Here is a 57,671-nt window from a genome sequence, read left to right on the forward strand (position 1 = left end):
TCTACCACTTTTTGCACACCGCCAATCCCGCCCAGATGATGACTGACCATAATGATATTTTGCTTCATCTTATTGCTCTCTCTCTTGATTGTGATTTAATTTTTCTTTCATAGCAATCGTTTGGACCAATTCTTTCAATTTTTGGTCCAAAATAGATAATTTAAGACTCAAGAAAAATTGATGGAGCATCAATAAAAAGATGATCAATAAAAAGATGAAATTAACTGGAGAAGCAATCCCCATCAGTTGTGCCAACCAGTCTGCTAGATGAGGAAAAAGACTAAAAATTAGGAGTACCGCTGAAAAGAAGAGCCAAAAAAGAGCGTCATCAATCTGTACCTTAGACTTACGAATTTTTTGTAAAATCATTGCCATGGTTGCAATAGAGACAAAAATTAAAATAATTTGAAATAATACTGTCATAACTATCTTTACTTTCTAAGTCGAAAATTCTGAATCACCAAAATGGAAGCAAACATGTGCCACATATACTTAATAGAACGAGTTAGGGTCAAGTAGCTTTGACCTGTTTCACGCTCTCTCATTTCTACTTGGACTTCTGCAACCTTTGCACCTTTGCGAATGAGGTAGGAAACCGTATCTGGCTCAGGACCGTAATTGAGATTAATCGCAAACTCTTTAATAAGAGACTGGTCTAACATCCGCATCCCTGATGTTGGATCCTTGATGGTCTTCCCAGTTGTCAATTTAATGGCTCCAGAAATCAAAATATTTCCCAGCATACGCAGACTATTTGGGCGAGGTTGGGTCACAAAGCGAGAACCAATTGTCATATTATACCCTTGATCTAGTTTATCAGACAAGTCCTGAATATACTCAGGCAAATGTTGACCATCCGCATCAAACTGGATAGCTTTTTTATAGCCCATTTCATAAGCATAACGCAAACCTGTCTGAAAAGCACCTGCTAAGCCTAAATTAACAGGTAAGTCTATAATGTTAAATCCATGCTGATGACAAATTTTCGAAGTTTGGTCTTTTGACCCATCGTTGATGACAACATAGTCAAATTGAGGGTACTGATGAACAATATTAGACACAACTGTTTCGATGGATCCTTCCTCATTATAGGCTGGGATAACAATTAAAATATCTTTCACTACTTTCTCCTTAAAACAATTCTTCATTATTTTGATATATTATTGATTCGAGTAAGGGCTCGGTTTACAAACCAATAAACCAAGAAACTTGCTGCTAGAAAGGCTATCATAGAGAGCAAGAAACTAAGCGCTGCTCCTAACATTCCATACTGCGTCACCAGTGGATTTGTCACTAATTTGGATACCATAAAAGTGATGAGGTAGACAAGTAACAAATTCGTTTGCTTTCGGAAAATGGTCATGATATTTCCTATGATAGCTGCCAACATGTAGAAAACCCCTCCGATTAACAAGATAGCAAAGGGGAGCTTGTAACTTGTTAACGCCACACCAAATACGATTCCTAAGACCTCTGTACCGATAAAATAGCCCAATGCAACCACTAGAAAGCCCAGTCCAGTTAAAATGAGGGAAATCATTCCAAACTGTCCATAAAATTCCTGGTATTTTTTTTCTAGCCAAAAATCAGATAATTTTGTAATCAGTGGACGTAAAATCATGAGCATGAGGGACATCACAAAGGCTGGCATAAACAGGATATTAAAATTCCGCTGCAAGCCAGCAGCTAGTTCACCAGTTGTCAGTAGTTTATCGATGACGAGTTTAGGCTCATTGAAAACATAAGTCAATAAAAACCCATTTAAAAAGAGAGGGAAACAACTTTTTAACAATGCGATAACTTTTTCAAAGCTCTCCCTATTCAGCACGATAGACATTTTTTCTTGTAAATGAGAATGCAGATAAGGTAAATCTAGTAAGAAAATGATACTAAAATTCAGTAAGAAAATACCCAAACAGGCAAGCATCAGCGATTTGGTTGCCAAAAGAAGGACAAAAAAACCAATCATAACTGCAAGACTGCGGTAAAAAAGAATTTTTCCTGCCAAATCTGAACGCCCACGTTGTTGATAATAACCTTGAAATACATCCGAAAAAGCATCACAAGCCCGACATAGGACCAAGAGAAAGAGCACTACTGATTTTTCCAGGTTGTACTGATTCCACCAAATAAAGCCCAAAGTGCTTGCAACCATGAGACCAACGGTCACCATACGCGTCAACAGATAAGAAGAAAAAGAATAAGTTTGGCGAACATCTGTTGCTTGAAAATCCCGTACTTGAAACAAGCCAATAATGATAAATTGCTGACCAAGTGAATAAGCTAATCCGAACAAATCTGACGATGCTGGTGACAATAATCGAGAAGCAATCAAGAGAAGAACCGTCGAAATTAGGGCTGTAAAAATAGAACCAATCATATTCCAAACGTAGTTGCTCTTCTCATTTATGGCTTGAGAACTCATTTCTTTTCCTCCTTTCTAAAACAGATTACTTCACGAATGTAGAAGCCAACGTAATACTTTGTAAAAAGACAGCCGATGACATAATGATACCAGTTTGAATCACAAAGTTATCGGGGATAGGATCCATCTGTAAATGCTTGATTTTGAAGGATGATAAAATGAGCAAGTACATCGTATAAACGCCCATATAATAACGACCTTGAACTCCTAAAACAGTATTCCCACCAACTTGAGTCACTAACAGATACATTGATAAGATGATGGCAAATGCAATAGCACTTCCGACTAGGGCAAGGCCATTACGTGTCACATTTTTCAATTGAATCTTATTGGTATTGCCCACAATAATGTAGAGAATTGGAAGCATTAGGTAAGGGTACATGCTCGTCATAAAAATATCCAAATAGCCAAAATGCCATAGTTGTTCTGTCTTATATCCCATATTGAAGAACTCTTTTAAAAGGACAAGGAAAGAAGCAACCGGTTGGTTTAAGATGCTTGCAATCTGCCTACCAGTATCCACATTTTGAACATCGGTATAATTAAAATGAACTTGGCTACTCACCTTAAACCATACAAGGGCAAGGATAGCAAGTAACATCCCCAATCCCCAACCTGAAAAATAGGTCCATCTATTTTTAAAACGCTTAATGGGTATAAACACTATCAAGCCAAATAACATCACGTAAGGAATTTTACAAACAATCATCAGACCCGATAAAATCGCAAATAATAAGACTTGACGAAAATGAATTTTCTCTTTTTTCTCAAGCAAATGAATAAAGTAACCAATAATAACAAATTGTAATCCAACCGCCGTTCCATCTTGGTTGTAGGATCCAGCCAAGATAATATTCATCGGCAACATCCCCATCATCAAGATGATTTGCTTAAATCGACCGCTTAGCCTTACTGCAATCACAAGTAGTAAGGCATAAAAAAGAGCATTCATAATACGACCCAAATAGAACATATGCCCTGCACTAAGGTGAAGGCTCTTCGCAATCAGAATTCCTGTTACTTGAGGAATATAAGAGATGAAGGAATAAGCATTGGTTGCACGAAAGTCTACTAATTTCCAAAAATCTTGCTTCCTATCTGAGTTTGGAACACGAAACAAGTCTGTACCTGTAATCAGTTCTTTTCGTTCATCTACCGTTTGAAAGTAATTCTCTGTTACCACTAAGTGTTCTTTTTTATTGTCCATATTGACTTCCCCAGTAGAAATATAGAGAGAACGAGAATAGTGGACCGTTTCATCAGGTGTATATAAAACAGGGGTCAACAGTGCCGCTGAAACACCCAAAAATGCAATTACCAAATAAAGAAGTTTGTAATAATGTTTCTTCCCTGAAAAGGTAGGAAGAAAAAGAGTCGCTAACAAGCCTCCTACTATGACTACATACGCTAACTTAGGAGTCCCTACATTACCTGGATAAGAGACTAAAATAACAACATAAGCTATCATGGCAGCGATGGCATATTTATAATTTGACTTTATCAATTCTATCATATTCATTCTTTAACTATTTCATTCCTCTATCTAACTATTTTTTACTTTAAGCAATGTGCGGTTGATGATATATTTTATCGCTCTTGCAGGTCCGATTACGATATATTTCAAGGCTCCTTTAATTCCACCTAGATGGTCGAAATTGACATAAGTGTGTGGCAAGGCATCTTCACGTTCATTAAGCAATTTATTATCAATAAAGGCTGTCAAATCGTGAGGATTTTTTGAAATGCGAAAATCGTAGTTTTTATCCCAAGCAATATACACTAAGAGGCGCTCAATCGCATGAAGAATAGAGTTTTGTGGCAACGGTTCTGCTGGAACATCTTTATCTGTCAGATTTAAATCGAACAGTGGTTGTAAAGCATCATACTTAAACCAGACATACGTACCATAGGACATAACGAAAGTATGTAGATTATTGAAATCAACCGATTTTTTCAAATTCATTTGTCGCCATAAATCATTCATGGCTGGTGCAATCTGATTTTCATTATATGCATCCACGATTTTATTGTAACGGAAAAAGGTTGGAATATCCGCAATGACGGCCCCTAAATCAGATCTTGTTTCAAGATTTGCCAGGATAGTGTTGGCCGGTAAAACCAGCATCTCAATCAGTTCTTTTCGCCAAGATTCTCCTGCCCAGAAATCCGCTTCTTTCGATTTTTTCGTGTGGAAATGTCCAATGTAATCATACTCTTTCAAGTGTTCTTTCAATTTCAACATCGGAAGAACGTCGCGACCAATATTTCCTGTCACAAAAATCCTTGCAATCACTTGATTGGCGGACAAGATAGCCTCTATCTCACTTCGTTTTTCCTCAATATCTGTTGTGATAAACACATCATAATCAAATGAAAATTGTGCAAAGGCATCCAAGAATTCCTGCAATAAGTCGGTGTAAAAAACATGCAAGTGCACTGCTACTTTCTTATTCCCAGAAAAGGAAACTGGGCTCGGGGCAAGAAACTTCCGTGCCAACAGATATTTAAAATCCGGATAATTGATTTGTGACATATGTGACACAATCAAATCCACTGGATAATCCGATACCCGTTCTATTTCATTTAAGATGTAAGGCGTAATATGCTGGTTGGCGTCTATCGTTTTCACCTTGATAAAGTGGACATGATTTTTCAAGATAGCTGTAGGATTGTAATATGAAAAATCTGGATGCAACATACCTGTAGTATCTGCGTCAACCGTGTTAAAGACAGTCTGGTAACGGAATCCAGCATCTGTTAGATTTGTCGTCACCTGTGTCTCATAGTGTGTAATCACATCCTGTACATCGGTAAAATTCTGAATCCCCATCCAGAAATCTTGAAACGTTTTTGAAACAATGACCTTTTGAGAAAACGATAGGTAATAACTTTGGATATGTTCTTTAAACTGATGATTGGCACGGAAGTTGGTCATCCCCCAAAAATCAACCGTGTCATCCGATTCAAACTTGTCATAGATTGGAGCCATATCCCACAAGGGGCCAAAACAGGTATCATTCATAAGCGTTACGGAGTCATAACCTTTCAAGGTTTCAAAACCAAGAAAATTCATGCCATCACGCCATGCTGCAAAATCAAAACCAATATTTTCTCGCTGAATAAAGTCATCTATCAGATGTTGGTTGCGTAATTTTTCTTGGAGGCTATCTGAAAATGCGCTATTTGAAATAAAAACAACTTTAGAAAACACTGGCCGCATTTTGGTTAGTTGATACTCAACATGCGGACTAAGCTCCTGAAATTTATTAAAATGGACATATAACAGCAAACGCTTCATTTTCTTCTCCTAAAGAAATTAATTACTTTCGTTGGAATAATCCAACGCCGTGACCCAATGACACTATTATAAGCATGGGTCATCTCTTCTAATTGCTTATCTCTTGCTTGTAAATACTTGATTTGCTGGATAAATTCTGTCTTCTCACGGATTAACTGCTCCACCTGAACAGTCTTATCTAACAAATGTTGAGATAAAATTTTTCCAATATAGTCATTAGATTGGATGTTGGTCGTGTCTAGAAGTTCATATTCCAAATAAAATTCTTGACCATATACTTCCTGAGGCAGTTCATAGATAATTTGCGGATCAGGGTTTGGAAAGGCATAGATGTCTCCAATAACAATCGCATTTTTAAAACTTGGAATCATTTCTGTGTTAGTCTGTTTCGCAATTAATCGCACATAGCTATAAAAACTTGGTTGTTCTGATAAATCTACACGAATTCGTTGACAGCCTTCTGGTAATCGAATAGGTATGCGCTCCTTGACTTGTAAAGAGCTTTGTTGAAGCCTATCTTCGCTAAACCCTTCTCCATTCCTATCAAAATAGATGGTCACTTTTTCAAGACCAACATCAACTAATCCATAGGATTTCTTGGTCAACTCTAATTCATAGATATTATTTCTGTCTAGAAGGATGTCTAGCATCTTACGATAATCGCTACCAGGATATTTATCTAAATAATTTTTTTGAGTCTCCAGCAGGGCATTAAAACGACGCTTTATCCGTTCAAAGTCCTTAGGACGAGAATCTGAACCTTGATTTACGACATAAGCTACCGTTGCTTCTGGTAGATAGGCTAAATCTGTACGTTGAAACAAGTCCATTTGCAGATTAAAAGTATCATCTGAAGTGGTTAAATCCAGCTCCTCATTGACCTCAAGCATCAATTGACGATCCACCAGCCATGTAGAAGCCATGGTAAACCCGCGTGTTGCAAGCATCTTCTCAAAGGTATCCGCCAATGGAATCAAACCATTCTTAAAGCCAGCTGCTGAAACAAATTCACCCTTTTCGTTGTAAAGATCAAAATCCGTGTTGGACCATTTTGCTGTTGGATGATTCTCTAAAAGATTTACCTGCTTCTGTAGTTTTTCTGAGTCTAGCCAAAAATCATCCCCATCACAACGAGCGATATATTTTCCTCTCGTTTCTTTACAAATGGTAACCCAAGTACGTGAAATTCCTTGATTCTCCGCATTATAAAAAGTGCGAATTAGTTCTGGATATTGTTCTTGATAGTGACGCATAATCACTGCCGAAGCATCTGTTGAAGCGTCATCAATCAGTAAAATTTCGAAAGGAAATTCTGTTTTTTGAGCTAAAAAACTTTGAATCGTTTGTTCCAACCACGGTTCCTTGTTAAAAACCGTGCAAACAATTGATACAACAGGATTCGGTAGCATGTAGGCTCTCCTTAATTTTGCATTTTCCAATTACCATTCCGCTGAATCAGACCACTTGCTGAATCAAGGGCTGATAGATCGCCTGGGGCAATATCAGTGCGGTTAATTGCGATAATAGGGGTCTGAGTGGCGTCAGAATATGCCAACATCTGCCCATCTTTATCACGAACGGTTACCTCTAATTTCATTTTCAAATCATTGACAGTTGGTAACGAGCAAGTATAGTGAATCACCTTATGTCCTTTTCCGCTCAGCATCTGATCCATCGAATTATCATTGTAAATCCAGATATTTCGGTCAATATCTGTTAAGGATAAAGCGATATAGGTTTCGATATCTTCTAGAACATCATATTCTATTTGAAATTGAATTTCATCTTTCGGAGTCATTTGGTTAGGACTAAGTAATTTCAACTGAAAATCTTTGACGCGAACAACTTCTTCAGTTTTTAACTCTTCAGCAGTTGTCACCTCTTCATCCATTTCCTGATGCAGTGGGACAGTGTTATCCATACTATATTGGTTGGCCACATTTTCAGGATTTCCTAGGGCCTTGACCAAACCATATTCAATCAATACTGCCTTGTTACAGTATTTCTTGACAGCTCCCATATCATGGGTAACAAGAATCGTTGTTTTACCGCTTTTCTTGCGTTCCATAAAATAGTCGTTACACTTCCGTTGAAAGGCTTCATCTCCAACTGCCAAAACTTCATCCAAAATGAGGATGTCTCCCTGCGCCTTGATGGCAACAGAGAAGGCCAGACGCACCTGCATCCCGCTTGAATAGTTTTTAAGTTTTTGGTTCATGAATTCTTTCAGCTCTGCGAATTCTACAATGTCATCATACATGGCATCGATTTCTTCACGTGTAAAACCGAGCATCGCACCATTCATATAAACATTTTCACGTCCTGTTAATTCTGGGTTGAAACCGACTCCCAATTCGATAAAGGAAACCAGTTTCCCATTGACAGTGACGCTGCCTTTTTCCGGTTCATAAATCTGGGAAATAATTTTGAGCAAAGTAGATTTCCCAGAACCATTTCGACCAACAATACCGAAAAAGTCTCCTTCTTCCACATCAAATGAAATATCTTTTAAAACGTGTTGCTCTTTATAGCCTTTAATCCCTTTAAAACGGTTAACAACCGCGGTACGTAAGCTATGCGTTTGTTCTGTCGGCAAGCGGAAAAACTTGCTGACATGATCTACTTTTACTGCAATTTTCTTTTCTGTCATTAGATAATCTCCGCAAATTTTTTAGCATTACGATTAAATACTGTAAGACCAATGGTAAATACTATAATTGGAATCAGATAAGGAATTAGGATATAAACCCAATTATCCGACAATTGCCAGATGGTTACATTGGCCCGATCAATCAAGAAATAACGAATATCTTGGATGATTTGCGCAAGTGGACTTAACATCAACAACTTTCCAGCGAACTGACTTTTTTCCAAGACAATAGTAATCGGGTAGATAATTGGTGTGGCATACATTCCAGCCTGCATGAAAACTTCCCAAATTTGCCCCAAGTCACGGAACTTCACAAAAAGTGTAGATAGTAAGAGGGCAATGCCAAAGGCAAACAAAAAGAGTTCAATAAACAAGAGGGGCGTCAAAAAAATGGTCCACGAGAATTTTACACCATTGATGAGGGCAAAAACCAAAACTACTACAAAGTTAATCGAAAAGTTTATCATGGCACCACAAATGGCTGATAAAACGATGATGTGTTTTGAAAAGCTTAGTTTACGCAACAAGTCTCCTCGCGTCACAATCGATACCATCCCCATATTGGTAGCTTCTGAAAAGAAGGACCAAATCACATTCCCTAATAGAAGGGCTACAGCCCAATGTGGTACATTTCCACCTAAAGGTAGGAAACGGACAAAGACAATATACATAATCGCAAATGTCATGAGTGGCTTCAAAATGGACCAAAGATAGCCAACGACACTTCCTTGGTAGCGCAATTTAAAATCAGTTTTAATCAGTTCACTTAATAAAATACGATTTTTCTTGGAAAAAAGATCCATAGTTACTCCTTATAGGCAAATTTTGTCAAAATAAGAGTGGTGAAAACAAAGGTATGAAAGGCCTTATTTTTTCTGAAACCATATTGTTTCAACACTCGTTTACGCTCGAGAAATCCCTTATCCATAATCGTGACAAAGGCGTTAATCATTTCTCGTTTTGATGAAGAAAGAGGCATGTCTAGTAGAAATGCTGCTTGCTGTTGACTATTTTTTATCAATTTCCAATAGAGTTCAAATAGCAAACTTGGTTGTAACCATTTCTTCACCCGTTTTGATAAGGTCCGTGCTCCAAGAACATTGTTCCCATGCTGACGATAGAGTTCTCCTGGCTGGTCAATATAGACTAAGTTCCCAAAGGCACTCGCTAGTAACGCCAAATACCAGTCGTGCATGAGAATTCCCTCTGTTTGTTGCCATAAAAGTGCTAAAGAGTGATTAATCATGGAAACTCCACCAGTAACAGTATTTTCTGTTAATTCCTGTACCAACTCTGTATTGGCATGATGAGACTGACTCCGAATCATACTGTTAGATAGGATATTTAACTCTTGATCGACCACTTTCAAGTCCATGTATATCATTAGCGGCTCGTCCACTGAATATTGCTCTGCTTCCTTCAGACTGACTTCCAGTTTATCAGGAAGCCAAACATCATCTTGATCACTGAAAAAATAAACATCTGCCGTCTCGTAGTTCAGGAGGGTATGAAAACTGTTAATCACCCCTAGATTCGTGCGATCCTGTTCATTTATCCAGAAAATCCGTCTGTCCGTCGCTACGAATTTTGCGATGATTTCAGGCGTTTTATCCATTGAACCATCATCACGAATCAAGAGTTGCCAGTCGGTATAGGTTTGTTCTTGAATACTGTGAATCTGTTCTGCTAAAAATTGTTCCCCATTATAGGTGGACATGAGAATATTTACTTTCATCTTAAAAACAAGTCCTCGTATTGGCGGACAATTCCCTCCCACGTATAATTTTCTCGCATATGTGCTTTTGCCTTCATTCCAAGTTCAATAGCTTCATCCTGTTGGTCAATCTGATCAATCAACGTCGATAAATTTCCAGCTTCCTTACTCCAATAGTGGACAGCATCAAGAGCAACTTTGCGGTTAAAATCAACTCCCAAGACTAGATTTTCATTGGTTTGAGCTAGGGCTTCTAAGAGGCTCGGATTGGTTCCCCCAACCTCGTGACCATGCAAGTAAGCACGCGCTTCTTGTCGCAGATACTTGAGAAGATCCTTATCATAGACCGTTCCGACAAACTTGATTCGTTCGTCCTTATCAAACCCTGTTGCTTGACGTAGTTGCTCAAAGTAAGCTGACCCCTCATGGTTGCAAACAATCACCAAATCCCGTTTAGTCTTTGCTCTCATAAATTCACGGATAATGGTCTCGTAATTATTTTCAGGAACAAAGCGCCCAATAATCAGGTAATAGTCTTTTTCTTGAACTTCCCATTTTGCGAAGAATTCCCGAACTTCTGAACTTTCTTGCGTCAAATTCGTTGGCTCTAAATCTGTTCCATAGGCAATGAAGGTCGTTTTTGACCAAGGATAAACATCCTGAATGTACGATTGAATTCCCTCATTATCAGAAATGACCAAGTCTGCCTGTTTGGTCATGACTTTCTCGGAATATTTGAGATAGGCTTGTACAGGCTTAGACCATTTCGTTCGTTTCCATTCTAAGCCATCAGGATTGATCCATAACTGTCCACCGATTTGATGAATCTTGCGTGCAAAAGGAGCAATAAAAGCTCCAATGGTATTCCCTAAAATGTAAAAGATGGGCTGTTCAATCTTTTGCTCTGCAATCAGCTGCAAGGCATAACGAATCGCCATCATATCATATGCAATCACACGAGCGGGTCCCAGTTTCGGTAGCCGAATGGTAAAACAATCGACCCCTTTGTAATCATTATGCTGGTGATGACTCGTATCTGATAAACAGGCTACATGATACCGGATCTGATCCGACACCTGATGGGACACCAACTCTTCTACAAAGGTTTCAAATCCCCCATACTTAGCCGGTAAACCACGACTTCCGATAATAAAAATATGTTTCATAAATATTGTACTCTTCAAAGTGTAATCAGATTATTATATCATATTTTTAGCATAAATTCATAGAAAAAAGGGACATCGTCCCCTTTCATCTTATTTCTGTCCTTGTTGATAGAAGGATTCAAGCGCTTCCTGCCAGGTCGGAATCACAAATCCAGTCGCTTTCGCCTTCGCCAAACTCATGGTTGAGTTGAGCGGGCGCTTTGCCTTGGCTGGAAATTGGTCAGACGAAACTGGATTGACGGTTACCGGTTTATCTTTTAAGATTTCCTTAGCGAAATCATACCAGCTGATGCCTTTTGCAGAGTCATTTGATAAATGATAGTAACCAAAGTCTTGCTTGGTATCTACCAAGTAGACCATGAATTCTGCCAAAGTGCGTGTCCAAGTTGGACGACCGAATTGGTCATTGACTACACCTAGTGTGTCGCGTGTTTCTGCTAAGTTTTGCATGGTGAAGACAAAGTTTTTACCATAGTTACCAAAGACCCAAGCTGTACGCACCGTGTAGAATTTTCCAGCATATTTTTCAACTGCTTCTTCTCCCAAACGTTTGGTACGGCCGTATTCCGTTTGAGGATTAGCAGGTTCATCAACTTCCAATTCTAAGCCAACAGGCTTTTGACCTTCAAAGACGTAGTCAGTTGAAATATACACCAATGTCGCATCGTATTGAGCAGCAGCTTTTGCAACATTTTCCGTGCCAATTACATTAATGTTATAATTTAATTCTTTTCCTTCATCTTCAGCCGCATCCACTGCTGTATAGGCTGCACAGTGATAGACAATTGTCGGCTTCACTTCCGCAAAAAAGGCATTCACCTTGTCAGCATCTGTAATGTCCATTTCTGCCACATCCGCCGCCACATATTCGACTCCACGTTCATCCAAAAGATAACGTAGTTCAGTCCCCAACTGACCATTGGCACCTGTAATTAAAATCATGATAGACTCCTTTGTTCAACTTTCTTACTTGATTATTATAACACAAAACTCTCCAAACAAATCATTTGGAGAGTTTTTCGATTAGTTGATTCCGAAGATGTCTTCTTTAGTATGAATAAGTTGTGTCATCATTTGGCAGTATGGTGTAGATATTCCAAGTCGTTTTGCCTTTTCGTTCACCGCACCATTCAGGTAGTCAATTTCAGTCAACCGACGATTTTGCACTAAATCCTGATGCATAGATGGATAATGCGGAGCTGCTTTGACAGAAATATCCATCACATAATTGGTAATTTCTTCTTCGTTTAAATCGACCCCTTCAGCAATTCCTACACTGACAAATTCATGGATAATTTCACGAACAATTTTCAGTCCTGATTCACTAGCAAAGAGTTCGCCAATTGTACAATCTAACAGGGCACAGCCTGAGTTCATTGTACCATTGACACAGGCCTTACGCCAGATAGACGGCACAACGTCCGTGTCATACGTCGCATTCAGACCTGCTCCATTCAAGACATCTGTAATTTCGCGACCAGAAGCTTCTTGACTGGCATCCAATGATTGTAGATTAATGGTTCCATTCCCTTGCATGAGGACCGTTCCTGGTCCTTTCAGACCAGCTGTCCAAACTGTTACTCCCATTAAGATATTGGATTCTGGAACATATTCCTTAATGACATCCGCATGACCTAAACCATTTAACAGGCAAAGAACACGTGTTTGTTCTCCAACGACCGTTTCGATATCCTGTAACATTTGTTTTAATTGCATGGCTTTTGTAAAGAGAATCACCAAATCCGCCTCGCCTTCCACCTCTACTGGCTTCATAATGGGCAACTGAACCGTTTTTTCTTCATCTCCTACAACTTTCAACCCCTCTTGTTGAATGGCTTGAATATGAGCTTCCCAGTTGTCTAAAAGGGTGACATCATTCCCTGCTTCAGATAATTGTACCCCAAAACGACAACCCATGGCACCTGCGCCCGCAATATAAATTTTCATCATATGCTCCTTTCACTAAGCACGAAATAAAATGTTAACCTTCAAAAACAAATGTATCGTCCGTATAGAGTTTAAAGATATCACGACAAACACGATGTGCAACATAGCCTACTGCAAAAGGTATTACAATCCATGCTAGAACCATGACGAGAATGCTAATGCCACCTTCTAGAGATGCGATAGGCCCGACCAAACCAACCAATCCAAAACCTGAGGTTGCTGGCGTACCGATAAGATTGAACATCGGTACTGATAATGCACTAATAGCTGCTGTGATACCCATTGGAACAGCTATTTGTGGATGTTTCAAGAAGTTTGGCATCATCATTTTCATGGCACCCAAGGCAATCGCAATCGGAACCCCTGCTTTATTTTTCTTTAAGGCTCCCCATACAAGAACAGCAGTCGTTGCAGCCACTCCCATAGAAGCAGCACCTGCAGACAATCCATTCAAACCGATTGCCAAACCAATCGCTACGGTTGAAATCGGACTCACAATTAAAATAGCAAACGAAATGGCAATTAAGATACTCATCAGAATTGGTTGTAAAACTGTAAAAGTATTAATTCCTTGACCAATCAAGGTCGTTACATAGGATACATAGGGTAAGATTTTCCAGCCGATATATCCGACTCCAGTACCAATAATGATTGGCAGACAAATGATATTCAGAGAGCCGAATTTATCTCCAAACCATTGCACTGCTAATACTGCTAGAGCTGCAGTAATCATCATGTTAATAAGATCTCCAATACCCTTGAGCTGGAAAATCCCTGTTGCCACACCTTCTTGTGTAATTTGTGTAAATGCCCATGCACCTGAACCAATGTAAGCTGCACCACCAACTGCTAATTGTTGCATCGGATTGAGACCGAATTTTTGTGCAATCAAAACTCCAGCCATAATTGGTGTAAAGAATTGGAACACCTGGACAATATGGAGAAATTCAGCCGCAAATACATTTGGCAACAAAGGCTTTAAGAAAGTTGCCAAAATAGCATTTGGAATCAATGCTACAACAATCGCGATTGCAGTCCCCCCCAACACATTGTTGATAAAGGTACTGATCGTTCCTTTTTTCGTTTCAGTCATACTGACTCCTCCTTAAAATATTTTTATATTGTTTAGTATATCACAAATTTATATATGCGGAATAAAAATTTTTGAGTTTGTTGAAAATTTTCATAATTCTCTTCATTGCCAATTCTCTTCATTGGATAGATTATTGAAAAATGCCCCAAAATACAAAAAAGAACCTTGTCATCTTCAACAAACGTTGATATGACAAGGTTTTTGAATTGTTATTTAATAACTTCTTGTGTCTTAGCGTAATTCGCTTCAACGGCTTCTTTTTCAGCCTTCCACCAATCTTGGTTTTCTGTGTACCAGGCAATAGTTTCTTCCAAGCCTTCTGAGAAGTTTGTGAATTGTGGTTCCCAACCGAGTTCCTCACGGAGTTTTGTTGAATCAATCGCATAGCGAAGGTCATGACCTGCACGGTCTGTCACATGGTCATAGGCATCTTTTGGTTGCCCCATTTTCTCAAGGATCAATTCAAGAACTTCCTTATTATTTTTCTCACCATCAGCACCAATGAGGTAAGTTTCACCAATTTGGCCTTTTGTCAAAATAGCCCAAACTCCTGTTGAGTGGTCATTGGTATGAATCCAGTCACGTACATTTTTCCCTTCACCGTAGAGTTTTGGCTTAATGCCAGACAAAATATTGGTGATTTGACGGGGAATAAATTTTTCGATGTGTTGGTAAGGACCGTAGTTGTTTGAACAGTTAGAAATCGTTGCTTTGACACCAAATGAGCGCACCCAAGCCTTTACAATTAAGTCTGAAGCAGCCTTCGTTGAGGAGTAAGGCGAACTTGGATTGTACTTGGTTTCAGCTGTAAATTTCTCACCTGGTCCTTCACCGTGTCCTGGCAAATCTTCGCGCAATGGAAGATCACCATACACTTCATCTGTTGACACATGGTGGAAACGAATGTCGTATTTTCGAGCAGCTTCCAACAAGGTATATGTCCCAATAAAGTTGGTATGGATGAACGGACTTGGATCATTGAGTGAATTGTCATTGTGACTTTCAGCTGCATAGTGAACGATAGCATCCGCTTTTGCAGCTAATTTGTCTACCAATTCAGCATCAGCGATATCCCCAACAACCAATTCAACACGATCACCAAGAATGGCCTCGATATTCGCACAGTTACCTGCGTAAGTCAACTTATCCAAGACCGTTACATGAACGTCTGGATGATTGTTATAAACGTAATGCACAAAGTTAGAACCGATAAAACCAGCTCCACCTGTGACGATAATGTTTTTGTATTCTGTCATTTTTTCTCCAAAATTTCTTTTTTGATATTTTTCGTAGGTGGTGTCAGATGCAAGGTGAAATTATCCAGTGGATGATTTCAAAAATCCATCAAGATTCCATTGCTAATAATCGAACCAAAATCTCGATTATTCCAAGATTCATCATAGAGAAAACATCATCTTTAAGCTCGCTAAACTTGCCCTATTTTCCTAATACTTGTTTTAAGTAGTCAATTTTTGCGAAGTCTTTGTGGTTATTGTTTTCTGCGCGATAACTATCTTTCGATGAAGCTTGATAAATTTTTAGGTACTGTTCCAAATTGGGCAAGTAGTAATGAACACCTTCATCTTCTATTTCTTCTAAGTCTTCCAGTTCTACACCAGCAAAACTCGGCAAAGAATGCAAGCCACCAAATTCAACGGAACGCCCTTCTTTTTGAAACTCGTGTTCATGGCGATCGACCAAATGATAACCTAGTCTTTCCATGGTAGAATTGAGTTCATCAAAACGATAAATTCGCTCTTCATCCGGCACTTCCCAACCACGAGGATCACTTGGAACATGAATATCCAAATCACGTGCTGACCAAGATTGACCTGTTCGCACTTCTAGTCCGACAGAGCCCATCAAAAGTGGCGTAATTCCAAGCTGATTTAAGTGCCGCGCAATCACTAAAAACTCTTGATACATGTTACAAATCTTCTTTTTTCAATGGTTTAACATCTTTGAGAAGAGGGTGATTTTTATCTGCTTCTGAAACTTCTGCTTCTTCAAGGTTTTCCCACTGAATTCCTAAAGATGGGTCTGCATAGTTCACAAAGGCATACTTAGGCTTGAGTTCCAACGCCCAGTAGTCATTGACTAGATAGGTATAAGCGGCTTTGTCAGTTAGAACCTGAAAGCCATTGGCCACACCGCGAGGAACGAAGATTCCCTTGCTGGCGTCAATCACTGTCTGATAGGTATTGCCAAAAGTAGAACCCTCACGCAAATCAACCCAAGTCCCGATGACCCTGCCTTCATCTGCAATTGAAACATACTTATCCCAAGGTTCTGCATGTAAGCCACGAAGCGTATGCTTTTTATTAAAGGAAATGTTGTTTTGTAATTTTCCTTCGGCAAAAAATCTTTCAGGGAAACCAAGTGGCACCATTTTTTCTTTTTGGAAATTTTCCTTGAACCAGCCACGATTATCTCCCCGAACAGGAATATCAAATTCCAACATGCCAGGAATACCTGGAACTTCACGGCAAGCTAATTCTTTGTCAAAAAATTGTTCAGTCATTAAGCCTCTCCAATCAAGCGGAGCAAATATTGTCCGTATTCATTTTTCTTCAATGGTTGTGCCAATTCAAGTACTTGTTCTTTGGTAATATAACCCATGCGGTAGGCAATTTCTTCCAAGTTTGCAACTTGAACATTTTGCATGCGTTGAACAGTCTCAATATATTGCGCAGCTTCTAACAGACTTTCATGTGTACCTGTATCTAGCCATGCAAAACCACGTCCCATCACTTCAACAGATAAATCACCACGATCAAGATAAGCCTTGTTCACATCTGTGATTTCTAATTCTCCACGAGGGGATGGTTTGATATTTTTAGCAATCTCTACCACATCATTATCATAGAAATAAAGACCTGTCACTGCGTAATTTGATTTAGGTTCTTCCGGTTTTTCTTCGATAGAAATAGCGTTCATATCGACATCAAATTCAACCACACCAAAACGTTCTGGGTCTTTGACTTGGTAACCAAAGACAGTTGCACCAGATTCTTTCGCTGCAGCACGTTGCAACATCGCTGATAAACCTGGACCATGGTAAATATTGTCACCTAAGATAAGTGCGACACTGTCATCACCAATAAATTCCTCACCGATGATGAAGGCTTGAGCCAAGCCATCTGGACTTGGTTGAACAGCGTAAGATAATGAAATCCCAAATTCAGAACCATTACCAAGCAATTCTTCAAAGCGTGGCAAATCTTGTGGTGTAGAGATAACCAAAATTTCTTTAATACCAGCCAGCATCAACACTGATAATGGATAGTAAATCATCGGTTTGTCATAAACGGGCATCAATTGTTTTGATGCAGCTCGGGTTAATGGATATAGACGAGTGCCAGATCCACCGGCAAGAATAATACCTTTCATACTAGATACCTTCCCTAATGTTATTCATTTCATTATAGCATAATTTAAAAACACTGTCACTCCATAATAAAATCCGCACTGGGCGGATTCATGGTATTTATCCTAAAGCAACATCTAAAATCATCATAATAACAAATCCCATCATAAGCCCCAATGTCGCTAAGTCCGTATTTCCATTTGTTTGTGATTCTGGAATGAGTTCTTCGACCACAACAAAAATCATGGCACCTGCCGCAAACGAAAGAGCATATGGCAAAATTGGAGTCATGTAAAGAACTGCCACAGCACCAATTATTGCAGCAATAGGCTCAACAATTGCTGACATTGATCCCCAGAAAAAGGATTCTTTTCGCGTTTTTCCGTCCGTCCGAATAGGAATAGAAAGCGCAGAGCCTTCAGGAATGTTTTGAATCCCAATTCCCAAAGCCAGTCCAACAGCACCAATAAAAGCTGCATGGCTTGGATTGTTTGCCAAAGCACCAAATGTGACCCCGATGGCCAACCCCTCAGGGATATTATGAATGGTAATCGCAAGAAATAGCAGAGCCGTTTTAGACAGGCGTCTCCGTTCAGATTCTCCACCACCCTCGGCCTTGTCCACTTCATTGCCCAAGTGAAGATGGGGGATAACAGCATCCACCAATCGTAAAAAGTAACCACCAATCAGAAAGCCAACCGCTGCTGGTATCCATGACCAACTACCATAAGTTGGAGCGGCGTACTCAATAGACGGAGCCAATAGAGACCAAAAAGAGGCTGCAATCATCACTCCTGCCGCAAATCCTTGCATCGTATCTAACAGTTTTCGACTCACATTTTTGAAAAAAAAGACGATAGCCGACCCTAATATCGTACAGGACCAAGTAAACAACCCTGCTAAAAAAGCCTGTATTACAACTGGTTGCCCCGCAAACCAAGACATAATATTTCTCCTTCTAACACACTATTAGATTACTTTATTTTCAAGCTTTTTTCAAGTAGAATTTCTGTTCAAAACTAAAAAGCTAGATCATTTTCTAGCCTTTCAACGATTATAGATGTCGAAATGGATTGGTAGAGACCGTTGAAGGAAGAATCTCAATATTCCACCCTGCTTCATTTTTCCACAATTCTAGCTTTTCGGCTATTTTCTGCACAAACAAAACCTCAATATGGTGACCAGGATCAATCCCTAAAAGTCCCTGCGTCAGCATATCTTGACCCGTGTGATAATAAATGTCACCCGTTACAAGAACATCTGCCCCTTTGGCCAAGGCATCCTTGTAGAAAGAATCACCACTGCCACCACAAATGGCAACACGCTGGATATATTGTTGGCGTTGGTGGGCATAAGTGACCAAGCGCACACTGTCCAGCCCAAATGTTTCTTTTACAGTCAAGGCAAATTCTTCTAAGGTTTGTTCTGGAATCTGCCCTACACGACCAATTCCGTAACCCGGCGTCGTTTCATGAAGGATTTCTGGTTGTTCAATTCCTAGCAATTCACAAAACCAATCATTGAGACCACCTTCAACCACATCAATATCTGTATGACTGACATAAACTGCAATATCATGCTTGATGAGTTGTAGATAAATTTGATTTTGCAAGTTGTCTGCTACTAGGTCCTTCAGGGGTCGAAAGATTGGAGCATGTTTTACAATAATCAAATCCACCTGTTTGTCAATGGCTTCTGCGACCGTCATCTCACGGATATCCAAAGCTACCATAACACGTTTCACTTCTTTGTTGAGGGTCCCAATTTGTAGACCTGACACATCGCCTTCCATAGACAGACTCGGCGGACAAAACCGCTGGTAGCGTTCTATAACATCACTCGCTAACATGACAAACCTCCTTGATGGCCTTGATTTTTTTTTCTAATAGCTGGCGCTCTTGTAGGTGTGTAGTGGGTATTTGCGCAAGAGCTGATTCTAATTTGATTTGCTCCCTTTGCCATTTATCTTGGAACACAAGCGACTTTTCTGCTAATAGATAAGGACCAAAACGCAACTCCTGCTCCGTCAAATCAGTTTTCCCTGGCTCTACAACAATGATTTCATAAAATTTTTGATTTTCAGTTAGAATCGTTTCCGCAACTATCTGAAATCCATTCTGACTGAGCCAGAGGCGCAATTCATCTTCGCGATTATTCGGCTGTAAAATCAACCGTTGAACAGATGAGAGTTTTTCCATTCCTTCCTGCAAGATATCCGCAATCAGACGTCCCCCCATCCCCGCAATGGTAATGGTATCAACCGCATCTTCTGTTTCAATCGCTGCTAAACCATTGGCCAACCGAACCTTGATTTTCTCTTGTTGCCTTGCTTCATTCACATTAGCAAGGGCAGATTGATAAGGCCCTTGTACCACTTCGCCAGCCACAGCATACGAAATGCGTCCACTTTCAACTAAAAAAAGAGGAAGATACGCATGATCACTTCCCACATCCGCCAAACGGGCACCAAATGGCACATAATCAGCCACATTTTCTAAACGTTTTGATAATTTCGTATATTCCATTCTAATCTTCCCAGAGAGACATTGCATCCTTGAAATCCTGTGATACAGCAAGGGGCTTATTGTTTTGTTGTTGCTCTCGTTCTGCATTTTTTGCTTCTACTTGATTTGGGGCTGTAATCCCCTCTCGACGCCAGTTGCGTAAAATGGCTTGAATATAGCGCCAATTGGTCTTATTATTAAAGACTGCTTCACGCAAAGCCAGACGAATTAACTCAACAGATATTTTATCTTCTTGAATGGTCTTTTGTAAATCTTCAATCTCAAAAGGAGATAAGAGACGGCCTAGTTCTCTCTCAAAATCCCCTACCAAGGTCTTGAAGGTATTCTCTGGCATCACCTGTGCTGTTTCTGCTGTTGGAGTCACTAACTCATCCAACTTCTTCAAAGCCGGAAAGGCATCGCAAATCATCTCGATTTCTCCAGCAAGTTCAATGGTCTTAAAATCTAGAAGACCTGCTTCCTGCAGGCGTTCCATCGAACGATTGACCTCAGCAATACTTTTGCCAATTGCTTGAGAAATATGGCTTGGTGCCATCTCATCTACCTTACTCGTATTTTGAAAAAAGAAAAATTGCCAGACCAAAAAATCATCTGCTGATGGAAATAGTTCTTTGAAATGAAACAATAAGGCACTTGGTAAAACCAAGTTGCCAGATTGATATTGTTGTGAATAATTCATACTGCCTCTTACAAACTCGCTGATTGCGAGGATAGTTCTACCATATTCCAATCATAAGGGGTTTCTTGGTAGACTGCGTAGTTAATCCAGTTATTAAAAAATTGTGCAGCCGGTAAATTCCAGGTCAAGGCTGGTCGAGTTGTTGGATCATCCTTCTTGAAATAATTCTCCGGCACATGAGGATTTTTTCCAGCTAATACATCTCGCTGGTATTCCTTGGACAAGGTATCTCGATCATATTCTAAATGACCAAAACTATATACCTCACGTAAATCTTTACTGGCAATAATTGAAAGCCCAACATCTTCTCCACTAGATAAGATTTCTAAGTTCGCAAAGGGTGCAATGTCTTCTTCACGAACCTCTGTGTAACGAGAATGCGGTGCTGAAAAGACATCATCAAAGCCTCTCATCAATGGACTATCAACCTTGATAACCTCTTGATGATACACTCCGGATAGTTTCCGTTCTTTGCTATATTTTCCGATACCATGACGGGCGTATAATCCAGCCTGTGCCCCCCAACAGATATGCAAGGTCGAGTAGACATGACTGTTAGACCATTCAAAAACTTCTTCCAGCTCCTGCCAGTAATCAACTTCTTCAAAGGGAAGATTTTCTACTGGTGCTCCAGTCACAATCAATCCATCAAAAAAACGATGTTTAACCTGTTCGAAAGTCTTGTAAAACTCTTCCATGTGGCTTGCATTCGTTGTTTTCGAACGATGACTAGCCATATGAAGAAACTCGATTTCCAGTTGTAAGGGTGTATTCGCTAAGAGTCGCAACAGCTGTGTCTCCGTCACAATCTTCTGTGGCATCAGATTAAGAATCAAAATATTTAATGGACGGATATCTTGATGTTGGGCACGATTATCATCCATTACAAAAATATTCTCAGTTCTCAAAATCTCGACGGCTGGTAAGGACTTATCAATCTTAATCGGCATACACTCTCTCCTCGTTTCAAATGATACTGTTATTATACAGTAGCTGAGAGATGAATTCAATTTGGTAGAAATTAGGTCTAGTTATAGTTGATAACTATAATCAAATCTGTAACGAGTCACAACTTCTGCCTTGCAATTGTTTCCTTAGCCTGGGAAATTCATAAGCACTTTCATATCGTAATCGCCAACAGCTTTACGTCCTCCAAGACCATCCAACTCAATCAAGAAAGCACACCCAGCAACAATACCACCGAGTTTCTCAATCATCTCAATAGTTGCTTTAACTGTACCACCTGTTGCCAACAAATCATCGACAATCAGAACGCGCTGTCCTGGTTTAATCGCATCTGAGTGCATCGTCAAGGTATCTAGACCATACTCTTTCTCATAGTCTGCAGAAATAACTTCACGTGGCAATTTACCTGGTTTACGGACAGGTGCAAATCCAATCCCTAGCTCGAAAGCGACTGGGCAGCCTACGATAAAACCACGCGCTTCTGGACCAACGATCATGTCAATATCCTTGCTGACAGCATATTGTACAATTTCACGAATTGCATAACTATATGCATTGCCATCTGCCATCAATGGGCTAATATCACGGAATGTAATGCCCTCTTTAGGGTAGTTTTCGATGGAGGCGATATAATCTTCTAATTTCATTGTTCAACTCACTTTATTTTTTGTTTTACTCTTCATTATAGCATTTTTTTTAGTCACAGTAAATGACAAACTATAGACGTCACAGGAAACACTTTAGCACAAGGTCTATTTGATTATTCTTCTTTCGTCAGCCAATCATAGATTTCTTGTGGCGTTCCCAAGGCCATCAACTCTTGAAATTTCACCATTTCTTTTAAGTTTTGGTAAATCTGACTGTCAGAAATTTCTCGTTTCGTTGCTTTTTTATTGACTGTCATGACTCCATCTGTAATTGTGACAAAGCCTAATTCTTGGAAAATCTGTACCATTTTCACGACTAAGATATAAGGAATATTGAGATACTGAGACAATTCCTTCAACTTGTAACGGACATCAAATTCTGGGAATTGATAGATCGTCTTATAGAATTTAGCAAACTGTTCTCGTGTACCATATCCTGTTAAGTAGTATTCCTGCTTGATCTGATTTTTAAAATAGATAGCTTCAAATTCCCGACCTGCAAAAAGGGCTCGTAAATCCTCAGCTTTTTCAGGCAGTTCTAACAGAACAACACTTCTGCCTTCTACTTCTTCAGTCAAGACTGGCACAGTCTCAGGGAGTGGCGCATTTTTGGCACGAATATCAAATAACTGAACACCATCAACCCGTGCATCTACCAGCATGAGTTGGAGAGTGGTCGTACCATTCCATTGATTAACAGAGAGTTGTACGGCCAATTCCAATCCCTTGACTTGGGTAAATTCAGTAGCAAGACTTCCTCTCCCGAAAGCTACCACGTCAATACTCACTCCTTCTTGTTTAATGCGTAGTTTGAGATGAGTATTGTCCTGCCCCATCGTTCGAGCAGATTCTACTTGAAAGTCTTTTAGATAAAAGGTCGGTTTGGCATGGTCCATGCCAAAGGGAGCTAATTTTTCAAGGGTTTTGACGGTGTCCAAACTTAGCTCTGCTAATTGTAATTCCTCGTCCAATACTAGACTTGGTTTGCTAGAAAGGTCAATATTTCCCTTTTCTATGAATTCTTCCAGTACATCTGATAACCTTTCTAGGTTTTCAGCGGGCAAGGTCATACCTGCCGCACCACTATGGCCTCCAAAGGCAATAAAGAGGTCACGATGGTCATTCAATGCTTCAAAAATATTAACTGCTTCAACTGAGCGGGCTGAACCTTTAGCTATCCCATCTTGAATTGTAAGGACAATAGCAGGCTGACTTAATTCCTCTAAGAGCCGTCCAGCCACGATACCTAGGACCCCCGGATTCCATCCTTCAGCCGCCAGAACCTGCACTTTTTTGTCTGAACGAATCATTGTTTTGGCCTGCTCGTATATGGTCTGCACAACCTCTTTTCGCTCGGTATTTTTGGCATCAATCATCTGAGCGATGTCTACGACTTCTTCCTCATCAAATCCTGTCAATAATTCGACGGCAGGATTAGGATCATCAAGGCGACCGAGGGCATTGAGGCGAGGGGCTATTTGGAAACCAATTGTTTCTTCATTTAAGGTTTGAGTGTCTACTCCTGCCACCTTCAACAATTCCTGAAGTCCAACTCGTTCGGTCTGCTTTAGGAGCGACAGTCCATATTGGACCATGATCCGATTTTCATCTGTCAAGGATACCATATCTGCAATTGTCCCAATAGCAACCAAGTCTAAAAATTCTACCTGTACCTGTTCAAGCAAGGCACAGGCTAGTTTAAAAGCGACGCCACAACCCGCCAAATGTTTGAAAGGATAATTTCCTTCGGGATGCTCAGGGTGAACAATGGCATAGGCCTTTGGCAATTCGCTAGGTAAGGAATGGTGGTCCGTGACAACAACATCTACACCCATTTCCTGTGCGTAGGCGATGGCCTCATACCCTGCCACACCATTATCCACCGTGACAATGAGCGATACGCCCTGTTGTTCAATAAAGTATTTGTAGACCGATTGATTGGGACCATAACCATCTGTAAAGCGGTTAGGCAGATACACTTGACACTCCGCCCCTAATTCTTCCAAGGCTTCTTTGAGAATAGAGGCCGATGTCATTCCATCCGCATCATAATCCCCATAAATTAAAATTTGTTCATAGTTCTCAATCGCCTGACGAATCCGTCCTACTGCTCGGTCCATATCATGCAAGAGATAGGGATCATGCAGGTGTTCCAAACTCGGATGTAAAAATTTTACTAGTTGTGCTTCGGTTTGAATGCCCCTTTCATAGACTAGTTGTGTCGCCAAGGAATCCAACCCCTCTTTTTTGGCTAATTTCGCAAAGGTTTGATCTGAAAAACTGGGAAGTAATTCCCATTCATAACTTGATTTTATCACACGCTCTCTCCTTTAATCATCCCTTTATTATATCATAAAAAGACAAGCATCTGCCTGTCTTTCATCTCTTATAATAACGGAGCCAAAATCGCTATAACCGCACCAGCCACTCGCTTATACCAAGGATAATGCAAGCGGAAGCCGGCTAGCGTAATCCGTTCTGATTTTGCAAAAGATTTTTCAAAATCTGCCGCAATATCTGACAAAACTTGCTGATGATTGTAGATATACAACCCACACTCAAAATTCAAATAGAAACTGCGGAAATCCAGATTGACTGTCCCAACCGATGCCTTTTTATCATCAATGAGGACCACCTTAGAATGGACAAAGCCTGGCATGTACTCATAAATTTCAATTCCAGCTTCCAAGTACATTTCGAAATCCGTACGCGCCACTAGATAAGGGGATTGCTTGTCATAAATATGGGGCAACAAAATCCGCACACGCACACCTCGTTTGGCTGCATAAATCAATGTCTCCTGCGTTTCATCATCCAGCACCAAATAAGGGGTCATGATAGAAATCGAATGCCGTGCCGATTGGAACATATCCAGATAGACCCGTTTGGCGACCGCATCATTGTCAAATGGACTTTCTCCATAACCAAGGAAATAGGAATCTGATTCAGACTCGACTTTTTCACGATGTTTATGTTCCAAGAGATAAACGGTATCATCGTTTTCAGTCTTTTCATCAAAATTCCACATCTGTAAAAACATGAGTGTGAAATTGGCAACTGCCTCTCCTGTCACCATAATGGCTGCATCCTTCCAGTAACCAAAACGCTTAATCCGATTGATGTATTCGTCAGCGATATTAGCACCACCCGTGAAGGCGACCTTCCCATCAATGACCGTAATTTTACGGTGATCACGATTGTTTTGAATAGTAGAGAGAGCAGGGATGATCTGAGAAAAGACCTTGGCCTTAATGCCAAATTTCCGCAAAGTTTTGTAGTAGGTGTAAGGAAGTAAACTCAAAGAATTCATCCCATCGTACATAAAACGGACTTCTACTCCCTGAGCAGCTTTTTCCTTTAAAATCTCCAAAATAGAATCCCACATATAGCCAAAATCAACAATGTAGTACTCCATAAAGATGTAGCGTTCAGCCTTGCGCAGTTCCTCCAAAAAGACTTCAAACCAAGCCTCACCTGATGCGAAATACTTGGCATCACTATTCGTATGAAGGGCATAGCCTACAGACTCACTCATATAATGGGCTAATTTTAACTGGTCACGGTCTTTTTCTGCCAAACCATTTAGAACTTTCGAAGAGGTGTGCCCATATTGTTTAAGGAGTTCTGCCTGCTTTTGAAAGGTCTTACGGTATCGCCTAGTCTCGAAATTGGACTGTAAGATAAAGTAGAATAGGGCACCAAAAATGGGAACACCCACCACAAATAAAATCCAGGTCAATTTAAAACTAGCATTCATAGGCCGATTGAGAATCGAGATGGCTATAATAATCGAAAAAATCTGTAACACAATCCAGAAAGCAGGTACTAGGGTTGTTACGGAAGAAACCGCCAAAAAAATTGCCATCACTGTGACCAATAGCAACAGTAAAATGATGAAAACACGACTATAAATAATCCGCCAAATTCGTTTCATGACCTCTCCCATTTTTAGTATATTTTGACTATTATATCAAAAAATAGCCGTTTTTCCTATTCCATATTTCCACTGTCACAACAGAAAAGACCAATCTTCCGATTGATCTGCTCCTAATATTCGGTGATTTCTTTGCGGTCATGGACATTGGATTGTTTGCCCTGACGAGCAGTCAAAACAGATTCTACATCCTCAGGTGTCACCCCTGTTTCCACTAACATAACAGCCAAATGGTAGAGAATATCAGCTGTTTCGTTAGCGATTTCTATCTTATCTGCATTCTTTGCTCCGATGATGACTTCAGTTGCTTCTTCGCCAACCTTTTTTAAAATCTTATCCAATCCCTTATCAAAGAGATAATTGGTATAGGAGCCCTCTTTGGGATGTTGTTTTCGGTTTAAAGCCTCTTGGTATAAGGTATGTAACATAATTTCCTCCGTTTTCTTCCTAAATGCACACTTGCTATAAAATCTCATTAAAAAAGCAAGAGTATTCGCCTGTGTGACAAGCTGCACCAATCTGCTCAACAGCGATGAGAAGAGTATCATAGTCGCAGTCTGTCTTGATGGACTTGACCTTTTGGTAGTGACCACTGGTCGCCCCCTTATGCCAGAGTTCATTCCGCGAACGACTCCAGTAGTGCATCTGTTTGGTCTCAAGGGTCAAACGATAACTTTCCTCATTCATATAAGCCAGCATCAGAACCTGACCTGTCTGATAATCTGTGACAATCACTGGAAGAAGTCCACCTTGTTTAGCAAAATCAAGTTGAATTTTTGTCATAAGCGTACCTCTATTCCAGCATCTGTCATTGCTTGTTTCGTGTCTTTAATTGACACTTCTCCGTAGTGGAAAATGGATGCAGCTAAAGCCCCTGTAGCAGGCGTTTTTTCAAACACTTCTACCATGTGAGCAATCCCACCAGCACCGCCTGAAGCAATAATGGGAACATCGACAACACTAGCGACAGCATTGAGCATATCTAGGTCAAAACCTGACTTGGTTCCATCCTTATCCATTGAAGTTAAGAGAATTTCTCCTGCCCCAAGTTCGACCACTTCACGCGCCCATTGCAACAAATCTTTACCAGTATCTTTTCGACCACCGGCGACATATACATGCCAACTGCCATCCGTTTCCTTTTTGGCATCAATGGCTGCGACGACACACTGGCTCCCGAATTTCTCGGCGCATTCTTTTATCAATTGGGGATTGGCAACCGCCGAAGAATTGACCGCAACCTTGTCTGCACCAGCTTTGAGCATGCGATTCATATCCCCTACCGAGCGAATACCACCACCAACTGTAAAAGGGATAAACACTTGATTTGCCACTCGCCTTACCATTTCTACCGTCGTATCACGTTGCTCATGTGTAGCAGTGATATCTAGAAAGACTAACTCATCGCATCCAGCCTCATAATAAACACGGGCTGTATCTACAGGGTCACCCACATCGGTTAGATTGACAAAGTTGACCCCTTTCACCACACGACCATCTTTGACGTCTAGACAGGGAATAATCCGTTTTTTGAGCATCTTATCCCTCTACTTTCTTGAGTTCCTCAAGGCTGATATTACCGTTGTAGTAGGCCTTGCCCACAATCGCACCAGCGACACCGATTTCCTGTAATCTGGTCAAATCAGCTAACTCTGCGATTCCTCCTGAAGCGATGACCTTTGCTGTGGTCAGTTCTGCCACCAAGCGATCATAGTGGGCAAAATTTGGTCCGGTCAATGTCCCATCACGATCCACATCCGTGTAAACAAATAATTGCACACCCATTTTTTCCATTTCTTTGGCCAAGCTAATAAAATCAACCGTGCTTGTTTCAAGCCAGCCTTCTGTCGCCACAAAACCATCTTTAGCATCAATGCCCACGACAATCTTATCCGCTCCGAATTGCTCCAGTGCTTCCCTGACAAAGTCAGGATTTTTCACAGCCATTGAGCCAATGATGACGCGGTCTATTCCCACCATAAGATAATCCTTGATTTGCCCTAGGGTGCGAATGCCTCCGCCGACTTCAACCCCCATTCCTGTTGCGACTTTCAGAGCCGCAATTAGGTCACGGTTGGTGGCACGACCCTCCAAGGCGCCATCCAAATCTACCACATGGATAAATTGCATGCCTGCATCCGCAAAAATCCGCGCCTGCCCCAGCACATCTGGATTGACCACTGTTTCTTGGTCAAAATTCCCCTTATAAAGACGGACCGCCTGACCATTCCGAATATCAATTGCAGGTAATATTTTCATAAACTATCCTCCTTTTTCAAGAAAATATATCCATTTTCTCATTAACTAGTCGCTACAATTAAGTAAAACGTTTCTGAATTACTTCTTCTGCTTCCTTTGAAGTCCTACATATAATAAGTTTAGAAGAGTGGATAGATAACGAATCCAAGATTTTCTTTTTGTCCCGATTAAACTGGCAGTGCCACTTTATATATTGGCTCAAGGCTTTCAAACTGGGATATAATTTATAGACCTCTTTCCCACTTCTCTGCCTTAGCCAACGGTAAATGATTCTCTTTAACCTTGTCGTTGAAGGAGGATCTAAAAAGAGAATCAATTCTGCTTTCTCAAAGCTCTCTTGTAAGATTTTTCGAGGTGAGCCTTCCACAATCCAACTTTCTTGGTCCAAGATTGACTGAAATAAACTATCTCGCTCTTCATCGTTTCGCTTGTAGTCCCCTGCTTCATCTCGAACCCAAACAATCTCATCCTTTTCATAACAGGGCACCTGGTATAGCTGACTGAGTTTTTTGGCTAAAGTTGTTTTACCAGAGCCAACTGAGCCAATAATATCTATCCTCATTTCTTATCGCCTCTTCCTTATTCTAGGCATAAATCAACAAATTTCTTCAGAATGCCCAAGCCAACTTGCCCTGATTTTTCAGGGTGAAATTGGGCACCATAGACATTGTCCTTGTGAATCATAGCAGGAAGTTCTAGACCATAATCAGCCACTACATCCACATATTCAGTTGGAACATCTGTAAAATAGCTGTGCACAAAATAGACATCTTCCCCTTCTAAACCAGTTGTCAAAAGTGTTTCTTGCTTGATGTGCAATTCATTCCAACCCATGTGTGGGACTGGTTTTCCCTTGCTTGCTGGGATTTCACGGCAAATTCCCGGAATAAATCCTAGCCCTTCTGTTTTACTGTGTTCCAAACCTGTTTCTGTCAAGATTTGCATTCCGAGACAAATTCCCAAAAGAGGGGTCCCTTTCCCAACAGCTTCTTTAATGGCTGTGACCAATCCTCGTTTTTCCAGCTCTGCCATGGCTGTAGGGTAAGCACCTACTCCAGGCAAAATCAAACCATCTGCTGTTAGCACTTCTTCTGGCTTAGCAGATAGAATCGCCTCAACGCCGATGGTTTCTAAAGCACGCAAGACATTAGCAGTATTGCCCGCATCATAATCAATGACGACTAGTTTCATAGCGTTCCTTTCGTCGAGTTTACTCCATGAATCTCTGGGTTGAGGGTAATGGCTTCGCGTAATGCACGACCAGTTGCCTTAAAGAGACTTTCTGCCTTATGGTGATTGTTTTTACCGTGTAAAATCTTCAAATGCAGGTTCATCTGTACATTGAAGGCTAAGGCTTGGAAAAATTCTTCTACCAGTTCTGTGTCAAAACTGCCCAATTTTGGATTATCAAAATCACAGTCAAAAACAAGATAAGAGCGTCCCGACAAATCAAGGCTGGCCATGCCAAGTGTTTCATCCATCGGCACAAAACTGGTTCCATAGCGATTGATACCGGCCTTGTCTCCGAGCGCCTCTCGGATAGCCTGACCGAGTACAATCCCCACATCTTCCACAGTATGGTGACTGTCTACATGAAGATCTCCATCAGCTTTCACCAGCAGTGAAATACGACTATGGCGGGCAAAGAGCGTCAACATATGGTCAAAAAAGCCCACACCTGTATCAATCTCCACCGGCTCCTGCGCATCCAAGTTCAAACTCAGTTTGATTTTTGTTTCAAAGGTATTGCGTTCAATGCTTGCTGTTCTCATGTGATTCTCCTAGCTTTGTTTTTTAATTTTTGTGCCAATATTTCATCTTGTCCATATTCTAAAATATAGGCTATCACATCTTCTTTAGATAGAATTTTTGTTAAAATATCATCCTCTAAACAATCTAATAGTTCATCTATCTTCTTTTTTGATAGAGCATTAAAGTTTTTGACACGATTTGCTTCCTTCACTTTTCGTTCAGCCATATCAGCTGGATAGCCTACACCAAAGTCCCCATCAAATAATTTCTCAAGACAGTACTCTATATTTAATTCTCCCAGCCAACCATAACCAATCCCTAGCGAAAAAGAAACTGTATTGCCATCGTTTATCCGTCCAAATAAGAAGGCATCTTGTGGAGTTTGGACAAAACCGCAGAGTACATTTGGCAAGGTATTGCATGCTAAGGCCATACCTTGTCCAGACGAACAACCTGTTACAACAAAATCCACCGATTTGCTGGACAATAATAATGAAATCAAAAGAGCTACTTCAGTGTAAGAATACGAATCTTCATCCGGGAAAACACCAAAGTTGACTACTTCATGTCCCAAGGGATTCACAACTTTTTTGACCGCTCTAACTAAAATATCATTTTTATCAATTTGTGTACTTCCCTGAATTACTGCAATTTTCATGATGTCACTCCATCCAACACTTCAATCACCTTATACAAGTCAGGTTCATTGATTTGATAAGGTGCCTGCTCTCGGACAATCGGTTTGGCACAAAAGGCAATCCCAATCCCTGCTAGTTGAATCATTGGCAGGTCATTTGCACCATCCCCCATGGCAATGGTCTGGCTCAATTCTAAGCCATTTTCAGCAGCCCACTCGCGAAGTTTTTGCACCTTGACGTCTTTTGTCACAATGTCACCATAGGTTTTTCCAGTCAGCACCCCATCCACGACTTCCAAATGATTGGCCTTCACATAGTCAATCCCAACCGCTTCAGCAAGACGGTCCACTGTTTCATGGAAACCACCCGAAACCAGACCAACCTTGTAACCACGCGCATGTAGTTCATCAACCAATTCCTTGGCTCCCTTATGGAAGTGAATACGGGCAAACACCTTGTCAAAGATGCTTTCTGGCAAGCCCTTCAAGGTAGCAACCCGCTCCTCAAGTGCCTGTGCAAAATCCAATTCTCCCCGCATGGCACGCTCGGTAATCTCTGCCACCTGAGCGCCAACACCAGCTTCTTCTCCCAATAAATCAATCACTTCTTCTTCTACCAATGTGGAATCCACATCCATTACTAGAAGTCCTTTAATCTTCGTCATTTCTCACCTCAATCGCCTTGGCATGTGCCTGCAGTCCTTCTGCATAAGCCAAGATTGTTATATCTTTTTCAGCTGCCTGAATAGCCTCTTTATTGTACTGTGTGTATTGAATTCGCTTGATAAAGTCATGGACTCCCAAAGCTGATGAAAAACGGCTGGTGGCTGTCGTCGGCAAGACATGGTTGGTTCCAGCATAATAGTCCCCAATTGGCTCACTCGTATAATGACCTAGGAAAATCGAGCCTGCATTTTCAATCCTGTCTAGATAATCATAGGCATTGTCCATAGCAATCTCCAGATGTTCTGGCGCTACCAAATTCATCAAATCAAACATAGCATCCACATTTTCTGCCACAATAATCCGTCCATTATTTTCAACGGAAGCTCGCGCGATAGCTTCACGTGGCAATTCTTTCAACTGCTTCTCAATCTCCACTTCCACCGCATCTGCTAACTCTTCCGAGTCCGTTACCAAAATAGCCCGCGCCAATTCATCATGTTCGGCCTGTGAAAGCAGGTCTGCTGCTACATAGCGAGGATTGGCACTGTTATCAGCCAATACACCAATTTCTGATGGCCCTGCAATCATGTCAATTCCAACAATACCGTAGACCTGCTTTTTGGCTGTTGCCACAAAGATATTTCCTGGGCCTGTAATTTTATCAACTTTTGGAAGGGTTTGCGTTCCATAGGCCAGAGCCGCAATCCCTTGTGCTCCTCCGACTTGATAAATCTTATCCACACCAGCTAATTTTGCTGCTACTAAAATGGCAGGTACAAATTTTTCTTGTGGCGGTGTCACCATAATGATTTCCTTGACCCCTGCAATCTTAGCAGGGATAACATTCATCAGAACAGACGAAGGATAGGCAGCTGTTCCTCCAGGAACATAAACTCCCACCCGCTCAATCGGCCGAATCAACTGTCCACGGACGACACCTGCACTTGGTTGGTCTTCAAATCCAGTTTCCAATTGCTGACGATGGTAAGATTCAATGTTGGCCTTAGCATTTTCAAGCGCCACAAGGACAGCCTCATCAACTTCTGCAAAAGCCTGATCGATCAAGTCCTGCCCCACTTCAAAATTCGCCACTTCTACCTTATCAAAACGCTTCGAGTAATCCCGTAGGGCCTCATCTCCACGCTCTTTGACATCTTCGATCATCGCACGGACTGCTTCTTCCACATTAAGATTTTCCCTGCTCAATTCCAACTGCTCCTCATAAAGCAAGCGAGCAATCTCCTCATTTGTTCCGCTTAATCGCTTCATTTGAAGGCCACCTCCTCATTTCCAACAATGGCTTCTATCCTTCGGATAAAGGACATAAGTTCTGGATTATTTTTCAGCGCAGCCTTATTGACAATGAGCCGAGCTGAAATCCGACAAATATCTTCATAGACCTTGAGACCGTTAGCTACCAAGGTATTTCCCGTTTCGACAATATCCACAATCGCATCCGCCAAACCAATGACGGGTGCAATTTCAACACTTCCTTGGATGGAAATAATCTCCACATCTTCACCCTTACGATTGAAAAAATCAGTCGCAACAGTTGGGTATTTGGTTGCAATCCGCTTCCGCTTGTGGTCATTGGGATTGTAATCTTCTGTCGAAGCTAGCGAAAACTTACAAAGCCCAAAATTCAAATCCAACATTTCTAGATAGCCAGTCGGATGCTCCATCAAGACATCTTTGCCCACCACACCGATGTCAGCCACACCGTGCCGTACATAAGTAGTGACATCTGGTGCCTTGACCAATAAAAAGCGAAACTTGCGATCAGGACTTTCAAAAATAAGATTCCGTCCCTTATCTGCCATAAAAGACAAATCAAAACCCGCTTTTTCCAACAATCGAACCGTATCTTTTTCAATCCGCCCCTTGGTTAAAGCAATGGTAATCTGCTCTGCCATATCAGGTCCCCCCTTCTTCTAAATGATCATGGACCGCCTGATAGACCGCGTCCAAATCAATGGCCCAACCAACCGCTGTCAATTCTCTAGCACCAAAACGCTCAAATAATTTATCGTAACGCCCACCTGATACAAAGGCATCAGGTACCTTATCGCCAAAGACCTTAAACATCAAGCCTGTATAGTAAGGCATAGACGGCCACTGGGACAAGTCCAGATGTACCTGTTTCAAACTAGGGCTCACTTGAGTAATCAACTCTTCTAATTCTGCTAGACTAGCCAAGATGGCAGCATTGTCTGTCAATGCACGCGCTGCCTCTAACACCGTTTGACTATCACCAAATAGATAAGGCAACTGTTCAATCAAACCATCAAATTCGCTTGGATATCGCTTGGTAAATTCCTTTAATTTGGTAATATTTTTATCAACAATATCTCTTATCAGCTCCTGTTGTACCTCTTGAGGCAAGGCCAAATCTCTCAAAATCGTCTGCAAAATCGCAGCATGGGAGCATTCAAATTGATAAGATGGTACCTGTGCTATTTCAAGCGCCTCTTTTGCTGATAAAAGGGCTTCTAGCACTGCTTCTTCTGCTGGAAAACCAACGATTTCAATTCCAGCCTGTGTATGCTCATTGATGAGTCCACGCATTTCCTCATTGTAGTGAAATACTTTACCGGAATAAGAAAACTTAATGGGAGTTTCCACCTGTGTGGAGGCAATCACCCGCCCAATCTGGCTAGTAATATCAGGACGAAGACTTAAAAGCTCACCCTTTTTATCAAAAAGATTGTAGTGACTGATATTAATCTCATCGCCAAAGACTTCAAAATGCTCTAAAGTCGGCGTCTCGATTCTATGAAATCCCTTTTCCATCAATAACTCACTGATATTTTTTTCAATGGTATAGGTCACACGTGCTCGCTTAAAAAGTTTATCGTGCATTCCCACTGGCAAAGTTGTTTTTTTCATCTAAGTGCCTCCTTTATCACGGCTAAAACAGTCTCCATCTCTTCGCGTGTCCCGATAGAAATCCGCAAATAATCCTTGATTCGCTCCACAGTAGGAAAATATCGGACATAGATATGGTCTTCCTGCAAATAGGCAAACAAGAGCGCAGCATCAATTCCAACTGGTTTGGTCAAGATAAAATTCGTCGCACTAGGTAACACTTCGAAACCTAGATTTGCCAACTCACCCCCAAACCAGTCTCGCGTTGCCATGATTTTTTGACAGTTTTCTGCGTAATAATCCCATGATTCAACAGCAGCAGTCGCTGCCTTCTCTGCTATGCTGTCCACGTTATAGGGGTTGACTGAATTTTTCACTGCATTGATAACACCTATCAAAAGCGGACTCCCGATTCCATAACCTACACGCAAGCCTGCTAAAGCTGCATCCTTTGAAAAGGTTCGTGTGATAAATAGGTTATCATATTTCTCAAGCAGAGGAATCGCTGTTTCCCCACCAAAATTCACATAGGCTTCATCAATGATGACCACTACATCCTGATTGGCTTGGATAATTTCCTCAATTTCAGCCAAAGATTTGAATAATCCTGTGGGTGCATTCGGATTCGCAATGACAATACCACCATTCTCACCCAAATAATCAGTCGTTTCTATCTCAAACTGATTATTCAAAGGAACTTCTTGATAGGAAATATGATATAAATCCGCCCAGACCTTATAAAATCCGTAAGTCAAGTCAGGAAAAAGAACCGGCTCCTTGCTATTAAAGAAAGCTAGAAAGGCCATGGATAAAATGTCATCCGATCCATTTCCAATCACAATCTGATCCGCAGGAATGTCCAAGTTTTTTGCCAAAACCCTTCTTAAATCAACTTGATTCAAACTAGAGTACTTACGCAGTTCACTAACTCCAAAATCTTTCAACGCCATTTGAACTGTCGGACTAGGACCATAGGCATTCTCATTGGTGTTCAACTTAATCATATTAGCTTTCTGGGGTTGACTGCCCGGTATATAGGGTTGGATGTTGCGTAAACCTTTTATCATACTAACCTCTTTCCTCTAATCATCACATTATAAGATAATCGTTTTTAAAAACAAAAAAGTCCTCACAAAGACAATGCTTTGTAAGGACGCTAACTGCGTGGTTCCACCTTGATTCGGCAAGAAATTACTTTCTTCCCCTCATGAACTTCCACATGGAAGCTCTGGTCGCTAACGGAACCACCCGTCGTGTACTACTCTCAATACATTTTGCACACGCACTCAAGAATGTGTCGTCTAAGGATTGCATGCCTTCTCACCCTTGGGCACTCTCTGTCCGTTGTCTTAGACTTTTTCTCTCATCGCTTTAATATTAGTACCATTCTACATGAAAATGCTAAAAATGACAAGACATAAAAACACATTTTTTTGTTTTTTACACAAAAAATTTTTCATCAAATAAGGAGTCAACTTTTAAATCTCTAGTCTTGCATTAGCAAACAATGTTATAGCAACACACAAACAGACTATTCCCTTCTTCTTCCATTTCAAAAGGCCCCTGTTTCCAGAAGACCTTTTATGAATTTTAATAACGAATAGCTTCACGTGTTTTTTCATAAGAATGAACAAAACGCTCAGTGACACCTGGTTCTACTGTTTCTAAAGCAAACGAAATTTCTTCAAAAGCTGCTTGGTAATCATATTCTTTTTCAAAAATAGCTAACGAACGATTGAACGCTTTTTGAATATTTTCATCAAACGACCGGTAACGATTTGAGTATTGAAGAAGCTGCTCAGTCAAAGCGGCATTTTGAACAATGCTATACGCAATCTCTTCTAATTCATTCATATCATATGTAGCACTGGCTAACAAACGATTGATAATTTCAATATTAATACGCTTGTGATCAAATTCTGCCAATAAAGCTTCGACATGATCGCTGGCTCTAAAGAATGTATTGAGGAATTCATCTGGAATACCTGGGAGATTCCGTTTTTCCATATAACGTTTTAGAGTGTGTAGCTGATTGACATACTGATTGACTTTCTTACGTGCATTGCTTTCTGAACTTTCTTGAGATTTCAAATACTCTGCTAGAACAATTTGTTCCTCTTCCATTTCTTTAAGAGAAGCAAAAGCATGTTCCAACCGTTCCTGTAAAATGGAGTAGGCAACTTGAGGTGAATCCAATTCCTCTAAACTATCACGAACTGTCATATCCAGATTCGCCATCCGTTTTGACAATTGTTGAATACGTGATAATTTGCTATCTGCTAACATATAAGTCTTATTTAGACGTTCTGCTTCATCTGCAAGATTATTTGTATTTTGGGAAATATGCTCCACAAATTTCGGAAGATTTTTAGAAATTTTAAGCGTACCTTTATGAGCTTCAATTTCTTTTGTGAAAATTTGATAGAGACTGTCAATGTCTTCTTGAATATCTTTATTCGCTTCCTCTGCTGCATCCAAATCAAAGGATACAATGAGAGCTGTATTTTCCCGGATGGCTACACGAATATCTTGGAATGTTGATTCAATATTGCCTTCTGTAAAGAGGTAATTTTGCTCAATTAATTTACGGTATCCTGATTCTAAATCTTCCAATTGATCAGGTAATGAAACATTGACTTTTTCAATCAAACTAGGAATGCGATCCATAATTTGATTAAGTGCAATCATGTGTTCTTCCGTTTTATCTAAAATTTCAGAAGCTTCGATTGGGTCACCAGAAGAATTAAGCATCACAAATTCTGAGAATTCAACTTCAATATTCTTCAGTTGTTTTTCCAATTCAGGTAAAGTTTCCCCATAGCTATCTGCATTTTCCCGCACAGAATCTTGTAAGCTATCAAAGAGATCCAAGGCGTGCTTCACGCGACCTGAATTTTTTTCTTCTTGATGTTTCAAGTCTTGAAGACCGAGACGAATCGCAGCAATATCTTCTTCGATCAAGTCAATCTGACTCTCAATACTTTCGACAGCATGTCTTGCCCGCATAAAACGGAATGAATTGTTGAAGGCTTCCGCTTCAAAAATGTGATTTTCAACATCCGCAAATGAATTTAATGACAAATCAACCCATTTTTGATTCCATTCACGGAAGTTGACTTGGCTCTGACCAATCAAGTGCAAGTTCTTAACAGCTTCCACTTCTTCATTGACAGGAATATTGAATAATTCTTCTTTTCGTTCTTCTAATTTATCCAACATATCAGCTGTCCGTTTTCGAACAAGAAGTCCTATGATATAGGCAATAATTAAAATAACAACAATCGAAACGATTAAAATGATTGTTCCTTTAGGCATGTAAATCTCCTTAGGTATAGTAGTTACTAGAAAAATATCGCTTTATTATATCATATTTTTCTAGCAGTTGCACTGGAATTTCCTATTTTTCTACACATCAAGTGTCGAATACACGGCATTTTCCTCGATAAATTCACGGCGGGGCTCTACTTTATCCCCCATCAGCATATCGAAAATCTTATCCGCTTCTGCCGCATCATCAACTGACACTCTTGCCATCAAACGGTTTTCAGGATTCATTGTCGTTTCCCAAAGTTGGTGGTCATCCATTTCTCCAAGACCTTTGTATCGTTGAATGGTTGGTTTTGAACGCCCTTCACTATGCTTGTCCAATGCCGCTTGTAACTCTTCTTCTTGATTTGTTCCTGGTTGGATGTATTCTTTAATCTCACTACCAACCTTCACGCCGTAAATTGGTGGCTGTGCAATGTAGACATATCCAGCCTCTACAATCGGCCGCATGTAGCGATAAAAGAGCGTCAAGAGCAAGGTACGAATATGGGCACCATCGACATCGGCATCCGTCATGATAACTAGCTTTTGATAACGTGCTTTAGAAACATCAAATTCTGCTCCAAAACCTGTTCCCATTGCCGTAAAGAGACTACGAATTTCTTCATTTGCCAAAATCTTATCCATGCTCGCTTTTTCAACATTCAAGATTTTACCACGAATAGGTAGGATTGCTTGGAACTCCCGATTACGACCTGATTTTGCTGAACCACCCGCAGAATCCCCCTCCACAATGAACAGTTCTGTTTCCGTCGGGTCATTTGAAGAACAATCTGCTAGTTTACCGGGTAAATTGGAAATTTCCAATCCTGATTTTTTACGAGTGACTTCACGTGCCCGTTTGGCTGCAATCCGAGCCTTGCTAGCTAAGATTCCCTTTTCAACAATCCGACGTGCAATTTGTGGGTTCTCCAACAAGAATTCCGTAAAGGCTTCTGAAAAGAGGCGGTTGGTAATCTTCACAACTTCACTGTTTCCAAGTTTTGTTTTGGTTTGCCCCTCGAACTGTGGATTTGGATGCTTCACTGAAATCACAGCTGTCAAACCTTCCCGGACATCCTCACCAGTTAAATTGTCTTCATTTTCTTTGAGGATTTTGTTTTTCTTCGCGTAATCATTAATGACACGGGTTAGGGCTGTACGGAACCCTTGCTCATGCGTCCCACCTTCATGTGTATGAATGTTATTGGCAAAGCTGACGACATTTTCATGGTAGCTAGTCGTGTACTGCATGGCTACTTCGACCGTAATGTCATCCATTTCACCATCCGTATAAATCGGAGTCTCAAAAATCACATCCTTATTCTCATTCAAGAATTCGACATAGGAAGCAATCCCGCCTTCGTAATGGTATTCCTTGGTTTGCTCCATTCCTAAACGTTTGTCAATGATTGACAATTGTAAACCACGATTCAAAAAGGCCAATTCTTGAATCCGTTTGTCTAATTTGTCAAAATCAAATTCCGTTGTCTCGGTGAAAATCTCCGGGTCAGGTGTGAAGTGAACGGTTGTCCCTGTGTGGTCTGTTTCACCAATGACTTTTAAATCATCAACTACTTCACCTCGGTGGTATTCTTGATAGTGAATCTGTCCATTTTTATGGACACGCACATCTAACTGAGTAGACAAGGCATTTACCACAGACGACCCAACACCGTGAAGACCACCTGACACCTTGTATCCGCCACCACCAAATTTACCACCAGCATGAAGGACCGTAAAGACGGTTTCGACCGCAGGTCGTCCTGTTTTTTCTTGAATATCAACTGGAATCCCTCGTCCATCATCCACGACTGTAATCGAATTATCCTCTTCAATATAGACTTGGATATGTGAAGCAAAACCGGCTAGAGCTTCGTCAATGGAATTGTCGACAATTTCCCACACAAGGTGGTGCAATCCCTCTTTAGCAGTTGAACCAATATACATACCTGGACGGAGACGAACAGCTTCTAATCCTTCCAAGACCTGAATTTGACTAGCATCGTATTCTTGTGCTTTTTCCTGTAAATCTTTGATTTCTTCTGTCATTTTTCTTCCTTCACATTGTATAAAACTAAACTGAACATTTACCCTTAATTATACCACATTTTCTGTCTATTTAACAGAAAAAAGAAGTAGGAAAACAAACGATTCCTACCTCTCTTACCTTTTTCAAATTTATTTTTATTCGAATAGTCTATCATACACCATCTTATGAGACAGTTCCTGCCCATTGCCACCCAGCAAATCTACCAACTGGTAGGAAAAGGCTAATGCAGTTCCAGCTCCACGGCTTGTCACAATATTGCCATCAACCACAACAACTGCTGTCTGGTGATTCCCATCTACAATTTCTTCTTCCTGACCTGGAAAACAAGTATAATTTTTCTCTTTTAAAAGACCAGCTTGTTCGAGAACAATTGGCGCCGCACAAATCGCTGCGATATACTTTCCAGCTTTCGCTTGCATTTGGAGTTGCTGAATCAACGCTTCATGGTTTCTTAAATTAGTCGCTCCTGGTTGCCCACCTGGTAGGACAATCAGGTCGTACGAGGATAAATCTCCATCAAAAATCTTATCAGCCACAACTGTAATTCCGTGGGAACCTGTCACTTCATGTGTAGCCAACCCCACCATATCACATGCAAACCCTGCACGCCGAAAAACATCTACTGGTGACAACGCTTCAATTTCTTCAAATCCTTCTGCCAACATCACTGCAATTTTTGTCATTTTCTTCACCTAACTTTCTGCTCTTTTGATTGTAATTTTTTTATATGCCCTTGATTTATTTCGACGCAAATCATCTGATAAATTATGCTGGTAACTCATAGACAATACCAAACCAACTCCGATTAAATTTGCAATCATGGAAGATCCTCCCTGCGAAATAAAAGGAAGTGGAATCCCTGTTAACGGAAGAATCCCTGTCGCAGCACCAATATTTTCAAAGATGTGAAACAGAAGCATCATAATGTATCCTGTCGAAATATAAGTATAAAAACGATTGTTGGAAATCAAGGTGATTCGAAGCATACGATAAATGAGCAAGGAGTAGAGACCAATAAGGACCAAGCCACCCACAAAGCCAAAATTTTCTCCAATAACCGTAAAAATCATATCACTTTCACGCACAGGAACTAATAAATTGCTGACATTGAAACCCTGTCCCGTTAGACCACCACTTCCAATTGCAATAAGGCTCTGCGCTTGTTGATACGTGATGGTCTGCGCATATTTAAAAGGATCTAGCCAGGCTGTAATTCGGTTAATCTGATAGGTGGCCACCCCTATATTTTTTAGAAATGTTGTACCTCCCGGAGATAAGAATAACAAGATAAATCCTATTACCCCTAAAATCCCTAGAAGAGTTACTGGCAATAAGATTTTCCAGGAAACACCAGACAATAGAACCATTCCGCAAAAAATAGCAAAGAAAACAAGAGCTGTCCCAAAATCGCTCTGAAATCCAAGCAATACAAAAACTGGCAAGGTTATAAGTAATAAATATGCAATCAGCTGAAAATCTTTTTTTAGATCACGTACTGGATATTTTTGGTGGAATGTGACAATGACCCTAGCCATCATGATAATATAAGAAATCTTCATGAATTCTGATGGCTGAAACAAGGTCACACCATTGATTGTGACCCAGTTCTGAGCCCCTGTCGATGCAACAAGACTTGGACTATAAAAATAAAGAGGCAACACCATCAACCCCAACCCAAGTGCATAAAACAAGGGCGTCATCTTCCAAAGAAACTTTGTGCTAAAAAACATCACTAAAAAAGCCAAAAAAATCCCTAAGATGATCCACATTACCTGCTGTCCTACCATCGATTGAACATGTTGTACATAATCTTGACTCACAGCAATATACACGGATACAACCCCAATCAATAGTAAAAAAAAGACTGGTAGCATCAAAGCATAATCAATCCGACTTTCAATCGAACCTTTTTTTGTATTCATCTACTTCCTCATACTTTCTTCAAATATCCATACAACTAAACTTCTTGTATTATAGCAAAAAAAAACGGATTTTTATAGCAGAAAGACAGAACCTCCTACAATCTCTTGGTATTCTAGATTCTATCTAGGCTCATTCAATATAGATAGCATTTCCTACACTTTCTTCTATCTTGAACTGCCTTCCACTTCAGTACCAAAACCGCTAAGACTTGTTGGCTACTCTCTTTCTAAGCTAAAGAAAAAACGGCTGAAAATTCGCCCAGTTTTTAGGGATTTGACCTCTGCCGTTACTTTTTCCGTTACCTTTTGAAAATGAAAAAGCCTCTCCGATACTCGGAAAGGCTTTAAAACCAACATTTTTAAGAAATAAATGCGGTTGATTATTTGAGACCGTATTTTTTGTTGAAACGATCCACACGACCATCTGCTTGAGTGAACTTTTGACGTCCAGTGTAGAATGGATGTGAGTCTGATGAAATTTCCACACGGATAAGTGGGTATGTTTCACCTTCAAATTCAACAGTTTCGTTAGAGTTCTTTGTAGAACCGCTAAGGAATTTGTAACCAGTAGTTGTGTCCATGAAGACAACAGTGCGATATTCAGGATGAATGTCTTTTCTCATCTTTAAAAATTTCCTTTCTGCCATAGTCTCTTTGTGAGACCATAGATATAGATTCATTCTACCAAATTTCTTGAAAAATGGCAAGTTATTTTATCTCTTTTTTATTTAAAATGCTGATTTAAAGTGCTGATGCACCTGATATAGCATCTGGTGCTGTTCTTTGGCCTAAGCCACCTTCAGAAGCACCTGAATCCGCATCTGTCTGTAAAAGATTTCCCTCACTTGAAATGAGCTTCATGGGTAAATTTTCTTTGAAAAGAATCTGTTTGTCCATTTGATCTCCTTTAGAAAATCCGATCAGCTAATCCCGGCGTATAAATCAATTGGTGTTGATTCGTAATAATAATAGCTTCAATGCCTTCTTGCACTACAACAGCCTGATAAATATCCAAAACAGGATAACCAAAGAGTCTAGTCGTCCAGATTTCTCCATCAACAGATTTTTCCGAAACAATGGTCAAACTAGCAACGTCCGTCGCTACTGGATAGCCTGTTTGACTGTCGAAAATATGGTGGTAGGTCTTTCCTTCAAATTCAAAGGTGCGTTCATAGACTCCTGATGTTACAACAGACTCTTCCCCAATTTTAATCACTGCAACATTATTGCCTCTTGGTAGTGTCGGATTTTGGATGCCAATCCGCCACAAACCATCTTCGTTGTGCATGGCAGGGCCAAAGGTTAAGACATTGCCCCCAAGATTGATGAGGCCCGATACTACTCCGACTCGTTTTAGATGTTCGACAATTCTATCTGCTATATAGCCCTTAGCGAGAGCGCCTAGGTCAAGAGCCATGCCTTCTTTCTTCAGATAGACAGACTGAGTGACCTCATCTAGTTCAATCTCCTTGGGATCAATCAATGCCAATTTTTCCTGGATAATTTCCTCACTAGGCACTTTGGCGTCAGAAAAACCAATCCGCCAAGCTTGTACCAACGGGCCAATCGTGATATTGAGGTGACTTCCAGAAGCACAGCTATGCTCCTTTCCTAAGGCAATCAACTCATACAAATCAGGAGCCACTGGAACTGGCTGGACACCAGCATTAAGGTTGATTTCCATCAACTCAGAGGTCAAGTCATTGGCTGAAAAACGATCCTTATAAAGATAAAGTAATTCCTCCACCTGATCCAAAATGAGCTCTGGATTATCATGCCAAATCTTGGTATCAATGGTCGTTCCTATCAGACGAATACTTCTACTACTTGCTTGCATGAGCTACTACCTGCTTGATTTCTTGATAAATTTGGTCATTTTCCTCTAGGCTATACGAATTGGCTCCGCTAGCTAGAGGATGACCACCACCATCATGACGTTTGGCAATCTCATTGATAATCACAGTTTTACTCCTTAAACGAACGCGGTAAGTCCCATCTACCTGTTCTACAAAAATGGCCCATGATTGTACCACATCAATTTTTCCTGGGGCTCCTACAATAGCAGCTGTTTCTGCATCTGTCACTTCAAAACGATTGAGCACTTCCTTGGTCAGAGTGACGCGAGCAGCCCCATTTTCATCTACTTCTAAATGGTCAAAGACATAACCTTGCAACTTGGCAACCTTAAAGGAAAAGCTGTCCATTTCCCGTGAAATGGCTGCAAAATCAAAGTCAAATTCGCGCAATTTAGCTGCAATCTCCATGGTTTTACTGGTTGTTGCTGAATAAAGGAACCGCCCTGTATCTCCCACAATACCTGTGTATAAAAGACGAGCTGCTTCATCAGAAATCGTCAGACCTGTCGCTAGGGCTAATTCTGTGACGATTTCACTGGCACTGGAAGCCTGTGTATCTACATAAACAATGTCTCCATAGACATCTTCATTAGGATGATGGTCAATTTTGATTAAAAAATATCCCTTATCATAGCGTTCATCATCAATCCGAGGGCGATTGGCCGTATCGGTCACAATGACCAAGGCTCCCTCATAATCACTGTCTGCCACCGCATCCATCTCCGTCATCCAGGCAAGAGTCGGTTCATCCACTCCTGTCGCTAGTATTTGCTTATCTGGAAAATTGTGACGAAGCAAGGCACGAAGGCCTGCCTGACTGCCAATCGCATCGGGGTCGGGACGCTGGTGCCGATGGATAATAATCGTATCATAGGCCTTGATTTTTTCTAAAATTTCTTGAAAGATAGCCATTTTTTCTCCCTTTGACGTGCATTTTTATCTCTTATTATACCATGAAAAACCAATCCTGTTGTGAGGATTGGCTGACGACTATGAAATCGATTGGTATTCTACAGCTAGAGCTGCCTGAACTGCAGGCCGTTGAGCAATTTTCTCTGTCCATTTCTGTAAGTGCTTGTACTCTTGGACATTCAAAAATTCACCTGCACGGGTCCATAACTTGTCCTGTGCTAGTTGTCCATACCAAGCCCAAATGGCCATATCAGCGATGCTGTATTCATTGCCTGCAATGTAGTCTTTATTCGCCAGCTCCTTATCTAGAAGGTCTAACTGGCGCTTGGCTTCCATAGCAAAGCGGTTAATCGGATATTCCAATTTTTCAGGAGCGTAGTGGAAGAAATGTCCAAATCCACCACCTAAGAAAGGAGCTGCTCCTGTTGACCAAAAGAGCCAGTTGAGAACTTCATTTCGCCCAGCTGCATCTTTTGGAATAAAGGCATCAAATTTCTCAGCCAGGTAAAGAAGAATATTCGCTGACTCAAAAACGCGAACTGGATTTTCACCTGATTGGTCCAAGAGAGCAGGAATTTTTGAATTAGGATTGAGCGCAACAAAATCAGACCCGAACTGCTCCCCATCACTGATGGAAATTTGATAGAGATCATAGTCTGCGTCTGGCAAACCTAAAGCCTGCAACTCCTCCAACATTATCGTCACTTTGACGCCATTTGGTGTCCCAAGAGAATACAACTGAAACGGCATCTCTCCAAGTGGTAATGTCTGCTCAAAACGAGCACCTGCTGTCGGTTGATTCAAGTTTCCCCAAGCACCACCCATGCTAGCTGGCTTCTCCCACACAGTGGGAATTTGATAGTCTGTCATCCTATTCTCCTTTTTCATTGTTTCATGACACCATCCTAGCAAATTTTTTACGAGAATTCAAAAAAACGCTACGCGTAAAGCCAATCATTTTCAACCAAATTAAATATTTTATCTGCCCATTTCCTAAAAAATGTGCTAGAATATTAGTAATTATATTTGGAGGACCCTATGGCTTTAGCAAAAATTGTCTATGCTAGTATGACTGGCAATACAGAAGAAATTGCAGATATTGTCGCAAGTAAACTAGAAGAACTTGGTTTGGAAGTACACAACGATGAGTGTACAACTGTTGAAACTGAAGAAATTTTAGAGGCAGATATTATTATCGTAGCAACCTATACTTACTCCTATGGAGGAGATGGTGAATTACCAGACGAAATTGTAGACTTCTACACAGATTTAGCGGACTTAGACTTGACTGGTAAAATCTACGGTGTCTGTGGTTCAGGCGATACCTTCTATGATGACTTCTGTAAATCCGTTGATGACTTCGATATCATGTTAGCTTCTCGCGGTGCGACTAAAGGAGCTGAGAGTGTCAAGGTTGACTTGGCGGCTGAAGATGAAGACATTGAACACCTTGAAACATTCGCAACTGAATTAGTTGCTGCACTTAATAAGTAAAAGGGTTGGAATTTTTCCAACTTTTTTACTTGTCAAATTTTTTTAAAGTGTTATAATTAACTAGTTAAGTTTTTTTGAAAAAAGGAGAAATTATGGCTAAAAAATCTAAAATGGCTAAATACCACCGACAATTGGAGCTCATCGAACGTTATGCGGATTTACGGCGTGAACTGAAAGAAGCAGGCGATTATGAAGCCTTGAGAAAATTACCTCGCGATTCCAATCCCAATCGCTTAAAAAATCGTGATCGAATTGATGGACGTCCCCATGCTTATATGAGAAAATTTGGACTCAGTCGGATTAATTTTAGAAATCTCGCCCACAAAGGTGAATTGCCTGGTGTGAAAAAAGCTAGTTGGTAAGAGAGTGGTTTTCCACTCTCTTTTTTGGTATACTGGAGGCACACCTAGGAGGACCATATGAAGTTAGATTTAACACAGATTCGTCAAAATATTGACGCCATTGATAAGGAATTGGTTGCTTTACTGGAACAAAGAATGTCGCTTGTTCATCAAGTTGCCGCTTATAAAAAAGAAACAGGCCAACCTGTTCTGGATAGCGGACGAGAAAAAGCTGTACTTGAACAGGTAGCAACTCTTGTAGAAAACAAGAACTATACGGATTCAATCTGCGCTACATTCCGTGATATCATGGCTCATTCTCGCGCATATCAATCTCAAACGTTAGGTCAGACAGATGACTAGGAATAGGCCAATCTATAGCAAGTTCCTACTACCAGCACTTCTCATCGGTCTGCTTTCTGGAATCGTGGATACCGTATTTGGCCAAGTCCTATTACTTGTGGGAGATATTCGTCAGCATGCATTTTTCTACCTAGTTCCGTTTTTAGGACCAGTGGGTCTTCTTATCCTCTTCCTTTATCAAAAATGGGGAAAAAATTCCCAAAAAGGAATGACATTGGTCTTTGAAGTCGGACATGGGAGTACAGAATCAATTCCCAAACGACTCATCCCTCTTGTGATGAGCACGACTTGGTTGACTCATCTTTTTGGTGGTTCGGCTGGACGCGAAGGTGTAGCAGTTCAATTAGGAGCTACGATTGCTCATCAATTTACAGCCTATTTTCCTAAAAAAGAAGAAAGGAATCTACTCCTTCTCATTGGTATGGCAGCGGGTTTTGCAGGCCTTTTTCAAACTCCTCTAGCAGCTAGCTTTTTTGCAATCGAGGTATTAGTGGTAGGCCACTATTCATGGGCTGCACTGGCTCCAGCTCTGGTTGCTTCCATTACAGCTAGTACTACTTCTCATCTATTGGGGTTAGAAAAATTCCAGTATGTGCTACAAGACAATATCTCACTTTCTCCCTTGCTGATTGGTAAGCTAGTGCTATTGGGCGTGACCTTTGCTGCTGTCGGTAATTTATTCGCCTTTCTATTAACAAATACAAAACTCCTCTTTGCAAAAAAAATCCCCAATCCCTACCAGCGCATCATCCTGATTGGTTTAGGAATTTCCATGATTATGATGCTTTTCCACCAAGGGCGCTATGCAGGCTTGGGAACAAATTTGATTGAGGCCAGTTTCGATGGGCAAACCATCTATCTCTATGATTGGTTTGCAAAACTTCTCTTAACCGTACTAACGCTTTCTGTTGGTTTTCAAGGTGGTGAAGTCACTCCTCTCTTTGCAATGGGCGCAAGCGCAGGAGTCGTTTTGGCAGGTGTATTGGGACTCCCTTTTGCCTTTGCGGCCGCTCTCGGCTACATTGCTGTTTTTGGCGCCGCAACCAATACATTACTAGCACCAGTTTTTATTGGCATTGAAGTGTTCGGTTGGCAATACACTCCTGCCTATCTTCTCGTGGTTGCTGTTGCCTACTTTCTCAATCGGCGATACAGTATCTACAGCGCTCAAAAAGGACTGTAACTAACCTTGCCTTGTAGTAAATCTATACCATTTTAAAAAAGAGCTGTGATTCTAACAATCTCAGCTCTTTTTTTGCTATCAATGGTATCTACACATTCTTGTCGATTATTTTTTATCAAAAAAGAAGGACACCACTGCAATCACAATCACTGCTCCCACAATAGATGGAACCAATGCCATCCCTGCTAACGAAGGACCCCAGTTTCCCAAGAGGGCTTGTCCAACAGAAGAACCTACTAAACCTGCCAAAATATTGGTAAAGCAGCCCATTGATTCACTTTTTCCTGTGACACCTCCGGCAACCATACCAATCAAGGCACCGACAATCGCTGACCATAACAATCCCATATCTTTTCTCCTTTCATTTATTTCTCTGACTTTATCCTATCATATTTTCATAAAAATCTCTCAAGAAAACTCCTATATATTCGCTAAATTTCCTCTATCCAAGCTGAAATCGAGCCACCAGCTACTGGAAATTCTGCCCAACCATCTGTTCCAATGATGACTTTTTCTGGGCAATTGGCCAAATAATCAATGAAGGTTTTTCCTTGGTGCAAGAGACCAATTTCCATCCGTTTCCACCCAGTATCCCCATTTGACATGACCACTGCCATTGGATGTGGGTGGTCCTCATCCCCTAGTAATGTCCAGCCAATACAGTTAGGATGATCAAAATAATCCACTTGCAAACCATAGGTGTATGTCTGTCGTAGAACAGTTAATTTATCCAACACATCCTTGAAAGCCATCTGCGCAAATTCTCCTGAAATGCCATAATAATCTCCGTAAAAAATACATGGTGTCCCTTCTTGACGTAAAAGGATTAGACCATAGGCGAGCAGTTTAAACCATTCTTCCACAGTCGATTGGAGTGCCTGTCCCCGTTGGGAATCGTGGTTGTCTACAAATGTTACAGCGTAAGCCGGATTTTCCTGCACCAAGGTACCTTCTAAAATGGAAGCTAGATTAAAATCACGTCCCTTCTGCCCAGCCTTTATTATCTCCCAAGATTAGGTAGATACCTGTTTCATTGTGACTGGCATCGTAATCAACACCTGTAAAATGATACCAATGCCATTGAAAATCATTGTAGACACCGGCACGTCCTGGAAATTGGAAACCAGTCCACCCTTCTATTTCATATGGCTCTGAAATCGGTTCTTGCCGATTAGCTGGATTCATCTTGAGGACTGAAAAGCGTTCCTTGTGGTCACCATTGGCCTTGTGATTCAGTACAATATCTGCAATGGGCATGATACCAGCCGTTTTTAAGGCCTGGATAGCAGCTAAATAATCATCTTTTGTACCGTACTTGGTTCGAATCGTTCCGTTCTGATCAAACTCTCCCAAGTCAAACAAATCATAGACGCCATACCCGACATCAGAAACTCCAGTAGCCTTAAAAGCTGGAGGCAGCCGACTTTCGTAATCCCTAATTGTTGCAATTGAGAAACCTCTTCCTTCAAGTGTCGCCAATGCTTCCCATCACTCGGTAAATACCATTCAAAATACTGCATCATCGTTTCATGACTCATATGTTTTCTCCAGACATCTATGGTTTATCTGTTTATTATACCATAAAAAAGCTGGACATCCGTCCAGCCTTCTTTTAAAAGTTTCGTCCAGAAGTATGATAGCCGTAGCGGGCTACAAAATCTTCACGGAATTCTAATAAATTGTCATCCATAATAGCCTGACGAACTTGCTTCATCAAGTTAATCAAGAAATAAAGATTATGGTAACTTGTCAAGCGCAGACCGAAGGTTTCATCTGCCTTGAGAAGGTGGCGGATGTAGGCACGCGTATAATTCTTACAAGTGTAACAATCACAATTGTGGTCAAGCGGCGAAAAGTCTTCTGCAAACTTGGCATTTTTGACAACCAAACGACCTTCTGAAGTCATACAGGTTCCGTTACGAGCAATCCTCGTCGGCAATACGCAGTCAAACATATCAACACCACGAATCACCCCATCAATCAAACTATCAGGTGCTCCAACTCCCATCAGGTAACGAGGTTTGTTCTCTGGTAGGAGAGGTGTAGTGAAATCCAAGACCGCATTCATTTCCTCATGGCTTTCTCCAACAGCCAGTCCACCGATAGAATAACCGGGGAAATCCATGCTGACAAGGTCTGCTGCTGACTGCCGACGAAGATCCTCAAATCCAGCACCTTGTACAATCCCAAAAAGTCCTTGGTCATGCGGACGACGATGAGCATTTAGGCCACGTTCAGCCCAACGACTTGTGCGTTCAATTGATTTTTTCACATAATCGTAGGGTTGATAGAATTGCGGACATTCATCAAAGCTCATCATGATATCTGAACCCAAATTGTTTTGAATAGAGATGGCTTTCTCAGGTGATAAAAACATTTTTGAACCATTCAAATGATTCTTAAAAGTCACCCCTTCTTCGGTGATATTGCGACTTTCTGCTAGAGAATAAACTTGGAAGCCGCCACTATCTGTCAAGATGGGCTGGTCCCAATTCATAAACTTGTGTAATCCACCTGCTCGCGCAATCAATTCATCCCCAGGACGAAGCCATAGATGGTAGGTGTTGGACAAGATAATCCCTGAACCCATCTCCTTTAACTCTTCTGGAGACTGGGTTTTGACAGTTGCCAGTGTCCCAACAGGCATGAACATCGGAGTCGGGAAGGTCCCGTGTGGTGTGATGATTTCACCTAAACGGGCTCCTGTGTGTTTTTCTTTTTTGATCAAACGATACTGAATCGGATGGTCTGTCATGTTTCTTTCCTCGCTTTCAAGAAATACAGTCTTGTGCGCTTTTCAGCCTTACTAGTGTATCAAAAAAAGAACACTCTGTCATCTGCTATGATACATTTACCCACCATTCTCTTGAGTTTTATATTTTAAGGTTTTATGCTAAAATGAAGAACGGAGGTTTTTATGTTTTCAATTAGCCAAATTCGTGCTCAGGCACGGCAAACAATTAGCAATACTCAAGGAATGTTTCTCTTGCCATTTATACCAGTCGCCATCGGAGTCCTTGTGAATGTCCTGAGTTCAATGGGACAAGACAGTAGCTATTTATTGAATCTCACAAGCGACAGTGCAGCCTTAGCTCATTATGCGATTAGTTCACTTTCCTTTTCATTGCTCTATGGACTCTTGATGAGCCTTCTTTCCTTGTCTGTCGCCCATACTATTTTTCAGATAGTCCGCCACAAAAAAGAAAAGACTTCCTCTAAAGATGCTTTTGCTATTTTTAATTCTCCTCATTTTGGAAAAACACTACGAACTTTTTTACTAAAAGAACTTTTCTTATTCCTTTGGGGAATACTGGCCTTTCTAGGTCTCGTCCTTTTTCTGACGGCTTTTGTCCTCTCGGTGTCTTATACCATTGCCATTGGGAATACCAATCCAGAAGCGATTCCACAAGAAGTCCTCGCTATCATTGGGATTGGTACGATTTTAGGATTGGTGATGATGATAGCTGGACTTGCCCTTTATATTCCACAAGTTTATGCCTACTCCCAGGTCTATTACCTTCTGTTTGAACAGCTTGAGAATGAAACATACTCTGGTGCTCTTGCCATTATCAAACAAAGTCGACAACTGATGAAGGGCTACAAATGGACACGATGTACATTGGACTTGAGTTTCATTGGTTGGTTCTTCCTAGCAGCCATTAGTTTTGGTATTGTCAATATCTATGTGATGCCGTACTATTATGCATCAGAAGTTCATTTCTACCAAGCATTAAAAGCAACGAAAAACCCACTGTAAATCACTTCTATTAATAGATTTTATTCAAAAAACAGCACTCTATCCATCAACCGATAGAGTGCTGTTTTTTCCACCATGCTAGTAATGAAAAGAATAAATAGGCTAGAATGGCCCAGATAGAGGCTTCCGCTCCGAAATCACCACCTGTTAGTAGTGGAGATCTAGAAGAAAGAACAAAATTGATCATCGCGACTGGATTGGCATGTTCTCCGATATGAAGCACATCTCCTACGAAAATACAATTCCAAATACCATGCACTAGGGCACTACTCCAGATACTTCCTGTCTCCATCGTAATAAGTGAAAATAGTACGCCGACTAAAGTTCCTGCAATAAGAACTTGCACCATACTAAAGACGCCATCTGCTCCACCGATAATATGAAGGAAACCAAAGATACAAGAAGGTAACCACACGGCCAGTGCTCGATTGTACTGTTTTTCTAGTAAGGTAAAAAACATCCCTCGAAAAACCATCTCTTCTACAATTCCCACCGCAAGACCATAAAATAAGATGGTTTGAGCTATTATAATGCCTTGATTAGCTGGCCGTACTTCTCCTATTTCAACATGTCCCCCAGTAAGATAAAGGGGCACTAGAACAAAAATCGGAAGAGTCACAGCTACAATACTCCAGAAGATGGGCAACTTGACAGGTAAAATTCGTATATCTGCTAAGGAATAGGAGAGAATTTTCCGACTCAAGATAGAAAGACCTAATACAGTTAAACCAATATAAAGAACGGCTGATAGAACAATTGCCAAGACTGAGGGCAAACCGATTGAAGTACTACTTTCTGCAAAGCTTATGGCAATAGTCTGTGCCAACCCAAGAATTACAATCGACAAAATGATTCCGAGCGAAACTTTTTGAAGTGAACCTTTCATTAGACTACTCCCTATTTTTCTTCCTCTAGCATTTCTAAATATTCAATCTTAATGCATTTATTCATGACAATATGATTCCGACCTGCTTGGCGCAAGATTTCCTCTGCTTCTTGGCTTTCCAAACCTAATTGTGCCCAAAAGACATCTGCATTTGTTTCCAGAAAATCACGCGCTACGTCTGGTAAAAATTCACTGCGACGAAAAATATCAACAATGTCAATATGGGTTGGAACATCTTGTAGTCGTGCATAGACTGTTTCACCGAGTATCTTCTCCCCAGCCAATTTTGGATTGACGGGAATGATGGTGTACCCAGCCTCTTGCATGATTTTTGAGACACCATAGGCTGCCGTTTCTTCACGGTTGGATAAGCCAACCACTGCAATGGTTTTGGCTTTTTTCAAGTAGTCAAAAATCACTTCCTGACTGGGATTTTGAAATGAATACGTCATCCTATTTTCTTCCTCCTAAGTATAAACTTTTCTCTAGTATAGCATATTTTATAGCATTTGATTTAAAATAAAAATAGTAGCAGATGATAAAAAAAGAGACGAAAACTCCCCAAATTCACTTCACAAGCTCCTGTGTTTTTATGTGTCTTATAACTCTCACTGCTGAACGAGAATGAAATATGACATTTTCATTTTAGAACAGCCTTATTAATAAGGGTTATACGTTCCTATATAGAACAAAAAAAAACGAACAAGAGTGTTTTTCTGTCATACAGAATCTCAATCTCGTTCGTTTCTAAATAGGTCATTGTAAACTTTTGTCCTAAATGATTTCTATTACTTGGCTTCGTACCAAGTCTGTCCTGCATTCTCATCTGCGATGAGGGGAACGGATAGGCTGATAGCCGTTTCCATGGTCTCTTTAACCAAGGAACGAACAGCCTCTAGTTCATCATTTGGCACTTCTAAGACGATTTCATCGTGTACTTGGAGCAACATCCGTGTGCGGTAGCCTTTTGCTGTCAAGGCCTGATCCAGATTGATCATGGCTACTTTCAAGATATCTGCCGCAGAACCTTGAATCGGTGAGTTGATGGCTGTCCGCTCTGCGAAATTGCGCACGTTGAAATTACGAGAATTGATATCTGGCAACTCGCGACGACGGTGGTAAATAGTCTCTACGTAACCTTTATCACGCGCCTCACGGACGATAGTTTCCATATATTGCTTGATGCCTGGGAAACGTTCAAAATAGGTGTCAATATACTGTTTGGCTGCCTTGCGTGTAATCCCCAAGTTATTGGCCAAACCGAAATCTGAAATTCCATAGACGACACCGAAGTTAACGGCTTTGGCATTGCGACGGTCATTTGGTGTGACATCTTCCGCCTTATCAATGCCAAAGACCCGCATGGCTGTCGCCGTATGGATATCTTCCCCGTGCTCAAAAGCCGCAATCAGATGCTCATCCTGTGAGATATGGGCTAAAACCCGAAGCTCAATCTGCGAGTAATCCGATGCAAGGAAACACGCATCTTCCCATTCTGGGACGAAGGCCTTGCGAATCAAGCGCCCTTGTTCCAATCGAACAGGAATATTTTGTAAATTCGGATCGGCACTGGAGAGGCGACCTGTCTGCGTCAAGTCCTGTACATAGCGAGTGTGAATCTTGCCATCTTCCATAATGGCTTCCTGCAAGCCAATCACATAGGTCGACTGGAGTTTACTGATTTGGCGATATTCCAAAATCTTCGACACAATCGGCGCAATTGGAGCTAGACGTTCCAAGACATCGACTGCCGTTGAATAACCCGTTTTGGTTTTCTTGGTAAATTCAAGTGGCAAGCTCATATCTTCAAAGAGAATGATTCCCAGCTGTTTTGGCGAATTGATATTGAACTCCTGCCCTGCCAAGTCATAGATTTCCTGTGTCAATTGGGCAATCAAGATGTCATTTTCAGCCTGCATTTCTTTCAGAGTAGCAGCTTCCACCTTGATGCCTGCAATCTCCATCTTTGCAAGGACATTGGCGAGAGGCAATTCCATGTCAAACAGCAAACTAGCTTGTTGATGAGCCTCTAACTGCTCCAACATAACGAATTCGGTATCCACCAAAACACGTACTTTCTTAGCCAAATGGGCAAATAGCACCTCGTCTTCTGGCAATGCCCGCTTGGCTCCCTTACCATATACCACTTCATCACTATCTAATCTCGTTTTTCCAAACAGTTGGGCAATGGTGTCTAAATCGTTATTTTCAACTGTCGATAGCAAATACTTGGCGAGGCGACTATCGAAGGCTGGGGCTTGCAACTCAAGACCTTGACGATGCAAGAGAACTTTTGTCCGCTTGAAATCATAAGTTTTAAGAGGTGTACGTGTGAGAAATTCACGGAATACAGGATTTTCTAACAGATTTGGTCGGCCTACATAGATGGCTTTTTCGTCACCCCAAGCAAGACCTACAATATCCTCACGATGATAATTGTCACCTAACATTTCCACATAGAAGAATTGTTGATCGTGGAGCATATCGGCTGTTACTTCCGTCACCACGGTAAAATCAAGCGGTGCTTCTTCAGTCTGTTCTATTTCTCCCATATCCAACTGAGCCCGTAATTGTTTGAAGCCCATTTCCTCATAAAAGGCTGCCAATACTGGTAAATCAGGCCCTTGGTAGACTATATCTTCCAAGCCAATTGCAATCGGTGCTTGGGTATCAATCGTAGCCAATGCCTTAGACAGGAAGGCATTTTCCTTATCCGCTATCAGATTTTCCTTCATTTTAGAGGCTTTGAGACTGTCTATCTGCTCGTAGAGATTTTCAATACTACCAAATTCATGCAGGAGTTTCAAACCAGTTTTTTCACCGATTTTGGTCACACCGGGAATATTATCTGACTTATCTCCCATCAGAGCCTTGAGATCGATAAATTGGGCTGGCGTAATCCCCATTTTCTCCATCAGGTAATCTGGGGTAAACTCCTCAAATTCAGCTACTCCTTTTTTGGAAATTTCAACGACAGTATTGTCATCCGTCAGCTGAATCAAGTCCTTGTCCCCGCTGACAATGACTACATCATAGGGCACTTCTGTCCGCTCTGCCATCTTGTCCAAGGTTCCGATAATATCGTCTGCCTCGTACTGCTCTAGGTCGTAGTAGGCAATGCCACGCGCAGCAAGCATTTCACGAATATAAGGAAACTGCTCCCGAAATTCTTCTGGTGTCTTGGCGCGACCAGCCTTGTAATCCGCAAACATCTCTGTTCGAAAGGTGGTCTTTCCAGCGTCAAAAGCCACCAAAATATGAGTGGGCTGCACCCGCTCCATCAGATGATCCAGCATAAGATGGAAACCGTAAATGGCATTGGTATGCAGACCATTGCTATTTCTAAAACGGTCAATTTGATTATAGAGTGCAAAGAAAGCACGAAAGGCTACTGACGAGCCATCAATTAATAATAATTTGTTTTTTTCCATGCTTCTATTATAGCATATTTGCGAGGAATAACAGGCTCCACAATCTGCTAGATAGTGAAAAAGAAGCAACTCCCAGCTGCTTCCTTATAGGATACTATACAATATTCCTCCACAAACAAGGCCGATTACAAAGCCCACCAGCACATCCTTGGGATAGTGCATCCCTCCAAGGACGCGGCAAACCGCTAATAAGCCAGAAAGAAATAAGAGGATGATTCCCATCCAAAAATGGATACCAAGAAAACACATGGCAATCATGGTCGCAGAAAATACATGGCGACTGGGCATGGATTGACCGACTGTGTCTTTGACAATAAGTGGCTCAATATCCCAACTCTCGTAAGGTCGTGGCTGATTGATAAACTTGCGAATGAGGGTGACTAACAGAAAGGAAAAGCCTGGTATTAAAATATAAGGCAGGACTTTCTCCAGCCCATCTTTCCAGAGTATAAAAAGTAACAAAGTTGGATAGAGGAGATACATGACTTTGGTGATAAAGGTATTACACAATGTTACAAAAGCCAGCTGCAAGGGAGACTGACGAATGCTGCGGGTCAAATTGGCATAAAAGGTACTGTAATCATTCATACTTCATATTTCCCAATAATATCTTCCACTGTTTTGCCCTTAGCAAGCCAGTCTACTAACTTGTCCAACCGTCTGATTTCCTGCATAATCGGGTCTTCAATGGCCTCAATTTGCACGCCACAGATTTTACCAGTGATATTGGTCCGATATGCTGTGTAGTGAGGGGCCTGCCTGAAAAAATCGCCATAGGTCAGCTCTGAAACAAAGAGACTTTCGATGTCCTCCACTGAATAACCCGTCAGCCAACTGGTCACCTCCATGACCTCTTGCTTTGTTCTCCCTTTACGCTCTGCTTTACTGATTAAAGCCTGAAAGACGCTCTGAAAACTCATATTAAAAATCCTGTGACTCATCCGCTCTCCTTTTCCTCTTTTCATTATACCATAAAAAGGCTACTGTCTTAGTAGCCAAAGATGAGGTAACGAATCAAAAAAAGTGCTGTTAGGTGAACGGGATAAAAGAGATAGAATCCCCATTTTACCCATGTCGGTGAATAGCCACGTTCGCCATTATAGCTTTGCAGAATAGGAACCACCAGGAGTAGACCAAAGCTGCTCAACCAGTTGATAAACGATGGCGACCAAGGAATCAGTTTACCAGGAAAGGTCAACAATAGCATCACCAAAGTCATTCTGACAAGAATAGTGCGAGGTACATCCGATTGCCCTCTCATCTTGTAATAACTAAAAATAATTGGTATTCCAAAGACATTCCAGTCTGACTGGATCGTTAGGAGAATGAATAAACAGGCCAGTAAAAATTGAACCCAATCATCTGAAAACTGCTCGCACAATTGCAACAAAACCAACCCCATCATCAAAGTAAAGAAGATATTGTTGACAGGATTGATAAAAGAGGCGCCAACATCAAAAATAACATGAAAGGGAAGAATAGAAATCAGCCAGAAAATCGCCATCCGTCCAATATATTTCATACGATTCCGAGTGTAGAAAAATCCCTCCACCAAAAGATAAGCCATAACAGGAAAT

General features: G+C 40.9%; 63 protein-coding genes (2 of these 63 cut by a window edge). 5 read left to right on the top strand and 58 right to left on the bottom strand.

What is annotated here, in order from left to right; translation table 11 throughout:
• The 48 genes from A3I9_RS0110790 to yghU form a co-directional block, all read right to left on the bottom strand.
• On the bottom strand, positions 1-68 hold the start of the coding sequence (locus tag A3I9_RS0110790) for a glycosyltransferase (RefSeq protein ID WP_018379039.1). 1,078 nt of this gene lie to the left of the window's left edge; the window shows 68 of its 1,146 coding nt (coding positions 1-68); the start codon lies at positions 66-68; its stop codon lies off the left edge, out of view.
• Between the two features lies 1 nt (position 69).
• Complete coding sequence (locus A3I9_RS0110795; protein ID WP_018379040.1) at positions 70-423, bottom strand: DUF2304 domain-containing protein; 354 nt, start codon at positions 421-423, stop codon at positions 70-72.
• An 8-nt stretch (positions 424-431) separates the two neighbouring features.
• A complete protein-coding gene (locus A3I9_RS0110800; RefSeq protein ID WP_042361684.1) occupies positions 432-1,148 on the bottom strand; it encodes a glycosyltransferase family 2 protein in 717 nt (238 codons plus the stop codon).
• Entirely contained in the window at positions 1,148-2,425 is a 1,278-nt protein-coding gene (locus A3I9_RS0110805; protein WP_018379042.1) for a lipopolysaccharide biosynthesis protein, read from the bottom strand. Before A3I9_RS0110805 ends, A3I9_RS0110800 begins: the two co-directional genes overlap by 1 nt.
• A gap of 25 nt (positions 2,426-2,450) precedes the next feature.
• The gene (locus A3I9_RS0110810; protein WP_169333661.1) at positions 2,451-3,938 is read right to left on the bottom strand and encodes a DUF2142 domain-containing protein; all 1,488 of its coding nucleotides are present in this window, start codon (positions 3,936-3,938) and stop codon (positions 2,451-2,453) included.
• A 30-nt stretch (positions 3,939-3,968) separates the two neighbouring features.
• Positions 3,969-5,723 carry a rhamnan synthesis F family protein gene (locus tag A3I9_RS0110815; RefSeq protein WP_018379044.1) on the bottom strand — a complete coding sequence of 585 codons (1,755 nt, stop codon included), beginning with the start codon at positions 5,721-5,723 and terminating at the stop codon, positions 3,969-3,971.
• Positions 5,720-7,132 (bottom strand): glycosyltransferase, encoded by a 1,413-nt coding sequence (locus A3I9_RS0110820; RefSeq protein ID WP_018379045.1) that lies wholly within the window; start codon positions 7,130-7,132, stop codon positions 5,720-5,722. Before A3I9_RS0110820 ends, A3I9_RS0110815 begins: the two co-directional genes overlap by 4 nt.
• Before the next feature lie 11 nt (positions 7,133-7,143).
• Positions 7,144-8,373 (bottom strand): ABC transporter ATP-binding protein, encoded by a 1,230-nt coding sequence (locus A3I9_RS0110825; protein WP_018379046.1) that lies wholly within the window; start codon positions 8,371-8,373, stop codon positions 7,144-7,146.
• Complete coding sequence (locus tag A3I9_RS0110830; RefSeq protein WP_018379047.1) at positions 8,373-9,176, bottom strand: ABC transporter permease; 804 nt, start codon at positions 9,174-9,176, stop codon at positions 8,373-8,375. Before A3I9_RS0110830 ends, A3I9_RS0110825 begins: the two co-directional genes overlap by 1 nt.
• Positions 9,177-9,178: 2 nt before the next feature.
• Positions 9,179-10,108 (bottom strand): glycosyltransferase family 2 protein, encoded by a 930-nt coding sequence (locus tag A3I9_RS0110835; RefSeq protein WP_018379048.1) that lies wholly within the window; start codon positions 10,106-10,108, stop codon positions 9,179-9,181.
• Complete coding sequence (gene cps2T, locus A3I9_RS0110840; RefSeq protein WP_018379049.1) at positions 10,105-11,253, bottom strand: beta 1-4 rhamnosyltransferase Cps2T; 1,149 nt, start codon at positions 11,251-11,253, stop codon at positions 10,105-10,107. Before cps2T ends, A3I9_RS0110835 begins: the two co-directional genes overlap by 4 nt.
• Before the next feature lie 90 nt (positions 11,254-11,343).
• Entirely contained in the window at positions 11,344-12,195 is an 852-nt protein-coding gene (gene rfbD / locus A3I9_RS0110845) for a dTDP-4-dehydrorhamnose reductase (RefSeq protein WP_018379050.1), read from the bottom strand.
• Between the two features lie 81 nt (positions 12,196-12,276).
• The gene (locus A3I9_RS0110850) at positions 12,277-13,200 is read right to left on the bottom strand and encodes a 2-dehydropantoate 2-reductase (RefSeq protein ID WP_018379051.1); all 924 of its coding nucleotides are present in this window, start codon (positions 13,198-13,200) and stop codon (positions 12,277-12,279) included.
• Between the two features lie 34 nt (positions 13,201-13,234).
• Positions 13,235-14,293, bottom strand: coding sequence for a PTS sugar transporter subunit IIC (locus A3I9_RS0110855; protein ID WP_018379052.1), 1,059 nt, complete (start codon positions 14,291-14,293; stop codon positions 13,235-13,237).
• Positions 14,294-14,502: 209 nt separating this feature from the next.
• The gene (rfbB, locus tag A3I9_RS0110860; protein ID WP_018379053.1) at positions 14,503-15,549 is read right to left on the bottom strand and encodes a dTDP-glucose 4,6-dehydratase; all 1,047 of its coding nucleotides are present in this window, start codon (positions 15,547-15,549) and stop codon (positions 14,503-14,505) included.
• Positions 15,550-15,730: 181 nt separating this feature from the next.
• Entirely contained in the window at positions 15,731-16,219 is a 489-nt protein-coding gene (locus tag A3I9_RS0110865) for a hypothetical protein (protein ID WP_018379054.1), read from the bottom strand.
• A 1-nt stretch (position 16,220) separates the two neighbouring features.
• Positions 16,221-16,814 (bottom strand): dTDP-4-dehydrorhamnose 3,5-epimerase family protein, encoded by a 594-nt coding sequence (locus tag A3I9_RS0110870; protein WP_018379055.1) that lies wholly within the window; start codon positions 16,812-16,814, stop codon positions 16,221-16,223.
• The gene (gene rfbA / locus A3I9_RS0110875) at positions 16,814-17,683 is read right to left on the bottom strand and encodes a glucose-1-phosphate thymidylyltransferase RfbA (protein WP_018379056.1); all 870 of its coding nucleotides are present in this window, start codon (positions 17,681-17,683) and stop codon (positions 16,814-16,816) included. Before rfbA ends, A3I9_RS0110870 begins: the two co-directional genes overlap by 1 nt.
• 97 nt (positions 17,684-17,780) lie before the next feature.
• The gene (locus tag A3I9_RS0110880; protein WP_018379057.1) at positions 17,781-18,605 is read right to left on the bottom strand and encodes a ZIP family metal transporter; all 825 of its coding nucleotides are present in this window, start codon (positions 18,603-18,605) and stop codon (positions 17,781-17,783) included.
• 109 nt (positions 18,606-18,714) lie between these two features.
• A complete protein-coding gene (locus tag A3I9_RS0110885; protein ID WP_018379058.1) occupies positions 18,715-19,509 on the bottom strand; it encodes a Nif3-like dinuclear metal center hexameric protein in 795 nt (264 codons plus the stop codon).
• A complete protein-coding gene (locus A3I9_RS0110890; protein WP_018379059.1) occupies positions 19,496-20,185 on the bottom strand; it encodes a tRNA (adenine(22)-N(1))-methyltransferase in 690 nt (229 codons plus the stop codon). Before A3I9_RS0110890 ends, A3I9_RS0110885 begins: the two co-directional genes overlap by 14 nt.
• Position 20,186: 1 nt before the next feature.
• Positions 20,187-20,864: a DnaD domain-containing protein gene (locus A3I9_RS0110895; protein ID WP_018379060.1), complete on the bottom strand. Its 678-nt coding sequence runs from the start codon at positions 20,862-20,864 to the stop codon at positions 20,187-20,189.
• Positions 20,865-20,872: 8 nt separating this feature from the next.
• A complete protein-coding gene (gene metA / locus A3I9_RS0110900; RefSeq protein WP_018379061.1) occupies positions 20,873-21,814 on the bottom strand; it encodes a homoserine O-acetyltransferase MetA in 942 nt (313 codons plus the stop codon).
• Between the two features lie 144 nt (positions 21,815-21,958).
• Positions 21,959-22,477 (bottom strand): adenine phosphoribosyltransferase, encoded by a 519-nt coding sequence (locus tag A3I9_RS0110905; RefSeq protein WP_018379062.1) that lies wholly within the window; start codon positions 22,475-22,477, stop codon positions 21,959-21,961.
• A 113-nt stretch (positions 22,478-22,590) separates the two neighbouring features.
• On the bottom strand, positions 22,591-24,795 hold the full coding sequence (gene recJ, locus A3I9_RS0110910) for a single-stranded-DNA-specific exonuclease RecJ (protein WP_018379063.1): 2,205 nt from the start codon (positions 24,793-24,795) through the stop codon (positions 22,591-22,593).
• Between the two features lie 68 nt (positions 24,796-24,863).
• Positions 24,864-26,411: a cardiolipin synthase gene (gene cls, locus A3I9_RS0110915; RefSeq protein WP_018379064.1), complete on the bottom strand. Its 1,548-nt coding sequence runs from the start codon at positions 26,409-26,411 to the stop codon at positions 24,864-24,866.
• 113 nt (positions 26,412-26,524) lie between these two features.
• Positions 26,525-26,839, bottom strand: coding sequence for a phosphoribosyl-ATP diphosphatase (hisE, locus tag A3I9_RS0110920; protein WP_018379065.1), 315 nt, complete (start codon positions 26,837-26,839; stop codon positions 26,525-26,527).
• Positions 26,840-26,873: 34 nt separating this feature from the next.
• On the bottom strand, positions 26,874-27,194 hold the full coding sequence (hisI, locus tag A3I9_RS0110925) for a phosphoribosyl-AMP cyclohydrolase (protein ID WP_018379066.1): 321 nt from the start codon (positions 27,192-27,194) through the stop codon (positions 26,874-26,876).
• Positions 27,191-27,949, bottom strand: a complete 759-nt coding sequence (gene hisF / locus A3I9_RS0110930; RefSeq protein WP_018379067.1) for an imidazole glycerol phosphate synthase subunit HisF — start codon at positions 27,947-27,949, stop codon at positions 27,191-27,193. The genes hisI and hisF overlap by 4 nt, the downstream gene beginning before the upstream one ends.
• 1 nt (position 27,950) lies before the next feature.
• Positions 27,951-28,670 carry a 1-(5-phosphoribosyl)-5-[(5-phosphoribosylamino)methylideneamino]imidazole-4-carboxamide isomerase gene (hisA, locus tag A3I9_RS0110935; RefSeq protein WP_018379068.1) on the bottom strand — a complete coding sequence of 240 codons (720 nt, stop codon included), beginning with the start codon at positions 28,668-28,670 and terminating at the stop codon, positions 27,951-27,953.
• Between the two features lie 58 nt (positions 28,671-28,728).
• Positions 28,729-29,232, bottom strand: a complete 504-nt coding sequence (locus A3I9_RS0110940; protein WP_018379069.1) for a P-loop NTPase family protein — start codon at positions 29,230-29,232, stop codon at positions 28,729-28,731.
• 17 nt (positions 29,233-29,249) lie between these two features.
• Positions 29,250-29,861: an imidazole glycerol phosphate synthase subunit HisH gene (hisH, locus tag A3I9_RS0110945; protein WP_018379070.1), complete on the bottom strand. Its 612-nt coding sequence runs from the start codon at positions 29,859-29,861 to the stop codon at positions 29,250-29,252.
• Positions 29,858-30,442 (bottom strand): imidazoleglycerol-phosphate dehydratase HisB, encoded by a 585-nt coding sequence (gene hisB, locus A3I9_RS0110950; protein ID WP_018379071.1) that lies wholly within the window; start codon positions 30,440-30,442, stop codon positions 29,858-29,860. Before hisB ends, hisH begins: the two co-directional genes overlap by 4 nt.
• On the bottom strand, positions 30,439-31,080 hold the full coding sequence (locus tag A3I9_RS0110955) for an RpiB/LacA/LacB family sugar-phosphate isomerase (protein WP_018379072.1): 642 nt from the start codon (positions 31,078-31,080) through the stop codon (positions 30,439-30,441). Before A3I9_RS0110955 ends, hisB begins: the two co-directional genes overlap by 4 nt.
• Positions 31,077-31,724 carry a phosphoserine phosphatase SerB gene (gene serB / locus A3I9_RS0110960; protein WP_018379073.1) on the bottom strand — a complete coding sequence of 216 codons (648 nt, stop codon included), beginning with the start codon at positions 31,722-31,724 and terminating at the stop codon, positions 31,077-31,079. The genes A3I9_RS0110955 and serB overlap by 4 nt, the downstream gene beginning before the upstream one ends.
• Entirely contained in the window at positions 31,711-32,994 is a 1,284-nt protein-coding gene (gene hisD, locus A3I9_RS0110965) for a histidinol dehydrogenase (protein WP_018379074.1), read from the bottom strand. The genes serB and hisD overlap by 14 nt, the downstream gene beginning before the upstream one ends.
• Entirely contained in the window at positions 32,991-33,638 is a 648-nt protein-coding gene (hisG, locus tag A3I9_RS0110970; RefSeq protein ID WP_018379075.1) for an ATP phosphoribosyltransferase, read from the bottom strand. Before hisG ends, hisD begins: the two co-directional genes overlap by 4 nt.
• Before the next feature lies 1 nt (position 33,639).
• On the bottom strand, positions 33,640-34,611 hold the full coding sequence (locus A3I9_RS0110975) for an ATP phosphoribosyltransferase regulatory subunit (RefSeq protein ID WP_018379076.1): 972 nt from the start codon (positions 34,609-34,611) through the stop codon (positions 33,640-33,642).
• Positions 34,608-35,657 (bottom strand): histidinol-phosphate transaminase, encoded by a 1,050-nt coding sequence (gene hisC, locus A3I9_RS0110980; protein ID WP_018379077.1) that lies wholly within the window; start codon positions 35,655-35,657, stop codon positions 34,608-34,610. Before hisC ends, A3I9_RS0110975 begins: the two co-directional genes overlap by 4 nt.
• Before the next feature lie 523 nt (positions 35,658-36,180).
• Positions 36,181-37,905, bottom strand: a complete 1,725-nt coding sequence (gene ezrA / locus A3I9_RS0110985) for a septation ring formation regulator EzrA (protein WP_018379078.1) — start codon at positions 37,903-37,905, stop codon at positions 36,181-36,183.
• A 90-nt stretch (positions 37,906-37,995) separates the two neighbouring features.
• Positions 37,996-39,948, bottom strand: coding sequence for a DNA topoisomerase (ATP-hydrolyzing) subunit B (gene gyrB, locus A3I9_RS0110990; protein ID WP_018379079.1), 1,953 nt, complete (start codon positions 39,946-39,948; stop codon positions 37,996-37,998).
• 135 nt (positions 39,949-40,083) lie between these two features.
• Positions 40,084-40,632 carry a DJ-1 family glyoxalase III gene (locus tag A3I9_RS0110995; RefSeq protein ID WP_018379080.1) on the bottom strand — a complete coding sequence of 183 codons (549 nt, stop codon included), beginning with the start codon at positions 40,630-40,632 and terminating at the stop codon, positions 40,084-40,086.
• A gap of 9 nt (positions 40,633-40,641) precedes the next feature.
• Entirely contained in the window at positions 40,642-41,871 is a 1,230-nt protein-coding gene (locus A3I9_RS0111000; RefSeq protein ID WP_018379081.1) for an FtsW/RodA/SpoVE family cell cycle protein, read from the bottom strand.
• 380 nt (positions 41,872-42,251) lie between these two features.
• Positions 42,252-42,494, bottom strand: a complete 243-nt coding sequence (locus A3I9_RS0111005; RefSeq protein WP_018379082.1) for a type B 50S ribosomal protein L31 — start codon at positions 42,492-42,494, stop codon at positions 42,252-42,254.
• A gap of 118 nt (positions 42,495-42,612) precedes the next feature.
• The gene (locus A3I9_RS13450) at positions 42,613-42,768 is read right to left on the bottom strand and encodes a hypothetical protein (RefSeq protein ID WP_018379083.1); all 156 of its coding nucleotides are present in this window, start codon (positions 42,766-42,768) and stop codon (positions 42,613-42,615) included.
• Positions 42,769-42,778: 10 nt separating this feature from the next.
• The gene (locus tag A3I9_RS0111015) at positions 42,779-43,708 is read right to left on the bottom strand and encodes an FAD:protein FMN transferase (protein WP_018379084.1); all 930 of its coding nucleotides are present in this window, start codon (positions 43,706-43,708) and stop codon (positions 42,779-42,781) included.
• Positions 43,695-44,639, bottom strand: a complete 945-nt coding sequence (locus A3I9_RS0111020; protein WP_018379085.1) for a DHH family phosphoesterase — start codon at positions 44,637-44,639, stop codon at positions 43,695-43,697. Before A3I9_RS0111020 ends, A3I9_RS0111015 begins: the two co-directional genes overlap by 14 nt.
• A 78-nt stretch (positions 44,640-44,717) precedes the next feature.
• Entirely contained in the window at positions 44,718-45,509 is a 792-nt protein-coding gene (yghU, locus tag A3I9_RS0111025; protein WP_018379086.1) for a glutathione-dependent disulfide-bond oxidoreductase, read from the bottom strand.
• Positions 45,510-45,677: 168 nt separating this feature from the next.
• Between yghU and A3I9_RS0111030 the strand changes: the two genes are divergently transcribed.
• The 4 genes from A3I9_RS0111030 to A3I9_RS0111045 all read left to right on the top strand — a co-directional run bounded on the left by A3I9_RS0111030 (position 45,678) and on the right by A3I9_RS0111045 (position 48,020).
• Positions 45,678-46,133, top strand: a complete 456-nt coding sequence (locus A3I9_RS0111030) for a flavodoxin (RefSeq protein WP_018379087.1) — start codon at positions 45,678-45,680, stop codon at positions 46,131-46,133.
• A gap of 92 nt (positions 46,134-46,225) precedes the next feature.
• On the top strand, positions 46,226-46,495 hold the full coding sequence (gene rpsN / locus A3I9_RS0111035) for a 30S ribosomal protein S14 (protein WP_018379088.1): 270 nt from the start codon (positions 46,226-46,228) through the stop codon (positions 46,493-46,495).
• A 57-nt stretch (positions 46,496-46,552) separates the two neighbouring features.
• Positions 46,553-46,837, top strand: coding sequence for a chorismate mutase (locus A3I9_RS0111040; protein ID WP_018379089.1), 285 nt, complete (start codon positions 46,553-46,555; stop codon positions 46,835-46,837).
• A complete protein-coding gene (locus A3I9_RS0111045) occupies positions 46,830-48,020 on the top strand; it encodes a chloride channel protein (protein ID WP_018379090.1) in 1,191 nt (396 codons plus the stop codon). The genes A3I9_RS0111040 and A3I9_RS0111045 overlap by 8 nt, the downstream gene beginning before the upstream one ends.
• 105 nt (positions 48,021-48,125) lie before the next feature.
• Here the strand turns inward: A3I9_RS0111045 and A3I9_RS0111050 are convergent, their stop codons facing one another.
• The 4 genes from A3I9_RS0111050 to tgt all read right to left on the bottom strand — a co-directional run bounded on the left by A3I9_RS0111050 (position 48,126) and on the right by tgt (position 50,775).
• The gene (locus A3I9_RS0111050; protein WP_018379091.1) at positions 48,126-48,368 is read right to left on the bottom strand and encodes a GlsB/YeaQ/YmgE family stress response membrane protein; all 243 of its coding nucleotides are present in this window, start codon (positions 48,366-48,368) and stop codon (positions 48,126-48,128) included.
• Positions 48,369-48,451: 83 nt separating this feature from the next.
• Positions 48,452-48,961 (bottom strand): alpha-amylase domain-containing protein, encoded by a 510-nt coding sequence (locus A3I9_RS13900; protein WP_026217448.1) that lies wholly within the window; start codon positions 48,959-48,961, stop codon positions 48,452-48,454.
• Positions 48,962-48,995: 34 nt separating this feature from the next.
• The gene (locus A3I9_RS13905; protein WP_026217449.1) at positions 48,996-49,499 is read right to left on the bottom strand and encodes an alpha-amylase family protein; all 504 of its coding nucleotides are present in this window, start codon (positions 49,497-49,499) and stop codon (positions 48,996-48,998) included.
• Positions 49,500-49,632: 133 nt separating this feature from the next.
• The gene (gene tgt / locus A3I9_RS0111065; RefSeq protein ID WP_018379092.1) at positions 49,633-50,775 is read right to left on the bottom strand and encodes a tRNA guanosine(34) transglycosylase Tgt; all 1,143 of its coding nucleotides are present in this window, start codon (positions 50,773-50,775) and stop codon (positions 49,633-49,635) included.
• Between the two features lie 162 nt (positions 50,776-50,937).
• Between tgt and A3I9_RS0111070 the strand changes: the two genes are divergently transcribed.
• The gene (locus tag A3I9_RS0111070) at positions 50,938-51,777 is read left to right on the top strand and encodes a DUF975 family protein (protein WP_018379093.1); all 840 of its coding nucleotides are present in this window, start codon (positions 50,938-50,940) and stop codon (positions 51,775-51,777) included.
• Positions 51,778-51,823: 46 nt separating this feature from the next.
• Here A3I9_RS0111070 and A3I9_RS0111075 read toward each other — a convergent pair whose 3' ends face one another.
• From A3I9_RS0111075 to A3I9_RS0111100, 6 genes are all read right to left on the bottom strand, one after another.
• Positions 51,824-52,663 carry a CPBP family intramembrane glutamic endopeptidase gene (locus A3I9_RS0111075; protein ID WP_018379094.1) on the bottom strand — a complete coding sequence of 280 codons (840 nt, stop codon included), beginning with the start codon at positions 52,661-52,663 and terminating at the stop codon, positions 51,824-51,826.
• A gap of 11 nt (positions 52,664-52,674) precedes the next feature.
• Positions 52,675-53,115 carry a CoA-binding protein gene (locus A3I9_RS0111080; protein WP_018379095.1) on the bottom strand — a complete coding sequence of 147 codons (441 nt, stop codon included), beginning with the start codon at positions 53,113-53,115 and terminating at the stop codon, positions 52,675-52,677.
• 336 nt (positions 53,116-53,451) lie between these two features.
• Positions 53,452-56,094: a DNA polymerase I gene (gene polA / locus A3I9_RS0111085; RefSeq protein ID WP_018379096.1), complete on the bottom strand. Its 2,643-nt coding sequence runs from the start codon at positions 56,092-56,094 to the stop codon at positions 53,452-53,454.
• Positions 56,095-56,178: 84 nt separating this feature from the next.
• Positions 56,179-56,682: a phosphatase PAP2 family protein gene (locus A3I9_RS0111090; protein WP_018379097.1), complete on the bottom strand. Its 504-nt coding sequence runs from the start codon at positions 56,680-56,682 to the stop codon at positions 56,179-56,181.
• Positions 56,679-57,035 (bottom strand): DUF2200 domain-containing protein, encoded by a 357-nt coding sequence (locus tag A3I9_RS0111095; protein WP_018379098.1) that lies wholly within the window; start codon positions 57,033-57,035, stop codon positions 56,679-56,681. The genes A3I9_RS0111090 and A3I9_RS0111095 overlap by 4 nt, the downstream gene beginning before the upstream one ends.
• A 47-nt stretch (positions 57,036-57,082) precedes the next feature.
• On the bottom strand, positions 57,083-57,671 hold the 3' portion of the coding sequence (locus A3I9_RS0111100; protein ID WP_018379099.1) for a TraX family protein. It continues 140 nt past the right edge of the window; only the last 589 of its 729 coding nucleotides appear in the window; its start codon lies beyond the right edge, outside the window; its stop codon occupies positions 57,083-57,085.

The sequence above is a fragment of the Streptococcus ovis DSM 16829 genome (assembly GCF_000380125.1).
Classification (GTDB): domain Bacteria; phylum Bacillota; class Bacilli; order Lactobacillales; family Streptococcaceae; genus Streptococcus; species Streptococcus ovis.

Excerpts from the sequence above, each read along its gene's own strand:
- A3I9_RS0110795 (WP_018379040.1), bottom strand. The coding sequence starts at position 423 with ATGACAGTATTATTTCAAATTATTTTAATTTTTGTCTCTATTGCAACC.
- A3I9_RS0110800 (WP_042361684.1), bottom strand. The coding sequence starts at position 1,148 with ATGAAGAATTGTTTTAAGGAGAAAGTAGTGAAAGATATTTTAATTGTT.
- A3I9_RS0110805 (WP_018379042.1), bottom strand. The coding sequence starts at position 2,425 with ATGAGTTCTCAAGCCATAAATGAGAAGAGCAACTACGTTTGGAATATG.
- A3I9_RS0110810 (WP_169333661.1), bottom strand. The coding sequence starts at position 3,938 with ATGATAGAATTGATAAAGTCAAATTATAAATATGCCATCGCTGCCATG.
- A3I9_RS0110815 (WP_018379044.1), bottom strand. The coding sequence starts at position 5,723 with ATGAAGCGTTTGCTGTTATATGTCCATTTTAATAAATTTCAGGAGCTT.
- A3I9_RS0110820 (WP_018379045.1), bottom strand. The coding sequence starts at position 7,132 with ATGCTACCGAATCCTGTTGTATCAATTGTTTGCACGGTTTTTAACAAG.
- A3I9_RS0110825 (WP_018379046.1), bottom strand. The coding sequence starts at position 8,373 with ATGACAGAAAAGAAAATTGCAGTAAAAGTAGATCATGTCAGCAAGTTT.
- A3I9_RS0110830 (WP_018379047.1), bottom strand. The coding sequence starts at position 9,176 with ATGGATCTTTTTTCCAAGAAAAATCGTATTTTATTAAGTGAACTGATT.
- A3I9_RS0110835 (WP_018379048.1), bottom strand. The coding sequence starts at position 10,108 with ATGAAAGTAAATATTCTCATGTCCACCTATAATGGGGAACAATTTTTA.
- cps2T (WP_018379049.1), bottom strand. The coding sequence starts at position 11,253 with ATGAAACATATTTTTATTATCGGAAGTCGTGGTTTACCGGCTAAGTAT.
- rfbD (WP_018379050.1), bottom strand. The coding sequence starts at position 12,195 with ATGATTTTAATTACAGGTGCCAATGGTCAGTTGGGGACTGAACTACGT.
- A3I9_RS0110850 (WP_018379051.1), bottom strand. The coding sequence starts at position 13,200 with ATGAAAATTTATATTGCGGGCGCAGGTGCCATGGGTTGTCGTTTTGGG.
- A3I9_RS0110855 (WP_018379052.1), bottom strand. The coding sequence starts at position 14,293 with ATGACTGAAACGAAAAAAGGAACGATCAGTACCTTTATCAACAATGTG.
- rfbB (WP_018379053.1), bottom strand. The coding sequence starts at position 15,549 with ATGACAGAATACAAAAACATTATCGTCACAGGTGGAGCTGGTTTTATC.
- A3I9_RS0110865 (WP_018379054.1), bottom strand. The coding sequence starts at position 16,219 with ATGTATCAAGAGTTTTTAGTGATTGCGCGGCACTTAAATCAGCTTGGA.
- A3I9_RS0110870 (WP_018379055.1), bottom strand. The coding sequence starts at position 16,814 with ATGACTGAACAATTTTTTGACAAAGAATTAGCTTGCCGTGAAGTTCCA.
- rfbA (WP_018379056.1), bottom strand. The coding sequence starts at position 17,683 with ATGAAAGGTATTATTCTTGCCGGTGGATCTGGCACTCGTCTATATCCA.
- A3I9_RS0110880 (WP_018379057.1), bottom strand. The coding sequence starts at position 18,605 with ATGTCTTGGTTTGCGGGGCAACCAGTTGTAATACAGGCTTTTTTAGCA.
- A3I9_RS0110885 (WP_018379058.1), bottom strand. The coding sequence starts at position 19,509 with ATGTTAGCGAGTGATGTTATAGAACGCTACCAGCGGTTTTGTCCGCCG.
- A3I9_RS0110890 (WP_018379059.1), bottom strand. The coding sequence starts at position 20,185 with ATGGAATATACGAAATTATCAAAACGTTTAGAAAATGTGGCTGATTAT.
- A3I9_RS0110895 (WP_018379060.1), bottom strand. The coding sequence starts at position 20,864 with ATGAATTATTCACAACAATATCAATCTGGCAACTTGGTTTTACCAAGT.
- metA (WP_018379061.1), bottom strand. The coding sequence starts at position 21,814 with ATGCCGATTAAGATTGATAAGTCCTTACCAGCCGTCGAGATTTTGAGA.
- A3I9_RS0110905 (WP_018379062.1), bottom strand. The coding sequence starts at position 22,477 with ATGAAATTAGAAGATTATATCGCCTCCATCGAAAACTACCCTAAAGAG.
- cls (WP_018379064.1), bottom strand. The coding sequence starts at position 26,411 with ATGAAACGAATTTGGCGGATTATTTATAGTCGTGTTTTCATCATTTTA.
- hisE (WP_018379065.1), bottom strand. The coding sequence starts at position 26,839 with ATGTTACATACCTTATACCAAGAGGCTTTAAACCGAAAACAACATCCC.
- hisI (WP_018379066.1), bottom strand. The coding sequence starts at position 27,194 with ATGACAAAAATTCAACTTGATTTTGCTAAACAAGGTGGACTTCTTCCA.
- hisF (WP_018379067.1), bottom strand. The coding sequence starts at position 27,949 with ATGCTCAAAAAACGGATTATTCCCTGTCTAGACGTCAAAGATGGTCGT.
- hisA (WP_018379068.1), bottom strand. The coding sequence starts at position 28,670 with ATGAAAATATTACCTGCAATTGATATTCGGAATGGTCAGGCGGTCCGT.
- A3I9_RS0110940 (WP_018379069.1), bottom strand. The coding sequence starts at position 29,232 with ATGAGGATAGATATTATTGGCTCAGTTGGCTCTGGTAAAACAACTTTA.
- hisH (WP_018379070.1), bottom strand. The coding sequence starts at position 29,861 with ATGAAACTAGTCGTCATTGATTATGATGCGGGCAATACTGCTAATGTC.
- hisB (WP_018379071.1), bottom strand. The coding sequence starts at position 30,442 with ATGAGAACAGCAAGCATTGAACGCAATACCTTTGAAACAAAAATCAAA.
- A3I9_RS0110955 (WP_018379072.1), bottom strand. The coding sequence starts at position 31,080 with ATGAAAATTGCAGTAATTCAGGGAAGTACACAAATTGATAAAAATGAT.
- serB (WP_018379073.1), bottom strand. The coding sequence starts at position 31,724 with ATGACGAAGATTAAAGGACTTCTAGTAATGGATGTGGATTCCACATTG.
- hisD (WP_018379074.1), bottom strand. The coding sequence starts at position 32,994 with ATGAAGCGATTAAGCGGAACAAATGAGGAGATTGCTCGCTTGCTTTAT.
- hisG (WP_018379075.1), bottom strand. The coding sequence starts at position 33,638 with ATGGCAGAGCAGATTACCATTGCTTTAACCAAGGGGCGGATTGAAAAA.
- A3I9_RS0110975 (WP_018379076.1), bottom strand. The coding sequence starts at position 34,611 with ATGAAAAAAACAACTTTGCCAGTGGGAATGCACGATAAACTTTTTAAG.
- hisC (WP_018379077.1), bottom strand. The coding sequence starts at position 35,657 with ATGATAAAAGGTTTACGCAACATCCAACCCTATATACCGGGCAGTCAA.
- ezrA (WP_018379078.1), bottom strand. The coding sequence starts at position 37,905 with ATGCCTAAAGGAACAATCATTTTAATCGTTTCGATTGTTGTTATTTTA.
- gyrB (WP_018379079.1), bottom strand. The coding sequence starts at position 39,948 with ATGACAGAAGAAATCAAAGATTTACAGGAAAAAGCACAAGAATACGAT.
- A3I9_RS0110995 (WP_018379080.1), bottom strand. The coding sequence starts at position 40,632 with ATGACAAAAATTGCAGTGATGTTGGCAGAAGGATTTGAAGAAATTGAA.
- A3I9_RS0111000 (WP_018379081.1), bottom strand. The coding sequence starts at position 41,871 with ATGAATACAAAAAAAGGTTCGATTGAAAGTCGGATTGATTATGCTTTG.
- A3I9_RS0111005 (WP_018379082.1), bottom strand. The coding sequence starts at position 42,494 with ATGAGAAAAGACATTCATCCTGAATATCGCACTGTTGTCTTCATGGAC.
- A3I9_RS13450 (WP_018379083.1), bottom strand. The coding sequence starts at position 42,768 with ATGGACAAACAGATTCTTTTCAAAGAAAATTTACCCATGAAGCTCATT.
- A3I9_RS0111015 (WP_018379084.1), bottom strand. The coding sequence starts at position 43,708 with ATGCAAGCAAGTAGTAGAAGTATTCGTCTGATAGGAACGACCATTGAT.
- A3I9_RS0111020 (WP_018379085.1), bottom strand. The coding sequence starts at position 44,639 with ATGGCTATCTTTCAAGAAATTTTAGAAAAAATCAAGGCCTATGATACG.
- yghU (WP_018379086.1), bottom strand. The coding sequence starts at position 45,509 with ATGACAGACTATCAAATTCCCACTGTGTGGGAGAAGCCAGCTAGCATG.
- A3I9_RS0111030 (WP_018379087.1), top strand. The coding sequence starts at position 45,678 with ATGGCTTTAGCAAAAATTGTCTATGCTAGTATGACTGGCAATACAGAA.
- rpsN (WP_018379088.1), top strand. The coding sequence starts at position 46,226 with ATGGCTAAAAAATCTAAAATGGCTAAATACCACCGACAATTGGAGCTC.
- A3I9_RS0111040 (WP_018379089.1), top strand. The coding sequence starts at position 46,553 with ATGAAGTTAGATTTAACACAGATTCGTCAAAATATTGACGCCATTGAT.
- A3I9_RS0111045 (WP_018379090.1), top strand. The coding sequence starts at position 46,830 with ATGACTAGGAATAGGCCAATCTATAGCAAGTTCCTACTACCAGCACTT.
- A3I9_RS0111050 (WP_018379091.1), bottom strand. The coding sequence starts at position 48,368 with ATGGGATTGTTATGGTCAGCGATTGTCGGTGCCTTGATTGGTATGGTT.
- tgt (WP_018379092.1), bottom strand. The coding sequence starts at position 50,775 with ATGACAGACCATCCGATTCAGTATCGTTTGATCAAAAAAGAAAAACAC.
- A3I9_RS0111070 (WP_018379093.1), top strand. The coding sequence starts at position 50,938 with ATGTTTTCAATTAGCCAAATTCGTGCTCAGGCACGGCAAACAATTAGC.
- A3I9_RS0111075 (WP_018379094.1), bottom strand. The coding sequence starts at position 52,663 with ATGAAAGGTTCACTTCAAAAAGTTTCGCTCGGAATCATTTTGTCGATT.
- A3I9_RS0111080 (WP_018379095.1), bottom strand. The coding sequence starts at position 53,115 with ATGACGTATTCATTTCAAAATCCCAGTCAGGAAGTGATTTTTGACTAC.
- polA (WP_018379096.1), bottom strand. The coding sequence starts at position 56,094 with ATGGAAAAAAACAAATTATTATTAATTGATGGCTCGTCAGTAGCCTTT.
- A3I9_RS0111090 (WP_018379097.1), bottom strand. The coding sequence starts at position 56,682 with ATGAATGATTACAGTACCTTTTATGCCAATTTGACCCGCAGCATTCGT.
- A3I9_RS0111095 (WP_018379098.1), bottom strand. The coding sequence starts at position 57,035 with ATGAGTCACAGGATTTTTAATATGAGTTTTCAGAGCGTCTTTCAGGCT.